Raw genomic sequence first — 57671 nt, 5'->3', positions numbered from 1 at the left:
CCACTGTTCGTCGTGGTCGAGCAGCAACTGCGACAGGTCCTTGTCGGCGGAGATGATCACCCCGCGATGGCTGCCGCGGTGCACGTGCAGGGCGCTGCCGATCAGGTCGTCGGCCTCGTATTCGTGGTGGGCCAGCACCGCAAGGCCCAATGCCGCGCACAGGGCCTTGCAATGCACGAACTGGCGCTTGAGCGCTTCCGGCGCCGGATCGCGATTGGCCTTGTAGGCCGGATACAGCCGGTGGCGGAAGCCGCTGTCGAGCGCTTCGTCGAAGGCGATGGCGATGTGCCGCGGGCGCTCGCGCTCCAGCAGGTCCAGCAGGAAGCGGGCGAAGCCGTGCACTGCATTGGTCGGCCAGCCCTGCGCGTCCTGGAACTGGTCCGGCAGCGAGTGCCAGGCGCGGAACACGTAGATGCTGGCGTCGACCAGGTACAGCGACGGCGGCGGAGCCGGCAGGGTCATGCCGGCGGCGTCCAGTCGCGCAGCAGGGCCGCCGGGTCGGGGCGCTCGCGCTCGGGGACGGCGGCCTTCGGCGTGCCGATATGGATGAAACCGGCAATGCCTTCGCCCTCGGACAGACCCAGATAGGCGTGCACGGCCGGATCGAAGGCCATCCAGGCGGTCAGCCACTGCGCGCCGAAGCCCAGCGCCTGCGCGGCCTGCAGCAGGGCGAAGCAGACGCAGCCGGCGGTCATCAGCTGTTCCTGTTCGGGCACCTTCGGGTCCGGGCGCGGGCTGGCGACCACCACGATCACCAGCGGGGCGTGGCTGAAACGCTGACGGTCCTTCTCGAACACGGCCTCGCCGGCATGCGGGTCGCGCTGGCGGCTGCGTTCGGCCAGGAAGTCGCCCAGAGTGTGACGTGCATCGCCGGCGATTTTCAGGAAGCGGAACGGCACGCGCTTGCCGTGGTCGGGCACGCGCACCGCCGAGGCCAGCATCCGCTGCAGGGTGGCCGGGTCCGGTCCGGGCTCGCCCAGTTGCCGCGAGGGCACCGAGCGGCGGGCATCCAGGGCAAGCAGGGCAGCGGGGTCGGGCATGGAGTCTGAACCGGTCATCACGGGTGTTTGATTATAGTCGGGGTGGTCAATGACGCCGTCTGTGTCGCGTCCGGCCCCTGAATACCAAACTGTGATGAACATCATGCCACTGGCGGGAAACGGACAGCCGCTTCCCCTCGCCTCGTGGGCCTTGCACGGCTTACGATATCTGTCTTGCCGGGCCGCCGGTCATGAGGTTTGAAGTGAGGACTGTTTCACTGTCCGTGACGGGCTGGCCGGCCTACCATCGACGTTCCGGTACATGGGGTGTGCCGGTCGTCGCGATGTCCATGCTGTCTGTCGTACCAGAGAAGGTGGGGAGCCTTCCCGAATGATGAGCGTGCCCACACCGATGGGATCGCCGGGCCGTGACCCGGCCCAGCTCCAGCTTGCCCGGGACATGGTCCTGCCCGCGCTGTGCCAGGCCTTCGGGGCGGCACTGGCGCGTTTCGACGATGCCCTGTTCGACCGCGCCGGCAATGCCGGCTCGTCGCAGTTGCTGTTCCTGGACGCGATGCGCGAACTGCGCCGCCGCCGTGAGGACATCGCTGCCGCCTTCGCCGGCCACCTGCAGCAGGCCTGGGCCGCATTGGCGGCCGGTGAGCCGCTGTCAGCCGAGGCGACCCTGTCCGGGCCGGCCGAGGATGGCCTGAGCCTGCTGGCCGAACACGTACTGGAATCGCGGTTGGCGGTGCGCAATTTCGCCACTATGCTGCTGCGCGACTTCAAGCCGGTGCTGGCGCGGCTGGACCGTCGCCTGGGCCGGTTGATCGGCAGCGCGGAACTGGACGCCGACCACAATCCGATCAGCCCCGAGCATCTGGGCGTGGCCATCCACGAGGCCTTTGCCGGCTGCGAACTGGCCCCGGAAGTACATCTGGTGCTGATCAAGCTGTGCGAGCGCGACCTGCGCGCTCCGGTCGGCCGCATCTACGAGAAGCTGGACGAGCAGCTGGCCGCGGCCGGGGTGATGTCGCAGATGGGTGCGCCGCAGCGCCCGCTGTCGGCCGCGCCGGATCCGCGCATGGCCGGGGTGCTGGATGATCTGGTCGAACAGCGACAGGCTGCAGGCTTCGATCCCGGATTCAGCGACGACGAACAGGCCGCACCGGCCTGGGCGCAGCGCTTTGCCGCGCGCTGGTCCGAGCGCCGCGGCCACATGCAGCAGCACCTGGGGGGCGAGGAAGGTGGCGCCGGCGAGGCCTACGCAGGCCAGCAGGGCATGCTGCTGGAAGCGCTGCACGAACTGCTGCAGCAGACCCGCCATGTGCGTGAGGACGCGACGTCGGCCGCACAGGTGGCGATCGGCCAGCAGCGTCCGCTCAGCCAGCGCGAAATGATGTCGGTGCTGTCGCTGCTGCAGGCCACGCCCAGTGCGACGCTGCGTGCAGCCATCGGCGAGGACGGCGAATCGCTGGCGCAACGGCTGAAGAGCGAAGTGCTGTCCAGCGCCACCCAGCTTGGCGTGGATCCTGGCCAGACCCGCCTGGATCCGCAGGACGAGGATGCGATCGACCTGGTCGGCATGCTGTTCGACGTGATGCTGGATGAACGTGAACTGGAAGGCCGCTCGCGCGAACTGATCGGGCGCCTGGTGGTGCCTTTCGTCAAGGTCGCCATGCTCGACCGCCGCATGTTCGTGCAGAAGACCCATCCGGCGCGCAAGCTGCTCAACTCGCTGGCCGAGGCCTGCGAGGGCAACACCGGCGAGAGCCAGGCCGAGCGCATGCTGATGGCCAAGGTCGAGGAGATCATCGAGCGCCTGGTGGCCGAGTTCAACGAGAACCTGGCGATCTTCCTGACCCTGGAAGAAGAATTCCGCGAGTTCCTGGTGCAGCATCGCCGCCGCGTGGAAATCGCCGAGCGCCGTGCCGCGGAAACGCAGCGCGGGCAGGAAAAGCTGGAAATGGCCCGCAGCCGGGCCAGTGCGGAACTGGATCGTCGCATCGGTGATGCCACCCTGCCGCCGGCCATTGCCGAGTTCCTGCGCCAGCCCTGGCAGCACCACCTGACCCTGGCGCTGCTGCGCGAGGGCGAAGAAGGCGCGTCGGTGGCCGAGGCACTGAGCCTCGGCGACGGCCTGCTGGAGGAAGTGGCCGAGGCCCGCCGGCAGATTGTCGGCAAGCCGTGGCTGCAGGCCTGGCAGCCGGTGCTGGCCAAGGTGTTTGCCAGCGTCGGCGTGCACGGCGATGCGGCTACCGGGGCGATTGACGCCCTGCATGACACGTTGCAGGGCATCGCCGAGTCGCGGCCGGAACTGCAGCGCGCGCTGCCCGAGCTGCCGCAGGTCGCACTGCCGGCACCGCCGGTGGCTGAATCGCCAGCGGTGGAGCTCAGCGGGCAGATCGACGCCGATGATTTCGACAACGCCGATGCCGACCGCTTCCGACGCATGGAAATCGGCAACTGGTTGGACTTCGTCGACAAGGACGGCAAGGTCCAGGCGGGCAAGCTGTCCTGGGTCAGCCCGATTTCCTCGCGCCTGCTGTTCGTCAACCGTCGCGGCGTGCGCTTCTGCGTGGCCTCGCCGGAAGAGCTGGCGGTGATGGTGCGGCTGGGCCGCCTGCGTGCCCACGTTGACGATGGGGCCTTCGACAGCGCCATGCAGGGCGTGATCGACCGCCTCGACCCGGGCAGCGCCACCCTGCACTGAGTGCGGGCTGCCTGCTAGGATCGGGAAAACTCACCGATCAGCGGGGACCTGCATGGCCGTGGCGTTGCTGGGGATCAAGGAGACCGCGCCGGGTGAACGGCGCGTGGCGTTGACGCCGGAAACCGCGCGCAAGCTCGGTGCCCTCGGCATTACGGTCTGGTACGAGGCCGGCGCCGGGCTGGCCGCCGGCTTCACCGATGCCGCCTATGACGATGCCGGCGCAGGTGCCTTCGACGCGGGCCGCTGGGCCGAGATCGATATCCTGCTGTGCGTGCAGGCACCTCCTGCGACGGTGCTGGAGCAGCTCAGGCCCGGTGCCAGCGTGGTCGGCCTGCTGGCCCCGGCCAACGATCCGGCGCTGGCCGCGCTGGCGGTCGATGATCGCCTGCAGCTGTTCCCGCTGCAGCAGCTGCCGCGCACCACCCGTGCGCAGGCGATGGATGTACTCAGTTCGCAGGCCGGCATGGCCGGCTACAAGGCCGCGCTGATCGCCGCCGAACGCGCGCCGCGCTTCTTCCCGATGCTGACCACCGCCGCCGGCACCGTGCGGCCGGCCAAGGTGCTGGTGATCGGTGCCGGCGTAGCGGGCCTGCAGGCCATCGCCACCGCACGTCGTCTCGGTGCACAGGTGGAAGGTTTCGACGTGCGCCCGGAAACCCGCGAGCAGATCCAGTCACTGGGCGCGCGCTTCCTCGACCTCGGGGTGAGCGCGGCGGGCGAGGGCGGCTATGCGCGGGCGCTGACCGATGAGGAGCGCGCCGAGCAGCAGCGTCGGCTGGCCGACCACCTGCGCAGCGTGGACGTGGTGATCTGCACGGCTGCGGTGCCGGGCCGCCCGGCGCCGACCATCGTGACCGCCGCAATGGTGGAGGGCATGGCCACCGGCAGCGTGATCGTGGATCTGGCGGCCGAGAGCGGCGGCAACTGCGCGCTGACCCAGCCGGGGCAGTGCATCGAACACCAGGGCGTGACCATCGATGGCCCGCTGGGCCTGGCCAGTCGCGGCGCGACCCAGGCCAGTGAGATGTATGCGCGCAACCTGCTCAACTTCGTTGCGCTGTTCGTGCGCGAGGGGCAGCTCGGTTTCGACTGGGACGACGAGCTGCTGGCGAAGACGCGCTGGCAGGCGTGAGTGACATGGGGTCAGATCCCTTTGCCTCTGGCAAAGGGATCTGACCCGGTATCCCGAAGGCTTACCGCGGCTTTGCCGGCGGTGGGTTGTCGCGCACCCAGTCCTTGCGCTGCTCCGGCGTCATCTGCGACCAGCGCTCGCGCAGCGCGTCGCGCTGTGCCGGCGGCATGTTGCGCATCTGCCCGAACAGGGCCCTTGCCTGCTCGCGCTGTTCGGGGCTCATGTGCTCGAAGCGGCGCAGGCCACGGCGGGCCTTGTCGCGCTCCTCCGGGCTCATCGATTGCCAGCGCTGGCCGTGCGACAGCATGCGCTGGCGCTGGCCGGCATCGGCGCTGTTCCAGCGGTCGCGCAGCGGCGCCAGCAGGGATTCGCGCTGGGGTTCGCTCAGTTGCTCCCACGCAGGCAACGGTGTGGCCGGTGCGGGACGTGCGGCAGGGGCGGGCGTGGCGTTCTGCGCCAGTGCCGGAACGGCCGGCAGCAGCGCAAGGGTCAACAGCAGCGGCAGGGTAGGCAGTCGGGACATGATTCACTCCATCGCCAGGTCGGTATCGCCCAGCCACAGGTACAGATCGGGATTCTCGTCGTAGAGCGCGCCGTTGTCTTCCACTGAAGCAAGCACGGGGGCCGGCGCCGGGCCCGCAAGCGTGCCATGGCCGGTGAACTGCAGGCCAATGCCCAGTGCCACGACCAGTGAACAGGCGCTGGCCAGCCACCAGCGCCAGCGTCCGCGATGGGCGGCCGTGGCGCCGTGGCGCGCCAGGCGCAGCCGTGCCAGCGTGGCCGGCGACAGCGCCTGCAGCGACTGCGCATGCAGGCTGCGCAGGGTGTCATCGGAAGGCAGGGAGCGGTTCACGGGTGGGTCTCCAGATAGTCCTGCAGCGCCTGCCGGGCGCGTGCCAGATGGGTTTTTACCGCGCCTTCGCTGCAGCCCATGGCGCGGGCAGTGGTGGCCCCGTCCAGGTCCTGCAGCACACGCAGGGTGAAGGCTTCGCGCTGGCGGGCGGGCAGGGTGCGCAACGCGTCCACCAGCTGCTGGTACTGCTGGCGCTGCTCATGCGCCTGTGCCGGGTCCGGGCCGGGGTCGGCCCAGTCGATCTCGCTGCCTTCCGCGTCCTGGTTGTCGCGCCAGAACGGCAGGCGGAAGCGGCGCCGGCGCTGCATGTCGATCACCCGGCGGCGCAGGATGCTCCAGAACAGCGGCGCCCATTCGGCGGCCGGCTTGTCGGCGTAATCCAGCATGCGCAGCTGCGCGTCCTGCACCGCGTCCATGGCGTCTTCGCGCTGGCGCAGGCCGGCCTCGGCGAAGCGGAACGCTCGCGGGCCGACGCTGGCCAGGAACGCTTCCAGCGATGCCGGCAGGGCATCGGTCTCGGCGCTCGGGGAGAGGGGGCTGCTCACCAGCACAGGGTACGGTTCCTCGCTCGGGGTCACCATCGACAACGCGTGAGCGCCGCCGCGGTTGACGCCGGGTGCGCACGGGTTCAGCCCGTGGTTATGATGGGGCGACGAAGACAGAGCGGGAGCGTTGCCAGTGAGTGACGGGTTCGTGGCGCTGTACATCTTCATGCTGGCGGCCATCGCCGGCCACGTGATCATTTCGCGGGTGCCGGTGATCCTGCACACCCCGCTGATGTCGGGCTCCAACTTCATCCACGGCATCGTGCTGATCGGCGCGATGGTGGTGCTGGGGCATGCGCAGACGCCGCTGGAGAAGGCGCTGGGCTTCCTCGCCGTGGTGCTCGGTGCCGGCAATGCCGCCGGTGGCTACGTGGTCACCGCGCGCATGCTGGAAATGTTCAAGCCGAGCGCGCCCAAGGGCGGCAAGGACGAACCGAAGGAGCCGCAGGCTTGAACATCAGCACCGTCGAACTGCTCGACTGGCTGGTCAAGGCCAGCTACCTCGTCGCCGCCACGCTGTTCCTGCTGGGCCTGCAGCGCATGGCCTCGCCACTGACCGCGCGCAGTGGCATCCGCTGGGCCGGGCTGGGCATGCTGCTGGCCACCGCGGCGACCTTCTTCCTGCCCGAACTGCACAACGTGCCACTGATCCTGGTGGCATTGCTGCTGGGCGCGGGCCTGGCCTGGTGGTCGGCCGGCAAGGTCGCCATCACCGACATGCCGCAGATGGTGGCGCTGTACAACGGCATGGGCGGTGGCTCGGCGGCGGCGATCGGCGCGGTGGAACTGCTGCGCTACGCCTTCCTGGCCAACCGCGATACCAGCCACTGGAGCGCACAGGCGCTGGCCGACCTGGCCGCACGCCAGCCGTCGGGCACGGTGCTGCTGCTGGCGGTGATTGGTGCGGCGATCGGCGCGGTGTCGCTGTCCGGCTCGGTGATCGCCTGGGCCAAGCTCGATGGCCGCCTCGACAAGCGCGTGACCTGGCCCGGCCAGCAGGTGATGAACCTGGTGGTGGCACTGGCGGTGGTGGTGCTGGCGATCATCGCGGCCAGCACGCTCGACACCTGGGCGATCGTCGCCTTCTTCGTGCTGGCACTGGCACTGGGCGTGCTGATGACGTTGCCGATCGGTGGCGCCGACATGCCGGTGGTGATCTCGCTGTACAACGCATTCACCGGCCTGGCGGTGTCGTTCGAAGGCTACGTGCTGGGCAACGAGGCGCTGATCATCGCCGGCATGATGGTCGGCGCGGCCGGCATCCTGCTGACCCGGCTGATGGCCAAGGCGATGAACCGGCCGATCCGCAACGTGCTGTTCTCCAACTTCGGCGGCGGCGCCGGTGGCGAAGCGCAGGCGATCACCGGCGCGCAGAAGCCGATTGAAGCCTCGGACGTCGCGGCGATGATGGCCTACGCCGAACGCGTGGTGATCGTGCCGGGTTACGGCATGGCCGTGGCACAGGCGCAGCACAAGATCTGGGAGCTGGCGCAGCGGTTGGGCCAGCGCGGGGTGAAGGTGAAGTTCGCCATCCACCCGGTCGCCGGGCGAATGCCCGGGCACATGAACGTACTGCTGGCCGAAGCGGGTGTGCCCTACGACCTGATCGCCGACATGGACGACATCAACCCGGAGTTCGCCAACACCGACGTGGTGCTGGTGATCGGTGCCAACGACGTGGTCAATCCGGTCGCGCGTACTGATCCGGCCAGCCCGATCTACGGCATGCCGGTGCTGGATGTGGTCAATGCGCGCAACGTGGTGGTGATCAAGCGCGGCAAGGGCACCGGCTTCGCCGGCATCGAGAATGCGCTGTTCTACGCTGACAACACCCGCATGCTGTACGGCGACGGCGCTGAAGCGGCCGCATCGCTGGTGAGCGAGCTGAAGGCGCTCGACGGCGGGCATTGAGGGCCGGGGTCGGATCCCTTTCCGCAGGAATGGGCTCTGACCCCTTTGCCGGCCAGCGGCCGGCACTACCTGCCGGTGCGCTCAGCGCGCCAGCCAGGCGCCCAAGACCACGGCCACGGCCAGCCACAGCCATTCCATCGCGCCGTTGGCCAGGGTGACCAGGGTCCAGGCCAGGTGCGGGCCCATCCGCGTGGTGGCGTCCCACAGGTCCAGGCCGATCGAGCCGCCCATCCAGGCGCTGGCGATGGCCCAGTTGGCCACGGCGGCCACCAGCAGGGTGCCCAGCACGACCAGGGCGATGCGCAGCCGGCCCGGGCCCAGTGTGCCCAGGCGCAGCATGAACACCAGTTCCAGGGCGGACACTACCGCCATCCATCCGACCTGCCGGCCGGTCATCAGCGCCAGGACCATCCAGGCGAGGGGAGCAACAAGCAGACCCAGCAACAGCATGAGGGGCCAGAGCCAGGTGACGGTCCTGGCACGCGCGGCATTGGAGGACATCGAAGCTCCCTGAAGATCACCCACAGGATACTGTGGTTTGCCGCAGTGCACCGGCGGTGCCGGGGCGGCTGGGCTAGAATGCCGTCTTGCGTGGCCCCGGCCACGGCCCCATATCGGTCCCCATGTATTCCCGTAGCAGCGAACCTGTCCACTTCGAACGCGATTGCGAGGCCGTGATGGTCCCGCAGGGCGATACCGTGACCCTGCCTGCCGGCAGCTATGGGTACATCACCCAGGCGCTGGGCGGCAGTTATTCGGTGTTCGTCGAGGGCAACCTGTTCCGCATCGCCGGCAAGGACGGCGACGCCATCGGCAAGGAGGCGCCGGCACCGCTCGAGCTGCCGGCCGACGCCACCGATGAGCAGGTGGAACAGCTGGTGTGGCAGCAGCTGCGCACCTGCTTCGACCCGGAAATTCCGGTCAACATCGTTGAACTGGGCCTGGTCTATGAAGTCGAGATCAAGCACCTGGACGAAGGCAAGCGCGAGATCGACGTGAAGATGACCCTGACCGCCCCGGGCTGCGGCATGGGCGAGATCCTGGTCGACGACGTGCGCAGCAAGCTCGAAATGATCCCGACGGTGGCCGAGGCCGACGTCGACCTGGTGTTCGACCCGCCGTGGAACCAGCACATGATGTCCGAGGCGGCGCGGCTCGAGACCGGCATGCTTTGACCCAGGGCCCGCAGTGACGCGGGCCCGGCACTACCCGCAACCAGAACAGGAATCCTCCGGTGTCCCAGTCCATTCCCAGCTTCGCCGTCACCCGTTCGGACCACCCGCGCAGCGCTGAAGAGCGCGCCAAGATCCTGGAGAAGCCGGGCTTCGGCCTGCACTTCACCGATCACATGGTGGAAGTGCGCTGGGACAAGGATGCCGGCTGGCACAACGCCAACGTGCGTGCCTACGGCCCGCTGCAGCTGGACCCGGCCGCGGCAGTCCTGCACTACGGCCAGGAAATCTTCGAAGGCATCAAGGCCTACCGCCACGCCGACGGTTCGATCTGGACCTTCCGCCCCGACGCCAACGGCCGTCGCCTGCAGCGTTCGGCGCAGCGCCTGGCGCTGCCGGAACTGCCGGTGGAGATCTTCGTCGAATCGCTGAAGCAGCTGATTGCCGTCGACAGCGCCTGGGTGCCGTCGGCCGATGAGTCGAGCCTGTACTTCCGTCCGTTCATGATCGGCGACGAAGCCTTCCTCGGCGTGCGCGGCGCGCACAAGGCCGGCTACTACGTCATCGCCAGCCCGGCCGGCCCGTACTTCGCCAAGGGCGTCGCTCCGGTGTCGATCTGGCTGTCGACGGAGTACGCACGTGCGGCCAAGGGCGGCACCGGTGCGGCCAAGTGCGGTGGCAACTACGCCGCCTCGCTGCTGCCGCAGCAGAAGGCGCAGGCACAGGGCTGCTCGCAGGTGCTGTTCCTCGACCCGGTCGAGGGCAAGTACCTGGAAGAACTGGGTGGCATGAATGTGTTCCTGGTCTACAAGGACGGCACGCTGGTCACCCCGGAACTGTCCGGCAGCATCCTCGAGGGCATCACCCGCGAGAGCATCCTGCAGCTGGCCCGCGACCGTGGCATGAAGGTCGAAGAGCGCAAGGTCAGCATCGACGAATGGAAGGACGGCGTGGCCTCCGGTGCGATCAGCGAAGTGTTTGCCTGTGGCACCGCGGCAGTGGTTACCCCGATCGGCCAGCTGAAGGGCGAGGGCTTCTCGGTGGGCGACATCAACGCGCCGGCCGGCGAAGTGACCATGTCGCTGCGTAAGGAACTGACCGACATCCAGTACGGCCGCCTGCCGGACCGCCACAACTGGCTGGTCAAGCTGGGCTGATCGCCCGCGTTGAACGGGTAGCGCCGGGCCATGCCCGGCGGCTCCTCTGGAAAGCCCGTCCCCGTGACGGGCTTTCTGCGTTATGGGCCTGGGGGTCAGATCCCTTTCCCATGGAGAAGGGATCTGACCCCGAATCAGTGGACGCCGATGTCGGCAAAGTCATCTCAGGACACGTGATGACCCAGTCAGGTGCGTGCAGGCCGCGAGAAAGTTCCTTCACCTTCACAAACCCTCGACCCGAAAAGTCTCAGATCAGACATTTCATCTTGCTGAAAAGACGCTGAAAATCTTGTGGTGTCCGGTTTTGGTCATTAGCGTCATCTGCACGGCGGATCGATAGGGGGATCCGCTGACTCGCCGGACTTCGAACCTCGCCAACGCAAGCCAGCCCATGGTTCGGGCCGGTGCTTCTGCCGATTCCGGCATTCACACCACTAGAAAGGGAAATACGATGTCCCAGGTAACGCAACCGCGTGTGCGTCGAGTGTGGGTGGTCCTTGGTGCGTCCGTTCTGTCATCGCTGCTGCTGGCCACGCCTGCGCTGGCCGGTGACGTCCAGCTCAGCGGCCTGCAGTCCGCGCCGACGCACCAGCGCTTCATCGTGAAGTACCGTGACGGTAGTGCGCCGGTGGCCAACACCACCGCACTGGCCTCTTCGCTGAAGAGTGCCGCCGCCGGCCTGGCCAGCAGCCAGGGCCGCGCGCTGGGCCTGCAGGAAGTCCGCAAGCTGGCCGTCGGCCCGACCCTGGTCAGGACCGACCGCCCGCTGGACCAGGCCGAATCCGAGCTGCTGATGCGCAAGCTCGCCGCCGACCCGAACGTGGAATACGTCGAAGTCGACCAGATCATGCGTGCGACGCTGACCCCGAACGACACCCGCTTCAGCGAACAGTGGGGCTTCGGTACCTCCAACGCGTCGATCAACGTGCAGCCGGCCTGGGACAAGGCCACCGGCACCGGCGTGGTGGTGGCCGTGATCGATACCGGCATCACCAACCATCCCGATCTCAACGCCAACATCCTGCCCGGCTATGACTTCATCAGCGACGCCGCGATGGCACGTGATGGCGGTGGCCGCGACAACAACCCGAACGACGAAGGCGACTGGTACGGCGCCAACGAGTGCGGCTCGGGCATCCCGGCCTCCAACTCCAGCTGGCACGGCACCCACGTCGCCGGCACCGTGGCGGCGGTGACCAACAACAGCACCGGCGTGGCCGGTACTGCGTTCAATGCCAAGGTCGTCCCGGTGCGCGTGCTGGGCAAGTGCGGCGGTTACACCTCCGACATCGCCGACGCGATCGTGTGGGCCTCCGGCGGCACCGTCAGTGGCGTGCCGGCCAATGCCAACCCGGCCGAAGTCATCAACATGTCGCTGGGTGGTGGCGGCACCTGCTCGGCCACCTACCAGAATGCGATCAACGGCGCGGTCAGCCGCGGCACCACCGTGGTGGTCGCCGCCGGCAACAGCAACACCAACGTGTCCTCGTCGGTGCCGGCCAACTGCGCGAACGTGATCGCGGTGGCGGCCACGACCTCGGCCGGTGCGCGTGCCAGCTTCTCCAACTATGGTGCCGGCATCGACATTTCCGGCCCGGGCCAGAGCATCCTGTCCACCCTCAACACCGGCACCACCACGCCGGGCAGCGCCACCTATGCGTCCTACAACGGCACTTCGATGGCGGCGCCGCATGTGGCCGGCGTGGTGGCACTGATGCAGTCGGTGGCGCCGAGCCCGCTGAGTCCGGCGCAGGTCGAAAGCATCATCAAGAGCACCGCACGCCCGCTGCCGGGCGCGTGCTCGGGTGGCTGCGGCGCCGGCATCGTCGACGCCAACGCGGCCGTGGCCGCGGCGATCAATGGCGGTGGCCCGAACCCGGGCGGCAACGTGCTGCAGAACAACGTGCCGGTGACCGGCCTGGGCGCCGCGACCGGTGCCGAGCTGAACTATACCGTCGCCGTTCCTGCCGGCAGCACCCAGCTGCGCGTGGCGATCAGTGGCGGCAGCGGTGATGCCGACCTGTACGTGCGCCAGGGCAGTGCCCCGACCGATACCACCTACACCTGCCGTCCGTACCTGAGCGGCAACAGCGAGACCTGCACCATCAACAGCCCTGCCGCCGGCACCTGGTATGTGCGGGTGAAGGCGTACAGCACCTTCTCGGGCTTGACCCTCAACGCCCAGTACTGAGCCCAAGTCCCTCTCCAAGGGCACGCCCTGGCTTCGGCCGGGGCGTTTTTGTCTGGGTGGGTGCCGACCTTGGTCGGCACGCTGTTCCTCAGACCGACTCGAAGCGGTTCGCCGCCACGTTCTTGCGCACGTGCTGCGGGTCGAAAATCCGCCCGTTCATCGCGATGTACACGCCGCTCGGCAGCGACTGCACCGCACCGATCGCACAACCGATGTTGAACTCCGCATCCGAGCCGCGGAAGCGTGCCGGGCTCAGCGCACCGGTCATCACGATGGTCTTGTCCGGGATCGTCGCCAGCACCTTGCCGGTCTGCACCATCGAATCGGTGCCGTGGGTCACCAGCACGTGCCGGGTCGGCTGCGCGGCAATGGTGGCGCGGATCAGTTCGCGGTCCTCATCGTTGATGTGCAGCGAATCCTTGCGCAGGATCGGAATCACGTTGAAGCGGAACGTCACGCCCAGCTCGCGCAGGATCATGCCGATCTGCGGATCGCCGATCTGGTAGTCCGACTTGTCGTCGAAATAGATCTTGTCGATCGTGCCACCGGTGGTGACGACCAGGAGCTCTTCCATCATGTGCATGCGCGAAACCAGGACAGGTACTGCGGCGCGGGGCCAGGAATGCAGATGATACGGCCCTGCGGCCGCAGCGTCAGCGTCGCTCGCCGAAGCGGGCGCGCAGGCCGGGCAGGCTGGCGCTGAAGATCACCAGCAGCGCCAGCGCGATCTCGATCAGCGCCAGCCAGCGCGTTTCCGGGTGGCTCCAGGCGCTCATCACGCCGTGGCTGAACCAGCCCAGGGCCAGCACCGAGGCCCAGAAGCCGGCCTTGCTCCAGCCCAGGCGCAGGGCAACGGCCAGTGCCAGCGGTGGTGCGGTGAACACCAGCTGGGTCGCCAGCCAGTGCTTGTCATTGATGAACCAGCCTGCGAACAGCGCGGCCAGCCCCATCAGGGCCAGCAGCAGGACCGTGCGCGGCGCGCGGCTCATCGGGCCAACCGCTGCGCGATGTCGGCCACCCGGCGCCCCAGCGCGCGCGCCAGCACGGCTTCGTCGTCGGTCGGCTGCGGGTCGTCGGCGGCGCCGGCCACGTGGCTGGCGCCATACGGCGTGCCGCCACTGGTGGTGTGGCTCAGCGCCGGTTCGGTAAACGGGATGCCGACGATCACGCAGCCGTGGTGCAGCAGTGGCACCTGCATCGACAGCAGGGTCGATTCCTGGCCGCCATGCATGGATGCGGTGGAAGTGAACACGCCGGCCGGCTTGCCGGACAGGGTGCCATTGACCCATTCGGCGCCCAACCCGTCCAGGAAGTGCTTGACCGGCGCGGCCATGTTGCCGAAGCGGGTGGGGCTGCCGAGCAGCAGGCCCTGGCATTCGACCAGGTCCTGCACGCTCACATAGGGGGCGCCATCGTCGGGTACCGGCGGCTGTGCGGTCTGGGTCACGGCGGCCACCGGCGGTACCGTGCGCAGGCGCGCGGTCATGCCCGGCACTTCGCCGATGCCCCGCGCGATCTGGCGCGCCAGCCGTGCCACCGAACCGCCCCGGCTGTAGTACAGCACCAGAATCTCGCCCATCGTGCCCGCTTCTCCTCGTCGTGTGGCTACCAGTATGGCTATCCTGCGAGCATTCCGCATCGGGTACCCTTTCGCCGATGGAACCTTTGGATACGCTCAACCTGTGGATGGAGCGCGCGCGGGATCGCGCACGGGCCATCAGTTTCGGCCGCTTCCTGTGGCATCGCTTCCTCGACGACCGCCTGTTCCAGGCAGCGGCGGCGCTGGCGTACACCACGGTGTTCGCGCTGGTGCCGCTGGCGATCGTGGTATTCGGTGTGCTGTCGGCCTTCCCCGTCTTCGACCGCTGGAGCGATCAGCTCAGCGACTACGTGTTCTCCAACTTCGTGCCCTCCGCAGCGCGTGCGGCCGAGGGCTACCTGCGGCAGTTCTCGGCCAGTGCCGGCCAGCTGACGGCGGCCGGCTTCATTGCACTGGTGGTCTCACTGCTGATCACGCTCAACAGCGTGGAAGAGACCTTCAACCAGATCTGGCGGGTCGGCTCGACCCGGCCCAAGCTGACCCGCTTCCTGGTCTATTGGACCGTACTGACCCTGGGCGCGATGCTCGCCGCCGCATCGCTTGCGGTATCGGCGCGGGTGTTCGCCATGCCGTTGTTCGGTACCCAGGAGGGCCGTTGGTTGGCCGAGCTGGCGCTGCGGCTGGCACCGATCCTGATCGAGTTCGTCTGCATCACGCTGATGTTCCGGGTGGTACCGCATCACACGGTGAAATGGCGGCACGCTGTGCCTGGCGCGATCCTGGCGGCGGTCATCCTGGAGCTGGTGAAGTGGGGCATCGGCGCCTATCTGGGCAGCTTCCAGTCCTACCAGAAGCTGTATGGCACGGTGGCCTTCGTGCCGATCCTGCTGCTGTGGATCTACCTGTGCTGGGTGGCGGTGCTGCTGGGCGCGTCGCTGGCCTCATCGATGGCGGCCTTCCGCTACCAGCCGGTTGAACTGCGCCTGCCGCAGGGGTACGAGTTCTACGGCTTGCTGCGCCTGCTCGGTCGTTTCCACCATGCCCGTGCCAAGGGCAAGGGCCTGGCCGACGATGAAATCCTGCGCCTGGAACTGCTGCTGACCGACTCGCTGCTGCAGGATCTGGCCTGCAACCTGCAGGAGATCGGCCTGCTGCGCCGCGATGAACGCGGCGAGTGGCTGCTCGCGCGCGACCTGGACCAGGTCAGCCTGGCCGATCTGTACGAATGCACCCAGCTGCGCATCCCGGTAGCCGAGCAGCACCTGCCGTACCGCGACGACAGCCTGGGCCGTGCCGCATTGGCGGCGCTGGACGATCTGCGACTGCCCCTGCGTGAACGCCTCAAGCGCAAGGTCAGCGACATCTACACCGATTCCGGAGACATGCCATGACCCGCAAGACCCCGTTGCCGCTGCTGCTCCCGTTGACCCTGCTGCTGGCCCTGGCGGCCTGCAAGCCGGCCCAGGAGCCAGCCCCGGCGAGCAGCCAGCCGCCGGCACAGGCGCCGACGCCGACCACTCCGGCGCCGGTCGAGGAAACCCCGGCCGAGCGCACTACCGCCGAGTTCCCGACGCTGAAGATGAAGGCGGTGGATGGCAGCGACTACGACCTGGCCGCGCATCGCGGCAAGTGGGTGGTGGTGAACTTCTGGGCGACCTGGTGCGCCCCGTGCCGCAAGGAAATGCCCGAGCTGTCGGCGCTGCATGCGATGCGCAGCAACATCGAAGTGGTCGGCCTGGCCTACGAGGACATCGAAGTGCCGGAAATGCAGTCGTTCCTGACCAAGCATCCGGTGACCTATCCGATCGTGATCGTGGACCCGTTCGATCCGCCGGCGGACTTCGCCACGCCGCGAGGCCTGCCGTTGACGCATCTGCTGGATCCGCAGGGCAAGCTGGCGCACACCTTCCTTGGCCCGGTGACCGCCGCCGACATCGAAAAGCAGATCGCGGCTGCCAAGTAATGGGTTGGTCGGCAGGGCCTGCGGCCCTGCACCCGTGGAGGCCAGAGCAACGGCAACGGCAACAGCCGAAGCAAAGGCGGGTCTCCTGAGGGATGGCGGGCTGGGTCCGGTTGCGGGGGCCGCTGCAAGTACGTCCATGTAAGCTCGGTCGCCGCATCCATGCGGCTCACGCCCCCGCAACCGGACCCACCCCGCCTTCGACAGATTTCCGCGATCTGTCGGGACGGCATGGGGTCAGATCCGTTTTCCGAAGGAAAACGGATCTGACCCCAAATGAATCTCGATATCTGACAGATGTGTCGACCAAGGTCGACACCCACCAACAGCCGCAGGGATCTGTCAGAGGTGGGGCGGTGTGGGTGGGCAGGACCGTTGGCGCCATGGATGGCGCCATCGAGCCCCCATGGACGGGTCTACGGCGTGTCCTGCCCACCCACACCGCCCCGCCATCCCGCGGATAGCCCGCTGTTGCTGTTGCCGTTGCCGTTGCGTTGAGCAGGTGCAGGGTGCGACCCTGCCGAACAACCCTATTCCTCGACCGGGAACTCCTCGATCGGCTTCAGTACATCGTAGTGCTCGCGATGCAGCTTGCCCTTCAGCTTCGGCAGCTCCGGCAACGGCGCATCGACCCGCGTGTCCGGCAACCGGTCCAGCAGGTTGCGCACCAGGGTCAGTCGCCCCAGCCGCTGGTCGTTGAAATCCACCAGCGTCCACGGCGCCGCCTCGCGATGCGTCGCGCGCAGCATCGCCTCGCGGGCTTCGGTATAGGCGCTGTACTTGCTGCGCGATTTCAGGTCGACCGGGGACAGCTTCCAGCCCTTCAGCGGATCGAGATGGCGCTCGGCGAAGCGCTTCTCCTGCTGCTCCTGGTCCACGCACAGCCAGTACTTGAACAGCAGGATGCCGTCATCCACCAGCAGCTGTTCGAACACCGGCGCCTGGCGCAGGAACTGCTGGTACTCGGTCTCGCTGCAGTAGCCCATCACCCGCTCGACGCCGGCGCGGTTGTACCAGCTGCGGTCCATCAGCACGATCTCGCCGGCGGCGGGAAGATGCGAGGCGTAACGCTGGAAATACCACTGCGTGGCTTCGCGGTCGGTAGGCTTGGGCAGTGCCACCACCCTGCATTGGCGTGGATTGAGATGCTGGCTGATGGCCTGGATCGCGCCGCCCTTGCCTGCCGTATCCCGTCCTTCGAACAGCACCAGCAGGCGTTGCCCGCTGTGCTGCACCCAACGCGCCATCGCGGTCAGTTCCAGCTGCAGCGGCAGCAGCAGTTCGTCGTAGTCCTTGCGCTTGAGCTTGGCCATCATCACACCAGGCGGGGAGGAAGCCCGAGCGTAACGCAGGGATCGCTCAGGCGTTGTCGACGCCCTGCCAGCCGTGTTCGCCAGCCAGCTGCTGCAGCAGCGCCGACAGGTCGCGGGCAAACCCGGCCATGTCGAACAGTCCACTGCGGTCGCGCGCCTGCGCCAGCTCGGCACGCAGCGCGGCCAGTGCCGCAGGGTCATTGCCCAGCGCGCTGGCGGTGGCGATGAACGCCGCGTCGTCGGCGACATTCATCCGGGCCAGCCCCAGATGATGATTGAGGCTGCCGGCCACGCGCGCGGCGAAGGTGTCGCCCGGGCAGGTCAGTATCGGGCAGCCGGCCCACAGCGCATCGGAGGCGGTGGTGTGCGCATTGTAGGGATGGGTGTCGAGGAACAGGTCGGCCAGCTGATAGAGGGCCAGGTACTGTGGATGCGGCAGCTTGGCCATGAACACCAGGCGGGCCGGGTCCAGGCCGGCCGCCTGCGCGGCGGTGCGCAGGCGGGCGTCGGCCTGGCCGGGGCCGGACAGCAACCACAGCACGCTGCCGGGCACGGCCTGCAGCACTGCGAAGGCGCGGCCCATGCTGCGTGGGTTGAGCTTGTAGCTGTTGTTGAAGCAGCAGAACACCACGCCGTGTTCGGGCAGCCCGCATTCGGCGCGGGACGGCGCCGGTTCCAGTACGCGGGTGTTGTCCGAGGGCTGGAAGGCGCGTGGCAGGCGCAGGACGCGTTCGCTGAAGTGAGGTTCCAGCGATGCGGGCAGCACGAATTCGTCGGCGACCACTGCATCCAGCCAGCGTGCACCTGATGTGCCGGGGTAGGCCAGCCAGTTCAGCTGCAGCGGGGCCGGGCGCATTGCCAGCACCTCGGGCGTGCCGCCGCCACCCCAGCCGCGCAGGTCGAACAGCAGGTCGATGCCCTGTGCGCGGACGCGGGCTGCGATGTCGGCATGCCGTAGTGCGGCTACCTCATGCAGCCGGGTCGCGGCCTGCAGGCGATCGCGGATGCGGCTGCCATCGGCGCGGTTCAACGCGAACAGGTGCAGCTGCAGCGCCGGGTCATGACGCAGGTGTTCGAGCAGGGCCACGGTCAGCAGCCCGGTGGGGTGGGCGCCGAAGCCATTGGAGAGGAAACCGACGCGCAACGGGCCGCGCGCGCGTACCGTTGCCGCCGGCAAGGGCCGAACCGAGGCGGCGATCAGCGAGGCGCGCGCACGTGCGCAGGCCAGCTGCTCGGCAGCGCTGGCGTCTTCGCTGAGGAAGGCGAACGGCTCCACCGCGCCCTGACCGGAAGCGAGCGCGGCACGTACCTGCGTGGCCAGCGCGTCCACGTCCTGCCAGTCGCACAGGCGCCGCTGCCAGGCCAGGCGCTGGGCGGCGATGTAGGGTTCGTCCGGCATCAGCGTATGTGCGCGGCGATAGGCCGCCGCCGCGCCTTCGGCATCGTCGGCATCTTCCAGTGCATGGCCCAGCCACAGCGCGATGCCCGGGTGCTGCGGGGCCAGTGCCGAGGCCTGGCCAAGCAGCCTGGCCGCGTCGGCATGCGCGCCGGCCATCCAGGCCACGCGACCCAGCCGTGCCAGTGCTTCGGGGTGGTTCGGGCGCAGCTGCAGCGCACGTCGTGCGGCCTGCTCGCCGGCGGCAATGTCGCCGGCTTCCAGTTCCAGGTCGGCCAGCATCACCCAGGCGACGAAATCGCCGGGCTGGCGTGCGATCGCCTGCTGCAGGTGCTGTCGCTGCTGCCAGGCCGACATCGTGCTCAGCCCGCCGACAGCTGGGCCAGGGCGTCGACCTGGTGCTCGTGGCTGAGCCGCTGCAGCAGTGGGTCGAGGTCGCCGGCAAGGATGTTGGGCAGGTCGTACAGGGTCAGGCCTTCCACGCGGTGGTCGGTGATCCGGCCCTGCGGGAAATTGTAGGTGCGGATGCGCTGGCTACGGTCACCGCTGCCGACCTGCAGGCGCCGCGATTCGGCCTGCGCGGCGTCCTGTCGCTGGCGCTCGGCATCGAGCAGCTGCGCTTTCAGCCGCTTCATCGCCTTGTCACGGTTGGCGTGCTGGCTGCGCTCGGTCTGGCACTCCACCACTACGCCGGTCGGCACGTGGGTGATGCGGATCGCCGACTCGGTCTTGTTGACGTGCTGGCCACCGGCACCGGACGAGCGGAACGTATCCACCTTCAGGTCGGCCGGGTTGATGACGATGTCGTCGACTTCGTCGGCCTCGGGAATGATCGCCACCGTGGCCGCCGAGGTATGGATGCGGCCCTGCGACTCGGTGGCCGGCACGCGCTGCACGCGATGCGTGCCCGATTCGAACTTCAGGCGCGAGAACGCACCCCGGCCGACCACGCGCGCCACCACTTCCTTGTAGCCGCCATGCTCGCCGGGATTGTCCGATTCGATCTCGACCTTCCAGCCCTGGCGCTCGGCATAGCGGGCGTACATGCGGAACAGGTCGCCGGCGAAGATCGCGGCTTCGTCGCCGCCGGTACCGGCGCGCACCTCCAGGAACAGGTTGCCTTCGTCGCGCGGATCGCGCGGTACCAGCAGCAGGGCCAGTTCTTCTTCCAGTTCCTGCAGGCGCGCCTGCGCAGCGGCGATTTCCTCGTCGGCCAGTTCGCGCAGGTCGGGGTCGGCGCGCATGCCTTCGGCGGCGGCCAGGTCGGCCTTGGCACGGGCTTCATCGGCCAGTGCAGTGGCGACCGGTTCAAGTTGGGCGAATTCGCGCGAAAGGTCGCGGAAACGGGTGTTGTCGGCGACCACATCGGGTTCGGCGAGCAGGCGTTCCAGTTCTTCGCGGCGCTCGGCCAGCGCTTCCAGCTTACGGCGCAGGGTCGGCGTCATCGGGTCTCACGGGTGGGTGGCGGTAACCCGGCGTGGCCGGGAACAGGCGCTCGGCGGCGCGGGTCAGGTCAGCATCGCCACTCAGCGCGGCGGCGCGCAGTGCGGCGGTCGGCGGATGCAGCAGTCGATTGGTCAGGCCGTGGGCCAGCAGTTCCAGCACTTCGTCGGCCGGCTTGCCGTTGGCCAGCTGCTGGCGCGCGCGCTCCAGCAGTTCGGCGCGGGTGGCTTCGCCGAACGCACGCAGCTGCCGCAGCGGTGCCTGGTGGGCGCTGGCCTGCTGGGTCTCGACGAAGCGCGACACCTGCAGGTCGATGATCGCCTCGGCCTCGGCGGCGGCCTCGCGGCGGCCACGGCGGTTGTCTTCCACCGCGCGTTCCAGGTCATCGACGGTGTAGAGGAAGGCGTCGTTGAGCGTGCCGACCTCGGCCTCGATGTCGCGCGGCACGGCCAGGTCGAACAGCAGCATCGGCTTGTGCCGGCGCGCACGCAGGGCCTTGGCCACCATCTCGCGGTGGATCACTGGCTCGCGCGCAGCGGTGGCCGAGAACACCACGTCGGCCTCGCCCAGGTGGCGGTCCAGTTCGGTCAGTGGCAGTGCCACGCCGCCATGACGGCTGGCCAGCTCCTGCGCGTGGGCGAGGGTGCGGTTGGCGATCAGCAGTCGCCGCACCTTGCCTTCACTCAGGTGACGTGCAGCCAGTTCGATGGTCTCGCCGGCACCGACCAGCAGCACGGTGGAGTCGTCCAGTCGCGCGAACGCGTTCTGCGCCAGGCGCACCGCCGCCGAGGCCACCGACACCGGGTTGGCGCCGACCTGGGTATCGGTGCGCGCACGCTTGGCCACCGAGAAGGTCTGCTGGAACAAGCGGTCCAGGCGCTGGCCGAGCAGGCCATGGTCACGCGCGGTCGACCAGGCATCCTTCACCTGGCCGAGGATCTGCGGTTCGCCCAGCACCATCGAGTCCAGCCCGGTGGCGACCCGGAACAGGTGGCGCACGGCCTCGGCATCGGCATGCTGGTACAGGTAGCCCTGCAGGTCGCCGGCCTGGCTGTGCAGCCACTGGTCCAGCGCCTGTGCCGACTCGGCCACGGCGTACAGCTCGGTGCGGTTGCAGGTGGACAGCAGCACTGCCTCGGCGATCTGCGGGGTATCGCGCAGCGAGCCCAGCGCACGCGGCAACGCCTCACCGGCGAAGGCCGCGCGCTCGCGCAGCTCCACCGGTGCGGTCTGGTGATTCAGTCCGAGCACCCACAGGGTCATTGTTCAGTTGCTTGCGATAAGCTGCTGGCCATTGGACGACATTTTAAGGCCCCGATGCCGACGATGCCCGCATTGATTCGCATCCCCAGTGTTCTGCTGCTGTCCCTGGCCTGCGCCCAGTCCCTGGCGGCGGTGCCGGCCAAGGCCCCCGTGCGGGCCGCGGCCACTGAGGAACTGGCGCTGGAACCGGTGATGGCCGGTGAGTTCGCCCTGCAGGCCGGCAAATTGGCCGAGGCCGCGCGCTGGTACCTGCAGGCGGCCCAGCAGACCGACGGCGACGCCGGCCTGGCCGAGCGCGCGACCCGCATTTCCATGCTCGCCAACGATGATGCCAGCGCCGCCAAGGGCCTGGCGCTGTGGCAGCAACGCGCCCCACGCTCGCTGACCATGCGCAGCGCCGCCGGTGCGCTGGCCATGCGCCAGGGCGATGTGAAGGCCGCCCGCACCGAGCTGCAGGCGCTGCTGGCCGACCCCGACGAGCGTGGCTGGAAGTTCGCCCTGGCCGCACTGATCGGCGGTGGCCGCGACCCGGCGGTACCGGCGCAGGTGCTGGGCGAGCTGGTCGATGCCAATGCCATTCCACCCAAGATCGAGGCCTGGCAGGAATTCGGTCGCCTGGCCCTGCGCATGGACAAACCCGAGCTGGCGCGGCGCATGATCGATGAAGTGGTCAAGCGCTTCCCGGAAGAGCCGCGTGTGGCGCTGCTGCGTGCCAGCCAGCTGCAACAGGCGGGCGAGACCGACAAGGCATTGTCGCTGCTGCACGACGTCGAGCCGAAGACCCGCCAGGACCCCGAGCTGCGCAATGCGGTGGCCATCGCCTACGACAGCCTGGGACAGCCGGCTGCGGCCGAGCGCGTACTGGCGTTCGGCCCGCAGGACGTACAGACCTGGGGCATGCGCGCCTCGCTGCTGGCCAAGCAGGGCGACAAGGCTGCGCTGTCCAATCTCTACAACGAGCTGTCGCGGCAGGCGGCCAAGCCGGATCCTGCGCAGCGCCTGTTGCTGGGCAAGATCGCCGAGTACCTGAAGCGTTACCCCGAGGCGGTGCAGTGGTACCACAGCGTGCCCGGTGGCGATGAACTGAGCGAAGCGCGCCTGCGCGCGGCCAATGCCCAGGCCCTGGCCGGGCGCCTGCCGCTGGCACTGGAGGAAGTGCACGCGATCCAGTCCGATGCAGTGGTCGATGACGATGTACGCCGCGACGCCTATCTGCTGGAGGCCGAGCTGCGCCAGCGCGGCGACGACAGTGCCGGCGAACTGGATGCATTGGCCCGCGGCCTGGCCGCCTACCCGGACGACAACGGCCTGCTGTACGCCCGAGCGCTCACCTGGGAGCGCCGCGACGATATCCCCCGCGCCGAGGCCGACCTGCGCAAGATCCTGGTGACCGACCCGGAAAACGTGCCGGCGCTGAACGCGCTGGGCTACACCCTGGCTGACCGTACCGGCCGCCTGCAGGAGGCGCTGGAGCTGATCGACCGCGCCCGCGTGGCCGAGCCGGACAACGCCGCCATCGTCGACAGCTACGGCTGGGTGCTGTATCGCCTGGGTCGCAAGGAAGAAGCGCTGGTGCAGCTGCGCCGGGCCTGGACCCTGGCCAAGGACCCGGAGATCGCCGCCCACGTCGGCGAAGTGCTGTGGGTGCTGGGCAAGCATGATGAGGCCCGCCACTTCTTCGACGAAGCGGCCAAGCTCGACCCTGAAAACCGCGCGCTGCTGCGCGCCCGCGAGAAATTCAATCCATGAGTGGTTCCCTGATCCGGCCGCTGCTGTTGGCGGCCGCGACCCTGGCGGTGAGCGCCTGTACCAGCGTCGGCACGCAGAAGACCCCGGCGCCAGCGGTGGTCGAGATTGTTTCGGCTGAAGCGGCGCAGGCCGAGGCAGCGCGCGTGGCCGCGCTGCAGGCACAGCCGGACTGGGCCTTCCAGGGACGGGTCGCGGTCAGCAAAGGCAAGGACGGTGGCAGCGGTCGCATCGACTGGAAGCAGGACGGGCGCCGTTATGTGGTCGAGCTGAGCGCGCCGGTGACCCGGCAGAGCTGGAAGCTGACCGGCGATACCCATTCCGAAGCCGGTCGCCTGGAAGGGCTGGCCGGTGGCACCCGTGACGGTGAGGATGCCCAGCAGCTGCTGCTCGAGGCGACCGGCTGGGACATTCCGGTCAACCAGCTGCCGGAGTGGATCCGTGGCCTGGTGGCCGGCGATGCTGCCGGTCCGGAGAAGGTCGAGCGCGACGGTGAAGGCCGGCCGCGTCGCATGCAGCAGATGGGCTGGCAGGTGCAGTACCTGGACTGGTATCCCGCCGAGGCCGGGCGCCCGGCGTTGCCGCGCCGGATCGAAGCCAGCAATGGCGACGCCAAGGTGCGCCTGCTGGTGGACCAGTGGGGGCAGGGCACGCCATGAGTGCCGGGCGCGACGACGCGGGCTGGTCCTGGTGGCCGGCCCCGGCCAAGCTGAACCTGTTCCTGCACATCACCGGCCGCCGGGCCGACGGCTACCACGAGTTGCAGACCGTGTTCCGCCTGCTGGACTGGGGGGACCGCATCGGCCTGCGACTGCGTGAAGACGGCCAGGTGCGTCGGCAGGGCGAGGGCCTGGCCGGCGTGGCCGAGGCCGATGATCTGTCGGTGCGTGCCGCGCGCCTGCTTAAAGAAGTGGCGAATGTCGCGCAAGGCGCGGACATCATCGTTGAAAAGCATGTATCTGCCGGTGGTGGCTTCGGTGGTGGTTCGTCCGATGCGGCCACCGTGCTGGTAGTGCTGAACCGGCTCTGGCAGGCGGGCCTGGACGAAGACGCGCTGGCGGCGCTGGGCCTGCGCCTGGGCGCCGACGTGCCTGTGTTCGTGCGTGGCCGCAATGCCTGGGCCGAGGGGGTGGGCGAGCGCCTGCAGCCGATCACGCTGGCCCCGGCCTGGTATGTGGTGGTTGAACCGGGCGTTCATGTTCCTACGCCGGTCCTGTTTGCAGACCCGGATTTGACGCGCGACAGCCCAGTGGCGAAAATAGAGGACTTCGCTTCCGGGACCCTGGTCGGGAACGCGTTCGAACCGGTGCTGCGCCGCCGTGAGCCTGCCGTCGAGGCGGCGCTTGCCGCGTTGAGCGACATCGGCGCGGCGCGGCTGACCGGTTCGGGAAGTGGTTGTTTCGTCGAGTTCGCGTCGCAGTCTGCTGCAGAGCAGGGACGGTCGAAATTGCCGAAGGAGTTGCGGGCAAGGGTGGCAGCGGGCGTTGCGCGTTCGCCACTGCTGGATGCACTCGAGCAACACTAGATTTATCAATGCAGGGGCGTCGCCAAGAGGCCCAAGGCACCAGGTTTTGATCCTGGCATTCGTAGGTTCGAATCCTACCGCCCCTGCCAATAGCGGCTGTGTCCGCGCCTTCCAGCGCATCACCTGCGCGGGACGTGGAAACAACCGCGGTGTTGTCAGCAGCAAGGGTCCATCGGGTCCTTGCCGACCCCGGATCCCCGCCACTCGTCCCCGCCCGAGACAATCATGATGCAAGAGTCCCCGAACCTGCTGGTCTTTTCCGGCAACGCCAACAAACGTCTGGCGCAGAACATCTGCAAGGAACTGGGAGTCCGCCCGGGCAAGGCGCTGGTCTCGCACTTCTCCGATGGTGAAGTGCAGGTGGAAATCGAAGAGAACGTCCGCAAGCAGGACGTGTTCGTGATCCAGCCGACCTGCGCGCCGAGCGCGGAAAACCTGATGGAACTGCTGGTGCTGATCGACGCGCTCAAGCGCGCATCGGTGGCCAGCGTGACCGCCGTGGTGCCGTACTTCGGCTACTCGCGCCAGGACCGCCGCATGCGTTCCTCGCGCGTGCCGATCACCGCCAAGCTGGCGGCGAAAATGTTCAGCACCGCTGGCGCTGATCGCGTGCTGACCGTCGACCTGCACGCCGACCAGATCCAGGGCTTCTTCGATATTCCGGTGGACAACGTGTATGCGTCCCCGCTGCTGCTGGCCGACATCTGGCGCGCCTACGGCACCGAGAACCTGATCGTCGTGTCGCCGGACGTGGGCGGCGTGGTCCGCGCCCGTGCGGTCGCCAAGCGCCTGGATGACGCCGATCTGGCGATCATCGACAAGCGCCGCCCGCGCGCCAACGTCTCCACCGTGATGAACATCATCGGTGACGTCGAAGGCAAGACCTGCGTGATGGTCGATGACATCGTCGATACCGCCGGCACCCTGTGCGCCGCTGCCGCTGCCCTGAAGGCGCGCGGTGCGCTCAAGGTCGCCGCCTACTGCACCCATGCGGTGCTGTCGGGCCCGGCGGTGGACAACATCACCAATTCCCAGCTCGACGAGCTGGTGGTGACCGACACCATCCCGCTGAAGGACGCAGCGCGGGTGTGCAGCAAGATCCGCCAGCTGAGCGTGGCGGAAATGCTGGCCGAAACGATGCGCCGCATCGCCTTCGGCGAGTCGGTCAGCTCGCTGTACGTCGACTGAGTTTTTCGTCCCTGCCGGCAACGGCGGGGACATACCCCGGATGCTTCTGGTCGCGGAAGCATCTTCAACCGCCACGCCGCAAGGCGCGGCAACAACCTGAGTAGTCGAAAATGTCGAAGACCCATGAAATCAAGGTCACCAAGCGTGAACTGCAGCGTAAGGGTGCGAGCCGCCGCCTGCGTCACGCTGGTGTGATCCCGGCCATCGTGTACGGCGGCAACGCCGAGCCGGTCGCCATCAGCCTGGACCACAACGAAATCTGGCTGGCCCAGCAGAACGAGTGGTTCTATGCCTCGATCCTGGACCTGAACCTGGACGGCCAGGTGCAGAAGGTCCTGCTGCGTGACATGCAGCGCCATCCGTACAAGCAGCTGATCATGCACCTGGACTTCCAGCGCGTGAACGAGAACGAAGCCCTGACCGCTTCGGTCCCGCTGCACTTCATCAACGAAGACACCTCGCCGGCCGGCAAGGCTGCCGACGTCGTGGTCACCCACGAACTGAAGGAAGTGACCATCACCTGCCTGCCGAAGGACCTGCCGGAGTCGATCGAAGTCGACCTGGGCGAGCTGAAGGCCGGTGACGTGGTGTACCTGTCCAACATCAAGCTGCCGAAGGGCGTGGAAATCCCGGCCCTGGCGCTGGGCAAGGACCACGACGACGCCATCGTCACCGCCAAGGCCGGCAAGGCCGACGCGGCTGACGAAGAAGCGGCTGCCGCCGAGTAATACCCTACGGTGCCTGCCTCCGGGCAGGCACCGTATTGGAAGGAACCATGGCAGGACTGCGACTGATCGTCGGTCTGGGCAACCCCGGATCGGAACACGCCCGGACCCGGCACAATGCCGGGTTTCATTTCGTTGAGGCCCTGGCGGAAAAAGCCGGTGCGCGATGGAACGTGGACAGCAAGCTGTTCGGTGAGACCGCCAAGGTCGAGATCGCCGGGCAGACGGTGTGGCTGCTCAAGCCCGCCACCTTCATGAACCTCAGCGGCAAGTCGGTCACCGCCGCACAGCGGTTCTGGAAGATCGAGCCGGAAGAAACCCTGCTGGCCCACGACGAACTGGACCTGGCGCCCGGCGTGGCGCGGCTGAAGTTCGATGGCGGCCACGGCGGCCAGAACGGCCTGCGCGACACCATCCGCCTGCTCGGCCACGGCAAGTTCCATCGCCTGCGCGTGGGCATCGGCCATCCCGGCCACAAGGACCGCGTGGTGGGCTGGGTACTGGGACGCCCTTCCAAGGATGATGAAGTACTGATTTCGCGCGCCATCGACGATGCCATCGACGTGCTGCCGCTGGCGGTGCAGGGCGATTTCAGCGAAGCGATGAAGCGGCTGCACACTCCGCGCTGACCATGACCGACCCGCGTACTCCCTGCACCGTGTGTGGCGCCATGATCCTGCTGGCGACGGCGGCCCGGAACAATGGGCTTTGCATGCCGTGCCGGAATGGCACGCGGCAAAGCATGGAAATGGCGAGAACGCGGGATCGGGAGATTCGCGAAGAGCGGAAGCGCTTCGGAGAATCAGCAGAGGGGCGGCATTGGCATTGGTTGATCGAACAGGTCCACGGGAACGGTTGTGGATTTGCCGGATTGTCAGTGCAGGATCAGCGTTACTTTGCGATCAACGCGCTCATCAATGATGTCTATCGTGGAGGGCTTGATGCCTATTTCCTCAATTCTGCTGGCGCCTACATTGCTGAAGCGCTTGCAGGGCTTGGGGAGATGCAGCAGCTTGGCGTGCGAGACATCGTGCTCGCTGCCCAGCAGCTACTGTTTGGCAATGAGGCCATGGAAGATCATCATGCGCAAAGACGCCTGCAGATCTATCGTGCTGACGGGTGGCTCGACGATGAAGTCGAAACAGCACTTGATGCGCTGGATGGGCGATTCTATGCACTGGTCGACGAGGGCCAGCTTGAAGAACTGCTGAAAGCGTACGCAGAACGTCACAGGTTGTACGCCGCGTTCTAGCGCGGGCTACTGGAAGGACGATTGGGGATTGAAGGCATGCCCGCAGGCGAGCCTTGAATCCCGAATCATCCACTTACACTCAAACCCGGATTCAACCCATGGGTATCAAATGTGGCATCGTCGGCCTGCCCAACGTCGGCAAGTCGACCCTGTTCAATGCGCTGACCAAGGCGGGTATCGCCGCGGCGAACTTCCCGTTCTGCACCATCGAGCCGAACGTCGGCATCGTGCCGGTGCCGGATCCGCGCCTGAACGAGCTGGCAGCGATCATCAACCCGCAGAAGGTCATCCCGACCGCGGTCGAATTCGTCGACATCGCCGGCCTGGTGGCCGGTGCCGCCAGCGGTGAAGGCCTGGGCAACAAGTTCCTGGCGCACATCCGCGAAGTCGATGCGATCACCCACGTGGTGCGCTGCTTCGAGAACGCCGACGTCATCCACGTCAACAACAAGGTCGACCCGATCTCGGACATCGAAACCATCGATACCGAACTGGCGCTGGCCGACCTGGATAGCGTCGAGAAGGCGCTGAACCGCGCCGAGCGCGCGGCCAAGGGCGGCGACAAGGACGCCGCGGCGCGCAAGCCGGTGCTGGCCAAGCTGCAGGCGGCGCTGTCGGACGGCAAGTCCGGCCGTTCGGTGGGCCTGGACGAGGAAGAGAAGGCGCTGGTGCGCGACCTGTTCCTGCTGACCCTGAAGCCGGTGATGTACATCGCCAACGTGCTGGAAGACGGTTTCGAGAACAACCCGCACCTGGAAGCCGTGCGTGCGCATGCTGCCGCTGAAGGCGCGCAGGTGGTGCCGGTGTCGGCCGCGATCGAAGAAGAACTGTCGCAGCTCGACGACGAAGACCGCGATACCTTCCTGGCCGACCTCGGCCTGAGCGAGCCGGGCCTGAACCGCGTGATCAACGCGGCCTACAGCCTGCTCGGCCTGCAGACCTACTTCACCGCCGGCGTGAAGGAAGTCCGTGCGTGGACCGTGCGCAAGGGCGCTACCGCCCCGCAGGCTGCCGCGGTCATCCACACCGACTTCGAGAAGGGCTTCATCCGCGCTGAAACCATCGCGTATGACGACTTCATCAAGTACAAGGGCGAAGCCGGTGCCAAGGAAGCCGGTCGCCTGCGCCTGGAAGGCAAGGAATACCGCGTGCAGGAAGGCGACATCCTGCACTTCCGCTTCAACGTCTGATCCAGCGGCATTGGATCGACCCCGGACGCCCCGCCCTGTGCGGGGCGTTCGCGTTTCCGGTAATGGACAAAAAAACACCACAGTGCGAAACGCTTGCGGTGTGATGTTCGCCGTCACTTGTCCACAGCAAACTCCCATCGCTTTCCACGGCGGATGTGGAAAACCGCGCCCGCCGCTGTAGAGCCGAGCCCATGCTCGGCTTTACATGGCCTTACACGGCTTGCCCGTGCAGTGTGGACAAATTTTCACCACGCTTCGAAACGCCTGCGCGGCAACACTCCCACCCACTTGTCCACATCAAATCCCAACCACTCTCCACGACGGGTGTGGAAAACCGCGAAGGGGCGTGGACAAAAAACAGCCACGTGCTGAAACGCTTGCTGCGTGAGGTTCGCAGGCACTTGTCCACACCAAACCCCCATCGCTTTCCACGCCGCATGTGGAAAAAGTGCCCGGCACTCCCTTGCCGGGCACGTCCCGCATCACCAGTTGTACGACACGCCCAGCTGGGCGCCGACGTCGCGGAAGCCCATGCCGCCGCTCTGCCGGCTCAGTTCACCCCAGCCGCGCCAGCCGCCGGACAGATCCACCTGCACGCCGGCCTTGGCTTCGTAGATGTCGCGCGGCAGCTGCCGCTGCAGCCGCTCGCCGTCCATTGCCAGGCCCGCGCCATTGCCGCCGGACCACCAGTTCACCGCCACGTACGGGTGCACCTGGCCCTGCGCCGCGCTCAATCCACGGCTGTACAGGCGCAGGCCGAGGCGGGTGCTGGTCTCGGCGCCACCGCGGTCTTCGACCACCGTGCCGTTGGCCTCGATCACGCGGTCGCTGTCATAGCGGCTGTGCACCACCTGCAGCTGCGGTTCCAGGTAGATGCCGCGCTGCGCCGTGCGCCGCAGGGGCAGCACATAGCCGGCCTCGGCCGACGCACTCCAGTTGCGGGCGTCATAGCGCTCCTTCTGCAGGCCTTCGCCCTGCACGCTGTTGCGGAAGCGGCCGTACTGCAGCCAACCATCCACATAGGCGCCGCCTTCCATGCGCGCATCCTGCAGCCAGGTGGCATAGGCGCCCACGCTGGTGCCAGTGACCACGCCACGCGCGGTGTAGCCGGTCACCTGCGAGCGACTGTCATTGCGCGCGCGGCCATGGCCGAGCATCGCACCGGCCTGCAGTTCACCCGTGCCACCCACCTCGAAGCGGCGTCCGGCGCCGACCAGTACGCTGCTGATCTGGCCATCGACGTGCACCTGGCGGTTGCGGTCATGGCTGTCGGGCTGCGCGCTGCGAAGGTGGATCCAGGCCACGGCGTCACTTCTGGTGCCGGCCTGGGCGGCGGGATCACCGGCGCGGTCGTGCAGGCTGTGCCGGAACATGCCCAGCGCAGCGCTGCGGTTGGCCAGGTAGGCCGCTGGTTCCGGGCGTTCCACCTGCGGCCGCGGCGGATCGATCGGCGGCTCCGGCGGCAACGGCGGATCGATCGGCGGTCCCGGCGGCGACGGCGGGTCGACCGGCGGTTCCGGCGGCTGCGGCGGGTCGATCGGGGGATCCGGCGGTTCCGGCGGATCGACCGGCGGCACGTATTCCGAGCGCAGGTACCAGTTGCCATCATCCGGGGTCGACACACCGCCCTTGAACAGGAAGTAGTCGTAGGCCCCGGCGACCGCGCGGCCCTGCAGGCTGAACTGTGCATCCGACTGGCCGGCCACGGTGATCAGGCGGATGCCTTCCTGGGTCAGTGCACCGGCGCCGCCGGCATTGCGCACGCTCACGCTGGCGGTGCCGCTGCTGTTGCCGTTGATCACCAGCTGGTCGCCCAGCGAAGTGTCGTCGCCCAGCGCCCGGTTGAAGATCCACTGGCCACCATTGCCCACGTAGTCGCCGCTGACAGTGACCGTCTTGAAGCCGTCCGCCGCCGGCGCATCGAAGGCGATGGTGCCGGCGTGTTCGAGCGTACCGACGCTGGAACTGGCGCGTACGTTCCACTGGCTGCTGCCATCCAGCGCCAGCTGTGCGACCTGGTAGCCGGAGTCGTTGCGCAGGGCACCGCTGAACGTGGTGCCGTTGCCCAGCAGCATGTGCACGTCGGCCGTTGCGCTGTCGACCACTACGTCACCACGCAGCGTGCTGGCGTCGGCACTGAAGTCGATGCGGCTGGTCGCCACGCTGCTGCCGTCGGTGAACACGGTGTCGCTGACCCGCAGCAAGCGGCCACTGCCGTCGCCTGCGGTCACGTCGCTGCCATTGACGGTCAATGCGTGGTTGCTGCCCTGCAGCCAGAACGCGGCGCCACTGGCGGTCTCGATGTGGCTGTCGTTGAGGGTGGCACGGTTCCAGTACGGGCCGAACGCGGTCAGGTAGGAGCGGTAGCCGCCGCTGTTGCTGCCGGTCATGCGGATGTCCAGGCGGTCGGCCTGGGTCAGCCGCGCGGTGTTCATGTGCACGATGCCGAACACATTCTCGCCGTCGCTGCGGATCGCAACGTTGTCGAGCAGCGCGGTGGCGGTGGAGCCGCCGATGAACACGCCGCCACCGCCGTTGCCGCGCACGTCGATCACGCTGCCGTTGGCTTCGATGCGGCTGGCGGTGCTGCCGGTGGAGCCGGTCACGCGCACGCCGTAGGTCGCATCACCGTGTGTGGTGATCCGGCCACCCTGCACGGTGGCGACGCCGCCGGCGATCTCCACGCCGTAGCCGTAGGTGTCCGTCCAGGTATCAATGGTGCTGTCGGTCAGCTGCAGGCGCGACTCGTCGCTGGCCAGCCAGAATCCGGAAAAGCCGTCGCGCACGTCGAACGCTGCATCGCGGGCGGTCAGCTGGCCCCAGTTGTTGATGTTCACGCCATAGCCGCCAACGGTATAGAAGCTGCCGCCGTTGATCACCGCGCTGGAATAGGTCTTGCTGATGCTGCTGCCGAGCAGGCGCATGCTGCCACCTACGGAGTGCGCTTCCACGTTCTCGAGCAGCACGCTGCCGCCGCTGCCGATGTCGAACCAGCCGCCGTCCAGGTAGGTGTCGTACAACTCGGCGCGGCTGCCCGCGCCATCGACGGCGACGCCGGCGAGGATGCCACCGGGCGCCAGGGTGATCCGGCTGTTGCGGATCGTCAGCAGGCCGGCGCTTTCGGCGCGCAGGCGTGCGCCACTGTCGGCGCTCATCTGCAGGGTATCCAGATGCACCTCACTGCCCTTGCCGGAGGCGCCGGCCAGGGTGCCGACGCCGCCGGTCATCGCAATGCGGCCTCCGGTGTAGCGGATCACGCCACCGTTGGATGCCTGCACGCTGGCATAGCCGCTGCCGTTGCGGGTGGTATCGATGTCGACATCGCGTGCGTCGATCACGCTGCCGGCACCATTGGCATACAGCGCATAGAAGCCCGTGCCGGTCGCCGGTGCGATCGACAGCGTTGCGCCGCGCAGCTGCACCTGGCCACCATTGGCGGCTGACACGCCGCTGCCATTGCCGGTCACGTGGATGCGGCTGCCGTCGATCAGCGCATTGCTGCCGGTACCGGTGACCGTAAGTGCGAAGCTGCCCGCGCTGTGGTTGAGGACATCGTCGGCACCCAGCTGCAGGCTGTCACCGTCGTTGACCAGCAGCGGGCCGGTGAGGTCTGCGGCATGCGCCGGCAGGGCTGCCCACAGGGCAGTGGCCAGCAGGCTGGGAATGAGGGGCACACGCGTGGCGCGCGCGCGCCCGTACGCACGGCGGTGCCGTGTGGGGGAGGCGTTCATGCTGATGGACTTCCTGTGGCAGGGCGCAGCGAGGCTGCACGGACTGACGCGGCAGGGCCGCGTCGCTGCGGAAGTCCCACGCGACGGCGCCTGCAGGCGCCATCGGACTTCCGTCCCCCATGGCGATGCGGCAACAGCCGGCAGGTGCACCTTGGCGGGATGTCTCCAGCCTAGAAATCGTCCTTGTCCGATGGAATCAGGCGTTTCCTAAAGCCATTGCAGGCCCCGTTGCAGGGCCAGCAGGATTCAGCCGGGAGTGGGCCTCAGCCGAACAGCGAGGCCTGCAGGCAGTACTCGATCAGCGCCTGGTCGCTGTCCACGCCGAGCTTGCGCATCGCACTGATCTTCTGCGTGCTGACCGTCTTGGCGCTGCGCTGCAGCTGGCGCGCGATGTCGCCCACGCTCATGCCGCTGGTGAACAGGCGGATCACCTCCAGCTCGCGCGGCGACAGGCGCGCACGGACCGCATCGGCATCGGCAGGTTCGCTCGCGGCTACCGGCAGCAGTCCCGGGGGGCGGTAGACGCGGTCGGCCAGCACTACGCGCAGGGCCTGTACCAGGCTGCCCAATCCATGGCTCTTGAGCACCACGCCGCCCGCGCCGGCGGCATACATCGCCGCAACCAACGACGGATTGGACACCATCGTCAGCACCAGCAGGCGCGTCTCCGGGAAGCTGCGGCGCAGGAACGAGATCAGCTTGATGCCGTCCCCGAAGCGGTCGCCCCCCGGCATGCTGTAGTCGGTGATCACCGCCTGTGGCCGGGTCCGGGTCATCAGCTCGATCAGCGTAGCCGGATCGGCCGCTTCGCCCACGATGTCCAGGTCCAGCTCCCCGGCCAGTACGTCGCGGATGCCGGCAAGCACGATCGGGTGGTCGTCGGCGATGAGGATCCGTGTGGTCATGGCAGGGTCGGGTCGTCAGGAAGGGAGGGGGATGCAGTGTCGAGCAGCGGATGCAGCAGCTGTTCGAGGCGTTGGCGGAACCCGGCAAGAGCGGCCGCCTGGGTGGCCAGGTCATCGCCGCCGGCAAGGCGCTGTTCGATCTGCAGGCCACTGTCCACCAGCGCAGGTGCACCGACGATCACCAGTGCGCCGCGGATGCGGTGCAGAACCTGCGCCACGCGGGCGGGATCGGCAGCGGCGATCGCCTGGCGCAGGCTGTCCAGGTCGGCCTGCATGGTCTGTACGAACAGCGACTGCATCTTCGCCGGAACCTGCAGCGGGGGATCCTTGTCGTGCGACGAGGTGGACACAAGGTGCTCCTGCATCGCAGGGGCCGGCGCATCGCCGTCGGTGATCCGGGTCAGCAGGCGCTGCAGGGCTTCCAGCGTGATTGGCTTGACCAGCACGCCCTGCATGCCGGATTCCTGGCAGCGTTGGCGTTCGGCCGGGTCGGCATTGGCGGTGGCGCCGTGGATCGGCACGCTGACACCACGTGCCCGCAAGGCGCGGGCCAGGCCGTAGCCATCCAGCCCGGGCATGTTCAGGTCGGTCAGCACCAGCGCGAACGCCCCTTGTTGCCAGTAGCCCAGCGCTTCATTGCCATCGCTGGCGACCACGGCGCGGCAGCCGAGCTGTTCCAGCTGGTCGCGCAGGATCGCCTGGTTGATCGGGTTGTCCTCGGCGACCAGCACCTGCAGGCCGAAATGGCGCGTCGCCGGCAAGCGCCCTTCGGCGCTGGCGGCCAGCGGTTGGCCGCTGGCCGCGGCCAGGGCGAGCACGATCGCGTCGAACCGATGCAGGCCAACCTGCCAGGCGCCATCGACCTGCCGTGGCCGCACGCCGCCTTCGCGGCAGGCGACCACGCGCGGTCCACCCGCCCATGCGGGCAGCGAGTCGTCCAGGACCAGCTCGAGCAGCACGCCGGACGATGGCAGGCCTGCTGCGCTGTCCTCCCGGTACACGCTGGCCTGTGCACCGCGCTGCTGCAGGCGCTCGCACAGCGATTGCACCAGTTCGCGCACGCTGCCCCGCACCTGTACCTGCAGGCCGGCGGGCAGTTGCGGCGGGGGGGATTGTTGCGGATCCGCCGGCGCCGATGGCAGCGGCAGTTCGACGCTGAAACTGCTGCCCAGGCCGCTCTCGCTGACCACGCGCAGCTGCCCCTCCATCAACGCCACAAGGTGCGCGCAGATGGCCAGGCCGAGGCCGGTGCCCCGCATCGCATCGGTGCCCGGGTTGGCCTGGAAGAACGGCTCGAACAGATGCGCCTGGTGTTCGCTGGCAATGCCGATACCGGTATCGGCCACCTGCCATTGCAGCCAGCAGCGTTGCTCCTGCCAGCGTGCCGAAACGCGGACCACCACGCGCCCGCTGTCGGTGAACTTCAGCGCATTGCTGATCAGGTTGTTGAGCACCTGGCGGATCCGTGCGGCATCTCCACACACCATGGGTGGCACGTCGGCATCGATGCAGGCGTAGAACTGCAGCCCCTTGTTGGCGGCCGCAGCGGCATACGAGTCGAGCGCGTCTTCGGTCAGCCGCACCGGATCGAACGGGCTGGGCTCCAGGCTCAGTTGCCCGGCCTCGGCCTTGCTGACATCCAGGATGTCGCTGATCAGCTGCATCAGGGTCGAGGATGAACGCTGGATCGTTGCAAGGTAGTCCTGCTGCCGCGCATCCAGTGGCGTCAGCCCCAGCAGTTCAAGCGTGCCGAGCACGCCGTACAGCGGCGTGCGGATCTCATGGCTCATGGTGGCCAGGAACTGGCTCTTCGCGCGGTTGGCCTGGTCGGCGGCGCGGCGCGCCTGCTGCAGCACCTGCTCGGCTTCATGCTGGCTGCTCAGATCAATGAACAGGCACAGCACCGCCGGCTCGCCGCGATAGCGCGCCGGTGTCGCGGTTACCAGCAGGTGGCGGCCTTCGGGCGTGGCGTAGGCCAGGCCATCGCCCAGCGTGGTGCCGCCGGCAGCCAGTACGCTGCGCCGCCACGGGCCATGCCAGCCACCGGCATGGTAGTCCTCGCCCAGCCAGCGACGGGCGAGGGCGTTGTCCAGCAGCACATTGCCATCGGTACGGCGCAGCAGGCACAGCCCGATCGGCGCGTTGTCCAGGATCGTGCGACTGAAGGCTTCGCTTTCCAGCAGGCGCGCGTGGTTGCTGCGCAGCGGCTCGATGACCGAACGCCGGTACGCGCGCAGCACCAGCGTGCCACCCAGTGCCAGCAGCAGGGCGACCACGGTCGCGCCCAGCAAGGGCCCCTGCGGGTGCTGGAACACCTGCCGCCAGCCGACGTGGTAGACCGCCAGCCAGCCGCGTTCGCTGCGCATGCGGAACTGCAGGCCATCGAGGCCGGCCTGCCAGGAGGTGCCGGCGTCGCTGGCATCGGCCGCATCGCCCAGCAGGCGCTGGCCATTGGCATCGAACAGCGACAGCCGCTGGAACACCGGGACGCCCAGCACCTGCCGGTAGTCATCGACACGGCCGGGATCGAGCAGGCAGGCCAACGCCGCCTGCGAATCCTTGTCGTCCTCACCCCACAGGCGCGCATCCTGCGGGGCGTGGGCGATGGCCAGCAGCCAGGTCTGCCGGTCGCGCCATGGCACGCCCACCCAGACGATGCCACCGCGCTGCAGCGCCGGCCGCGTACCCATGACCTGATGGATGCCGGTGATCGCCGGGCGCAGGTGATGCGGGCTGTTCTGGCTCGCATCGGTACCGGCGATCTGTACCGGTGCCAGCAGCCCGCGCGTGCCTTGGCCATCGACCAGCAGGCATTGTGGCGGTGGATAGCGCGAGGCCGACCAGAACGTGCCGTAGAAGCGCAGGAAGCGGTCGCCCAGTTCGGTCGGTGGCGAAAGGCTGGCCCCGTCGCTCCCGATCACCGCGAAGTTGGCGAACAACGGCCCGCGCTGCAGCTCCACGCTGGCATCGGCCACCGGCTGCCCCCGCGTGCCGATATCATGCAGCCGCCACTGGCGCAGGAAGCGCTCCTGCTCGCGCAGCGTGCCGTCCAGGCGGCGGAAGTGGTATTCGATCTTGCTGCGCTCTTCGTTCACCAGCTGCGAGCCGGCCGACAGCAGCAGTCCGGCCTGCAGGGTCGCCAGCACCACCACGCCGATCAGCAGGGCGTGGACGCGCAGCGAGCGGCGAGCGAGTCGGCGTACAGGAGCGGCCTCGGCCGGCATGGCAGGTCTCGGAGCAGGGGGCGGTCAGCGGCACCGGTGGCGGCAGCGCAAAGTCCGCCGCCACTGCACAGACAGGATCGTCAATGCCACTTGATGATTTCGTGAAGCCGACGTGGAATCCGTGTCAGCGCAGGGCGGCCCGCGGCGACTCGTCCACCTGGGGCGCTTCCTCGTCCAGCAGGCGGGTGAATTCATCCGACGGCAGCGCCTGCGAGATCAGGAAACCCTGCACCTGGCTGCACCCCAGCTGGCGCAGGGCGGCCAGGTCGGCATCGCTTTCCACGCCCTCTGCCACGATGGTCAGGCCCAGCTGGTTGGCCAGCGCGATCACCGTCGACAGGGTCAGGTGCAGGGCCGGGTCGCGCGCGCATCCGCTGACCAGGGCGCGGTCGATCTTGACCTCGGTAAAGGGGGTATTGACCAGGTTGTGGACCGAGCTCAGGCCCTGCCCGAAATCATCCTGGGCCAGGCCGAAGCCCTTCATGCGCAGGCGGCAGGCGCCGGCATAGAAGTCGCTGACGTGCCGCGTGGTGCTGTTTTCCATCAGTTCGAAGCACAATTCACCGGGCGTACCGCCGTTGGCCAGGGTCAGCGCCAGCAGCTCGTCGGGCAGGTCCGACTGCTCCAGCAGGTGAGGGGGCAGGTTGATCGATACCGGTACCCGGAAGCCTTGTTTGCGCCAGCGTGCCTGTGCGCTGATGCTGGCCTTGAGCATCATCCGCAGCAGATCGCCCTCCAGCCCATAGCGGCAGATTGCCGGCAGGAAGCTGCCAGCGGCCAGCGTGCCCAGCTGCGGGTGGCGCCAACGCACCAGTGCCTCGGCCGCCACGACCCGTCCTGACTGCAGTGACTTCTTCGGTTGGAACCAGGCTGTCAGGCTGCCATCGGCCATGGCCTGGCGCAGCTGCGATGCATCCGGTTCGGGCGCAGCCGCCGCGCGCGTGGGGGCCTCGCCGGCGGCCGGACGGGCCTGCGCCAGGGCCTCGAACAGGGCGTCCACATCGGCGGCCGCCACCGGCTTGGGCAGCAGGCCGATCACATCCAGCCCCAGCGATTCGGCCATCAGCCGTGCCGAGGTCATCATCCGGCGCGGCGCGGCGCTGACCACCGCAAGGCGGGGCGGGCGCGGCTGTGCCGCCAGCGCCTGGATGAACTGGATGCCGTCCTGCCCGGGCATCAGCAGGTCACTGACCACCAGGTCGTAGGGCTGGCACGCACACAGCGCGATGGCCGCATCCACGTCCTCGCAGGCATCGACCTGCACGCCGGCGCGGCTGCCGAACAGGTTGGCCAGGAAGCCACGTTGGAAGGGCTGGTCTTCCAGGATCAGGATACGCTGGGTCATGCGGGGTCTCCTTGGCGCAGGGCGTTGAGCGCCTTGCGCAGGCGGGCGATGTCGATGGGTTTGCTCAGGTAGCCCTGCATGCCACTGGCCAGGCAGCGCTCGCGCTCCTCGGCGGTGGCATTGGCGGTGGCGCCGATCACCGGCACCGGGTTGCCGTCATCGCGCAGCTGGCGGGCCAGCGCGTGGCCGTCCATGCGCGGCATGTTGATGTCGGTCACCACCAGGTCGAAAGACTGCTCGCGGCATCGCTGCAGGGCTTCCACACCGTCCTGTGCCAGCTCCACGTCGCAGCCGAGGGTGCGCAGCTGCTCGGCCAGGATCACCCGGTTGATCGGGTTGTCTTCGACGGCCAGCACGTGCAGGCCCAGCGGCATCGGCGTTGCCGCGCGCGATGTTTCCGGCAGCGCCGCACGTTGCTGCTGCACGTTGGCCAGTGCATTGCCGATCGCGGTCATCCCGTGCAGGGTCACCACCAGGCTGCCATCGGCGGCAACGGTGGGCTGGTCACCGCCGTCGATCGATGCCACCACGCGGGGGCCTGCCCAGGCCAACGGCATCCCGGCCTCGCCGTCCATCAGGATCGCGCCGTCGTGGTCCAGCAGTGCAGGGTCGCCCTGCAGGGGCTGCGCGTTGGCGCCCCACCGACGCAGCCAGCCGCAGGCACTGTCGACCAGTTCGCGATCACGGCCGCGGACCAGGATCGGCGGCTCCGGCAGCAGCGCGGGACCATCCTCGGCAGCGGCCAGCACCGGCAAGGGCAGGCGCACGCTGAAGCTGCTGCCCAGGCCGGGTTCGCTCACCACCTGCAGCTCACCGCTCATCAGGCGCACCAGGCGGTCGCTGATGGACAGGCCCAGCCCGGTGCCCTGCGCACTGGCCGCGCCTCGGACCTGGCGGAACGGTTCGAACAACCGCGCCTGTTCCTCCGCAGCGATGCCCACGCCGGTATCGGTGACCTGCCAGGCCAGCACGCTCGATTCGCCTTCGCGCTGCACCTGGCGCACGCGCAGTACCACCCGGCCATGCTCGGTGAACTTGATCGCGTTGCTGAGCAGGTTGCCCAGCACCTGGCGGATGCGGTCGGCATCACCGAGCACCCGCGTCGGCAGGCGCGGATCGGTACAGACCAGGATCTGCAGGCCCTTGCAGGTGGCCGACGCGGCGAAGCTGCGCAGCACGCTCTCGGTCAGCTCGCGCGGCGAGAACGCCGCCGGCTCCAGGGTGAGCTGCCCGGACTCGATCTTGGAAACATCCAGCACATCGCTGATCAACTGCAGCAGGACCGACGAGGAACTCTCAATCGTGCGCAGGTACTGCGACTGCCGGGCGTCCAGCGAGGTGTGCCCGAGCAGCTCCAGCGTGCCCAGCACGCCGTAGAGCGGAGTCCGGATTTCATGGCTCATGGTGGCCAGGAACGCACTCTTGGCCTGGTTGGCCGCATCCGCGGCCTGGCGTGCCGACGACAGCGCGGCCTGCGCCTGGCGGTGCCGGGAAATGTCATGGAACACGCACAGCAGCACGTCGTCGCCCTGGTAGCGGCAGGCCGCGTGCAGCACCTGCAGCTGACGACCATCGCGGGTGGTGAATTCCAGTCCACGCCCGCGCTCCCCGGCATGTCCGCGCCATGGCGCTTGCCAGTCGCTGTGTTCGCCTTCTTCGCCAAGCCAGTCGCGCAGCAGCTGGTTGGAGAGCAGCAGCGCGCGGTCGCTGCGGCGCAGGACGCAGATGCCGACCGGCGCCATGTCGATCACCGTCGAACTGAAATCCAGGTTCTCCAGCAGCCGGCGGTGTTGCTGCAGGGCCGGCTGGATCAGCTGGAGGTCCACGCGATGCCGCAGCAGGCGCAGCGCGAGGCCTGCCAGCAGCAGCAACAGCACGCAGATCAGCAGGGGCACCGCCAGGTCGCCCAGCAGCAGCTGCGGCGGCAGGTGGTAGACCAGCCGCCAGCCATCATTGCCAACCCCCTTCACCAGCGCTACGCCGCGCGGAAGCCCGCCGCTCCACAACGTGCCGAAGCTGTCGTCCTGGCGCTCCCGCAGGGTCTTCCAGCCCGCACCATCCAGTCGCGGCGCCTGGCTCGACAAGGCGGGCTGCCCGCCACGGTCGAGCAGCGCATAGCCGCCGATGCCCTGGCCGTCGATCATGCCCGCCGCCGCCGCGCCATCGAGCAGCAGCACCAGCCACTGCGTCGGATGGGGGCCCGCCTGTACCGGCTGGGCCAATGCAACGCCACTGTCACCCGGGCGCAGCCAGTACACCGGGTCGGCCCCTTCCACACTGCCGTTGCGCGCCTGCAGCACACGCAGCGATGGCAGGCGCGCCAGGTCGACATCGACCTCGCCACCGGCCAGCCAATGCGCGCCCCGTGCGTCGACCAGCAGCAGGTGCGTCTGCAGCGCCTGCAGCGTGTGCTCGGCGCGCGCTGACAACAGCAGCCGCTGGCCCGGTTGGCCGCCAGCACCATCCAGCGGCACCTGGCGCATGCCTTCGCTGTCCGTCGCAGGTGCATCCGGGTTGCCCGTCACGACCGAATCGCCCAGGTAGCGCAGCAGGGCTTCGCGCTGGTCGAAATAGATCTGTGCCCTGTAGGCCGCTGCATTCATTTCGCGGCGATGGGTCGAGATGTCTTCGGTGAATGCCGTGAGCAGGTAGAAGCCGGCCGCGGCGGCCAGGCAGATGAAGACGCATACGGTCAGGCAGCGCAGCAGCACCGACGCGGTGGTCGGTGGCACGGCCTGCTGCAGCGAAGGGCGGGGGAAGCGGAACATGCAACATGCTAGGGAGCGGCGCGGATGGCGCGGAATCAGCCGTTTCCTAAAAAGCCGCCGCGGACCGGCCAGGTGGCAGCTCCTGCCTGGAAACCGTTCAGGCGGTGGAAAAAGAACCCCCGCCGAAGCGGGGGTCTCCTGTATCGGCGCTGGCCCGGCGCTTACAGCGCGCTACCACCGAACTTGTGGGTGTACTGCAGGTTGATCGTGCGGCCGACGCTGTCGAACCAGGACACGTCGTAGTACGGGTAGGCGGTGTAGGTACGGTCCTTCGGCGGCATCTTGTTGAACACGTTGACCACCGACAGCGACAGGCGCGAGTGGTCGTCGAAGCGGTACTGCAGCGAGGCGTTGTAGCGATACGTTGCCTTCACGTACGGGCTGTCGCCGCTGTCCCAGTCGAACACCTGGTCGTAGCTGTCCGAGGTCGGCAGCTTGCCCAGGCGCGAGCCGTACACCGTTGCCGACCATGCATCCTTCTCCCAGGTCACGCTCAGGCTGGTCTTGGTGCGCGGGATGTCGAAGCCGCTGTTCACTGCGAACTGGTCTTCGGTACGGTCGCCCGGGTAGCGCTGGAAATCATGCTTCTTCACCCAGGTGTGGGTGCCGTTGAAGATGAAGTCGCCGATGCCCGTCTGCAGGCGGTAGCGCAGGCCGACGTCGATGCCGGAGGTAGACTCGCGGGCGACGTTGATCGGCTCCACGCGCACGCCATACAGGCGCCCGTCGTTGCTGCGGGTGATGCGGGCGAGCGCATCCACGCAGGTCGGCGAGGTGATGTCGGCGCTGCCCAGGCGGCAGTTCGCTTCGTTGGCCAGGATCGTGCGCACGTCCATGTCCTGCACCTGGTTGCGCATGTCGATGTCGAACCAGTCCACCGACAGATCCAGGCCGATCGCCGGCGACCAGACGAAGCCGGCACTCCACGAGGTGCTGGTTTCCGGGTCGAGCTGGCGGTTGCCGGTACGGCTGCGGATCAGGTTGCGTTCGTAGTCGGCGCAGTCGGTGGCACCGTCCGCGCGGCAGCTGTACAGGTCTTCGGCGGTGGTCTCATCGTTGCCCGGGCCGGCGAACACGTAGTGCAGGTCCGGCGCACGGAACGCGGTGCCGTACGAACCGCGGACCAGCAGCGTGTCGATCCGGGCGCCATTCCAGGCCACCGCTCCAGGTCGCCTTGCCGATGGTGTGGCCGGAATAGCGGTACTGGTCGTAGCGGCCGGCCACGCTCAGGTTGACCGTCTCGTGCAGCGGCATGCGCAGCTCCGCAGCGGTCGCCCAGCGGTTGCGCGAACCCTTTCCGTCCGAATCCTTCCAGCTGTAGTAGTAGTACTCGGTCGCCAGCGGATCGGGGTTCAGCGAGTAGGCCTGCTGGCCCACTTCCACGGTCGCGGCAAACCCGGCGTCGCCCCCCGGAAGGCCGAACAGCGCCGAATTGGTCAGGGTGAAGGCGGCGGTCTCCGTGCGCGACTTCGGGGTGTAGGTGGTACGCGCGGCGATCGAATCGTACTCGGCGCGGGTCAGCGGCCGGTACAGGCGTGACGGGTCGGCGTTGTAGATCGGGAAACCGTCGTCATCCACGCCCAGCTGCGGGCCGAGGAACAGGTCATTGGCCTTGGCGGCGATGATCTGCGCCCAGCTGATCCGCGACTGGTACTGCGAATGGCTCAGCGCCGCTTCGTAGTCCCAGTTGCCGGTCAGGTTGCCCTTGAAGCCGGTGGTCACGCTGAAGGTCTTCTGCGTGCTGCGCACCATGGCGTTGCGCAGGCCACCCATTTCCTCGGGCGAGAACTGGCGCTGCCAGAACTCGATCTCGCCGGTGGCTTCGTTGTTGAAATAGCCCGACTCATCGCCGTTGGCATCCATGCGGCCCCACTTGGTGACGTCGCGCATCAGCGACATCGTGTGGTAGCCCAGCTGCACGTCGGCGAACCACTGCTGGCCATTGTCGAAGTCGTAGCTCAGCGACGCGTAGCCGTTGGCACCGCGGCGCTTGCTGAGGATGGTGCCGTAGCCGATCGAGCTGTCGCTGCCGCAGTAGTAGCCGTACTTCGGGCGATAGGCGCGGTAGGTGCTGCCCTGGTTCTGCCCGGCCAGCGCTTCGCAGGTGGCGGCGCCCGGGTCCAGGTAGTCATCGTTGTAGTCGGTGCGCAGGTAGGCACGGCGCGCGATGCGCGAACCCTCGGTGGGGCCGTCCTGGGTCGAGTCCTGGATGTCGCGCTCATAGGCCCACAGCGGGGTCTGCGACTGCAGTTCGACGCTGTACACCGCGTTGAAGTTGCCACGGCTGAAACCGCTGGCGATGCTCATGTCGAACGACTCGCCACCGCCTTCGGTGGTGGTGCCCATGCGCATGTCGATGGTGGTGCCGTCGGCCTTCTTCTTCAGGATGAAGTTGACCACGCCGGCGATCGCGTCCGAACCATAGATGGCCGAGGCGCTGCCGGTCAGCACTTCAATGCGCTCGATCATCCCCAGCGGAATGTTGGAGACATCGGTGAAGTTGCTGCGGCCCTTGAACGGCATCGGGAAGTCGGCGATACGGCGGCCATTGACCAGCACCAGCGTGTGGTTCGGGCCCAGGCCGCGCAGGTCCACCTGCTGGGCGCCCGGCGAGAAGTCGGCGCCGCTGGAAGACTGCTGGCTCTGTGTCTCACCGCCGTTCTGGGTCATCGCACGCAGCACGTCCGGCACGCTGGTGAAGCCGCTGGAGCGGATCTGTTCGGCGTTGATCACCGTGATCGGGGCGGGGCCTTCCACCTGGGCGCGCGGAATGCGCGAACCGGTGACCTGCACCGCGTCCAGTTGTTGTACCGAAGAGGAAGCCGGAGCCTGGGCGGCCGCGGAAGCAGCCACACCCATCAACGCCAGCTGGATCGACCACGCCATCGCCTTTCTACGCATGAGGAATTCTCGGAAATGAAGCTGGCCCGCAGAGGAGGGGCCCTGTCCCCCATTCAGATTTCCGGAATGGGCGCGCGCATTTAACGCCTTTTTTATGTCCTTGACTACTGGGTCCCTATCTGGCAAAGAGTGAAAACGCTTGCAAGTCGATTTTGTTCAGGGAGATCAAGATGCGACGCCTTCACCGGACCCTGCGTACCCCCGTTGCCTGGTTGGCGCTGCTGGTGCTGGCCTGGCCATTGGCCGCGCCCGCGCAGGACCTGCAGGGCCCCGGCTTCGCCTATTACGAGGTCGGCGACCTTGAGGCCCCACGCCCCGGCCCGCGTGCGCCCGCGATGATGCTGATGGGCGGTGGCGAGTGGGTGCCGGACGCCTTCCAGTGGTGGTTGAAGCAGGCCGGCAATGGCCGTGTGCTGATCCTGCGTGCCTCCGGCGGCGATGAACTGCAGGACCGCCTGTACCGCGAGATCGGCGGCACCACCGCGGTACAGACCCTGGTCTTCGACAGCCGCCGTGGCGCCGATGATCCAGCCGTGCTGCGCGTGGTCGCTGCGGCCGATGCCATCTTCATTGCCGGCGGCGACCAGTCGCGCTACATCCGCTTCTGGAAGGGCACCGCACTCAACCGCGCGCTCAACGCCCATGTACGCGCCGGCAAGCCGATTGCCGGTACCAGCGCCGGCCTGGCCATCCTCGGCGGCTATGCCTATGGCGCCATGGATGGCGGCAGCATCAGCTCGGCCGGTGCGCTGGCCGATCCGATGGGCAGCGCAGTCACCATGGACAGTGGCTTCCTGCAGATGCCCTACCTGCAGCGCGTGGTCACCGACACCCATTTCGACAAGCGTGACCGCCTTGGCCGCCTCATCGTGTTCGTGGCACGCGCCGCGCAGGACAGTGGTGACCCCGACATCGTCGGCATTGGCGTTGATGAGGACACCGCCCTGTGCGTGGAGCCCGATGGCCGGGCCCAGGTCTACAGCGCTGATGGCGAAGGCAAGGTCTGGGTGGTCAGCCCCGGTCGCGATGCCGACCGCCTGGTCGAGGGCGAACCACTGCGCTTCCATGCTGTTCCGGTGACCGTGGTCGCCAGCGGCAGCCGCATGCGCCTGGATGACTTCCAGGCCGAGGCCGACTACCAGGCCGTGGCCGACGTCAGTGACGGCGAGATTGAAGTCGTCCGTCAATGATCTTCCCGAAAGTGCCGGCCGCTGGCCGGCAACTCACCTTTCCTGATGCGCCCCTTGCCGGCCAGCGGCCGGCACTACCCTGCAATCCATTCCCTCGTCCTGCTGGAGACGTACCTGATGAAACTGCGCTTGGCGCTTTCCGCGCTGCTGTCCCTGCCGTTGCTAGCCCAGGCCGCACCGGCGACGTCGCCGCTGCTGGTCATCCATGGCGGCGCCGGCGTCGAGCGCAAGGACCTGTCGCCGGCAGAAGAAAAGGCCGCGCGCGAAGCGTTGCGCGCCGCACTGCTGAAGGGCCATGCCGAACTGGCGGCCGGCCGCCCGGCGCTTGCAGCGGTCACTGCGGCGATCACCGTGCTGGAGGACGATCCGACCTTCAACGCCGGCAAGGGCGCGGTGTTCACCCATGACGGCCACAACGAGCTGGACGCCGCAGTAATGGACGGCGCCACCCAGGCAGCAGGTGCGGTGGCCGGCGTGCAGCGGGTGCGCAACCCGATCCTGCTGGCGCAGACCGTGATGCAGAAGTCCAGCCACGTGATGATGGTCGGGCAGGGCGCCGAAGCCTTCGCGGTGGAGCAGGGCATTACCCTGGTTGATCCGTCGTACTTCCGCACGGAGAAGCGCTGGCAGCAGCTGCAGCGTGCGTTGAAGGAAGAGGCCAATGGCCAGGCGCATGCAGACCTGGAGACCGCAAAGCACTTCGGTACCGTCGGTGCCGTCGCGCTGGATGCGCAGGGGCAGCTGGCCGCCGGTACTTCCACGGGCGGCATGACCAACAAGCGCTATGGCCGGGTGGGTGACTCGCCGATCATCGGCGCCGGCACCTGGGCCGATGCGCGCTGTGCGGTATCGGGCACCGGTTGGGGCGAGTACTACATCCGCACCGCGGCCGCGCACGAGATCTGCGCGCGCATGCGCTACCAGGGGCAGACCCCGGAGCAGGCCGGCAAGGGCGTCATCAACGAGACGATTCCGCAGATGGGCGGCGACGGCGGTGCGATCGTGCTCGCCGCAGACGGCAAAATGGCCACGCCCTTCAACACCCAGGGCATGTATCGGGGCTGGATCGGCGCCGACGGTGTCCCTCATGTCGCAATTTTCGCCAGCGAGACCCTGCCGCTCCCCGGGCAATAACCTTGCGTATCAATGGGTTTGCGACAACGTGTGAAAAAGATGGAAAAAAGCGTTGACAGGCCCCCGTCCCATCAGCAGAATAAGCGGCTCACCACCACACACCGCAACGCTTCGGCGGCAACGGAATGGGGTGGTAAGGAGGGATACCCAAGCGGCCAACGGGGGCAGACTGTAAATCTGCTGGCTTACGCCTTCGGTGGTTCGAATCCACCTCCCTCCACCAGTTTCACGTTGTGACATTCCCGGCGCGGGAGTAGTTCAATGGTAGAACCTCAGCCTTCCAAGCTGATGGTGCGGGTTCGATTCCCGTCTCCCGCTCCATTGAATGAACTTTGAATCTTATCGAGTTCATGTCATAATGCAAAACTCGGCTCACGTAGCTCAGTCGGTAGAGCACTTCCTTGGTAAGGAAGAGGTCGAAGGTTCGATTCCTTTCGTGAGCACCATCTTAAGCATCACCTCTCAGACGAATTCGAGATAAGCAGCCATGGCCAAGGGTAAGTTCGAGCGCACCAAGCCGCACGTCAATGTCGGCACCATCGGTCACGTCGACCACGGCAAGACCACGCTGACCGCCGCACTGACCAAGATCGGTGCCGAGCGCTTCGGTGGCGAGTTCAAGGATTACTCCTCGATCGACGCCGCGCCGGAAGAAAAGGCGCGTGGTATCACGATCTCGACCGCGCACGTCGAATACGAATCCCCGATCCGTCACTACGCCCACGTCGATTGCCCGGGCCACGCTGACTACGTCAAGAACATGATCACCGGTGCCGCCCAGATGGACGGCGCGATCCTGGTGTGCTCGGCCGCTGACGGCCCGATGCCGCAGACCCGTGAACACATCCTGCTGTCGCGCCAGGTCGGCGTGCCGTACATCGTCGTGTTCCTGAACAAGGCCGACATGGTCGACGACGCCGAGCTGCTCGAGCTGGTCGAGATGGAAGTGCGCGAACTGCTGAGCAAGTACGAGTTCCCGGGCGACGACACCCCGATCATCGCCGGTTCGGCCCGCCTGGCGCTGGAAGGCGACCAGAGCGACATCGGCGTGCCGGCCATCCTGAAGCTGGTCGACGCGCTGGACAGCTGGATTCCGGAGCCGGAGCGTGCGATCGACAAGCCGTTCCTGATGCCGGTGGAAGACGTGTTCTCGATCTCGGGCCGCGGCACCGTGGTGACCGGTCGTATCGAGCGCGGCGTGATCAAGGTTGGCGACGAAATCGAAATCGTCGGCATCCGTCCGGTGCAGAAGACCACCGTCACCGGCGTTGAAATGTTCCGCAAGCTGCTGGACCAGGGTCAGGCAGGCGACAACGCTGGCCTGCTGCTGCGCGGCACCAAGCGTGACGACGTCGAGCGTGGCCAGGTGCTGGCCAAGCCGGGCACGATCAAGCCGCACACCAAGTTCGAAGGCGAAGTCTACGTCCTGTCGAAGGACGAGGGCGGCCGTCACACCCCGTTCTTCAACGGCTACCGTCCGCAGTTCTACTTCCGCACCACCGACATCACCGGCGCCGCTGCACTGCCGGAAGGCGTCGAAATGGTGATGCCGGGTGACAACGTCAAGATGGTCGTCACCCTGATCAACCCGGTGGCCATGGACGAAGGCCTGCGCTTCGCCATCCGCGAAGGCGGCCGTACCGTCGGCGCCGGCGTGGTCTCGAAGATCATCGAGTAAGCCTGCAGTACCGGTGGTTGCATAGCGCCGCCGGTTACGCGAATGGCGGGCCGGGAACCTCGGTCCGCCTTCGCCGTCTAAGGGAAGGCAAGTTTTCAACGTACGCCAGTAGCTCAATTGGCAGAGCAGCGGTCTCCAAAACCGCAGGTTGGGGGTTCGAGTCCCTCCTGGCGTGCCATCTGCCCACCTTATCCAGCGGCCTGGGCCGCTAAAGCAGACACAGCCGGATGAATAGCAAGATCGAACACTCCAAGGACAACTCCGCCCACGGTGGGGATATCGTCAAGTATGTCGCCGCATCGCTGCTGGTGCTGGCCGGTCTGTTCGTCTGGTTCTGGTTCTCTGCCGACTCTGGTCGCGCCGCCCAGCTGGGTGCGTGGGCAGGTCAGCTGCGTGCGTTGGCGGTCGTGGTCGGTCTGGTTGGCGGTATCGGCGTGTTCATGCTGACCGGCAAGGGGCGCGACACCCGCGAATTCCTCTCCGAGTCGCGCTTCGAACTGCGCAAGGTGGTCTGGCCGACGCGCCAGGAAGCCATCCGCATGACGTGGGTCGTGATCGTCGTGGTGCTCATCCTCAGCCTGCTGCTGGGTGGCTTCGACTTCCTGATCCAGAAACTGACTCAGTGGTTCCTGAGCCGCTAAGGAGAATTGCATGAAGCGTTGGTACGTCGTTCACGCCTATTCGGGCTTCGAGAAGTCGGTGGCGCAGGCTCTGCGCGATCGCATCGTCCGTGACGGCATGGAAGAGCGCTTCGGCGACGTCCTGGTCCCGACCGAAGAAGTGGTCGAGATGCGCGCTGGCCAGAAGCGCCGCTCCGAGCGCAAGTTCTTCCCGGGTTACGTGCTGGTCCAGATCGAGACCCACGAAGAAGCCGGCATCCCGCGCATCGACAACGAAAGCTGGCACCTGGTCAAGGAAACCCCGCGCGTGATGGGTTTCATCGGCGGCACTGCCGATCGTCCGTTGCCGATCGCCGATTCCGAGGCCGAGGCCATCCTGAATCGCGTTCAGGAAGGCGTCGAGAAGCCGCGTCCGAAGGTGCTGTTCGAGCCGGGCCAGATGGTCCGCGTCACCGACGGTCCGTTCAACGATTTCAATGGCGTCGTCGAAGAAGTCAACTACGAGAAGAGCCGCCTGCGCGTCTCGGTGCTGATCTTCGGTCGTGCCACCCCGGTCGAGCTCGAGTTCGGCCAGGTCGAAAAGGCCGTCTGACCCGTCTGTAGAGTCGAGCCATGCTCGACTCCGGACCAGAAACCGGGCCTGGCCCGGTTTCGTTCGTTTACCTGCCGCTTCAGGCATGTGAAGAAAAAACCTGTTATAGTGCGCGGCTTCCCGCTGGGAAGGCCAGCAGGACGAGGCCGCCGCAAGGTGGCCTTCAGCATGATTTCAAAACGCGATGCCGGGACGCGTGATTCCCGGTCCGATGGGGAGCCTGTTGTCGAAAGGCGCTAGCACCCGGAGAGCACTCACATGGCAAAGAAAGTTGTCGGTTACATCAAGCTGCAGGTGAAGGCCGGTCAGGCCAACCCCTCGCCGCCGGTCGGTCCTGCGCTGGGTCAGCGTGGTCTGAACATCATGGAATTCTGCAAGGCGTTCAACGCTGCCACGCAGAAGCTCGAGCCGGGTCTGCCGGTTCCGGTGATCATCACGGCCTACTCGGACCGTACGTTCACCTTCATCACCAAGAGCACCCCGGCTACCACCCTGCTGAAGAAGGCCGCTGGCATCTCGTCGGGCTCCAAGCGCCCGAACACCGAGAAGGTCGGCAAGGTCACCCGTAAGCAGCTGGAAGAGATCGCCAAGGCGAAGGAACCGGATCTGACTGCCGCCGACCTGGACGCCGCCGTGCGTACCATCGCTGGCTCTGCCCGTTCCATGGGCCTCGTGGTGGAGGGTTAATAAGATGGCACAGACCAAGCGTGAGAAGGCCATCAAGGCCGCCGTCGTTCCGGGCAAGGCGTACGCCTTCGAGGACGCGATCAACATCCTGAAGAGCGCCACCAAGGCCAAGTTCGTCGAGTCGATCGACGTTGCCGTGCGCCTGGGCGTCGATGCGAAGAAGTCCGACCAGCAGGTCCGTGGCTCCACCGTGCTGCCGGCCGGTACCGGCAAGTCGGTCCGCGTCGCCGTGTTCGCTCCGGCCGGTGCCAAGGCTGACGAAGCCCTGGCCGCTGGCGCCGAAGCCGTCGGTATGGATGACCTGGCCGAGAAGATGCAGGCCGGTGATCTGAACTACGACGTCGTCATCGCGACCCCGGACGCCATGCGCGTCGTCGGTAAGCTGGGCACCGTGCTGGGCCCGCGCGGCCTGATGCCGAACCCGAAGGTCGGCACCGTTTCCCCGAACCCGGGCGAAGCCGTGAAGAACGCCAAGTCGGGTCAGGTCCGTTACCGCACCGACAAGGCCGGCATCATCCACTGCACCATCGGCAAGGCCGACTTCGCCGAAGACGCGCTGAAGTCGAACCTGACCGCGCTGCTGCTGGACCTGATCAAGGCCAAGCCGGCCACCTCGAAGGGCACCTACCTGCAGAAGGTTTCGGTCAGCTCGACGATGGGCCCGGGCGTCACCGTCGACCAGTCGTCGCTGACCCTGAAGTAATTGTTTCAAGCGGTCACGGTACCTTCGGTGCCGTGACCGTGACATTTGAAGGCATCGCTGGCAGTGCATCGCCCGCGGTAGCCGTCAAAGACCGCAGGCGCGGTCGTGGCAATACCGGCGACGGGCACGGAAGCTCGATCTGGCAAGGAGTCGCCGCCGGAGCAGTCATGAGCGCTTAATCGATTCCCCGGAATCACCCTGCGTAGATGGTGCCCTTCTGGAGTTTTTCTGGTTCACGCACGTCTGGGTTTCCCAGGTTGGCCCACTCCAGGTCTAGAACGGCCCACCCCCGGAACATCATCCCGATGTTCCCGGCGTCCAGGACGGATGCCGCACAGGACCGCACACGGCAGGAGCCGTAAGCGGAGTTCAATAGGAGGAGTGCAATGGCTCTCAATCTGTCCCAGAAGCAAGAAGTAGTCGCCGAGCTGGCAGACGTCGCCGCCAAGGCCCACTCCTTGATCGCAGCCGAATACGCTGGCACCACGGTCGCCCAGATGACCGCGATGCGCAAGCAGGCTCGTGAAACCGGTGTTTTCTTGAAGGTTGTCAAGAACACCCTGGCTTCGCGCGCCGTTGAAGGCACCGAGTTCGCAGTCGCACAGGACCAGATGGTTGGTCCGCTGCTGTACGCGTTCTCGCTCGAGGAGCCCGGCGCTGCCGGTCGCCTGATCAAGGAAGCCGCCAAGGGCAACGACAAGCTGAAGGCTAAGGTCGTCGCCATCGGTGGTGAAGTGTTCCCGGCGAGCCACGTCGACGTGCTGGCATCGCTGCCGACCCGCGACCAGGCCCTGGCCATGCTGGCCCGCGTCCTGACCGAGCCGGTCACGATGTTTGCCCGCGCCATCAAGGCCGTTGGCGAGAAGCAGGGTGGTGGCGATGTCGCCGCCGACGCTGCCGAGCCGGCCGCCGAGACCGCCTGAGTTTCGACTTACCGTGGTTCCTGACGGAACCTCAACCCAGAAAATCATCCAAAGGTATTAATCATGTCCCTTACCAACGAACAGATCGTCGACGCCATCGCCGAGAAGTCCCTGATGGAAGTGATGGAGCTGGTCAAGGCCATCGAAGAGAAGTTCGGCGTCTCCGCCGCTGCTCCGGTCGCCGTGGCTGCTGCCGCTGGCCCGGCTGCTGCTGTTGAAGAGCAGACCGAATTCGTCGTCACCCTGAAGACTGCCGGCGAGAAGAAGGTCGAAGTCATCAAGGCCGTCCGCGCCATCACCGGCCTGGGCCTGAAGGAAGCGAAGGACCTGGCCGAGCCGGCGGCGTCCTGAAGGACAACGCTTCGAAGGACGAAGCCGAGAAGATGAAGAAGGACCTGGAAGCTGCTGGCGCGACTGTCGAAGTCAAGTAAGCAGTTACCTTGCATCGTCACCGATTCACGGCGATGCAGCCAAGGCTGGGGGCGTAAGCCCCCGGCCTTTGGTCGTTGTTGCGGTGTTGTAGATCCACGCTCTGCGTGGGTGTGAAAAACAGCAGGAAAAAGCCCAACACGGGCTGCAGTCAAACCCCGGCAGGCCAGCGCACGGCGCGGCAGCGGGGGAGTGGTAGCAGACGAGTTGGCAGTTGGAAGTAGCGGGAGAAGGCGTGCTGGTGCCGGCAATACCAGCGACTTCCAACTGACAATTTCAAGTTCCCTTCGGATCGTGGGCGCACGATCCGCACAACAAGGTGGAAGACCTCATGACGTCCTATTCGTTCACCGAAAAAAAGCGTATCCGCAAGGATTTCGGCAAGCAGCGCTCGATTCTCGAAGTGCCGTTCCTGCTCGCCATCCAGGTGGATTCCTATCGTGAATTCCTGCAGGAAAACGTCGATCCGGCCAAGCGCACGGACCACGGCCTGCACGCTGCGCTGAAGTCGGTCTTCCCGATCGCCAGCTACAGCGGCAATGCCGCCCTGGAATACGTCGGCTACAAGCTGGGCGAACCGGTCTTCGACGAGCGTGAGTGCCGCCAGCGCGGCATGAGCTACGGCGCCCCGCTGCGCGTGACCGTGCGCCTGGTGATCTACGACCGTGAGTCGTCGACCAAGGCCATCAAGTACGTGAAGGAGCAGGAGGTCTATCTGGGCGAAATCCCGCTGATGACCGAAAACGGCACCTTCATCGTCAACGGCACCGAGCGCGTCATCGTCTCGCAGCTGCACCGCTCGCCGGGCGTGTTCTTCGACCACGACCGCGGCAAGACCCACAGCTCGGGCAAGCTGCTGTACAGCGCCCGCATCATTCCTTACCGCGGTTCCTGGCTGGACTTCGAGTTCGACCCGAAGGACGCGCTGTTCACCCGTATCGACCGTCGCCGCAAGCTGCCGGTGTCGATCCTGCTGCGCGCGCTTGGCTACAGCAACGAAGAGATGCTGGCCGAGTTCTTCGAGATCAACACCTTCCACATCAACCCGGATGAAGGCGTCCAGCTGGAGCTGGTGCCGGAGCGCCTGCGTGGCGAAACCCTGGGCTTCGACCTCGCCGACGGCGACAAGGTCATCGTGGAAGCCGGCAAGCGCATCACCGCGCGCCACATCAAGCAGCTGGAAGCCTCGGGCATCGCTGCCCTGGCCGTGCCGGACGACTACATCGTCGGCCGCATCCTGTCGCACGACGTGGTCGACGCCTCGACCGGCGAACTGCTGGCGCAGGCCAATGACGAGATCACCGACGAGCAGCTGCAGGCCTTCCGCAAGGCCGGTGTGGATGCCGTGGGCACCCTGTGGGTGAACGATCTGGATCGTGGCCCGTACCTGTCCAACACCCTGCGCATCGACCCGACCAAGACCCAGCTGGAAGCCCTGGTCGAGATCTACCGCATGATGCGTCCGGGCGAGCCGCCGACCAAGGATGCCGCGCAGAACCTGTTCCACAACCTGTTCTTCACCTTCGAGCGCTACGACCTGTCCGCGGTCGGCCGCATGAAGTTCAACCGTCGCGTGGGCCGCAAGGAAACCACCGGCGAAGCCGTGCTGTACGACAGCAAGTACTTCGGTGAGCGCAACGACGAAGAGTCCAAGCGTCTGGTCGCTGCCCACGGCGACAGCTCCGACATCCTGGACGTGATCAAGGTCCTGACCGAGATCCGCAACGGTCGCGGCGTGGTCGATGACATCGATCACCTGGGCAATCGTCGCGTGCGTTCGGTCGGCGAAATGGCCGAGAATGTGTTCCGCGTCGGCCTGGTCCGCGTCGAGCGCGCGGTCAAGGAGCGCCTGTCGATGGCCGAGTCGGAAGGCCTGACCCCGCAGGAGCTGATCAACGCCAAGCCGGTCGCCGCTGCCATCAAGGAGTTCTTCGGCTCCTCGCAGCTGTCGCAGTTCACTGGACCAGAACAACCCGCTGTCGGAAGTGACGCACAAGCGTCGCGTCTCGGCCCTGGGCCCGGGCGGTCTGACCCGTGAGCGCGCCGGCTTCGAAGTGCGCGACGTGCACCCGACCCATTACGGCCGCGTCTGCACCATCGAAACCCCGGAAGGCCCGAACATCGGCCTGATCAACTCGCTGGCCGTGTACGCCCGCACCAACCAGTACGGTTTCCTCGAGACCCCGTACCGCAAGGTCGTGGACGGCAAGGTCTATGACGAAGTCGAGTTCCTGTCGGCGATCGAAGAGAACGAGTACGTCATTGCGCAGGCCAACGCCCTGACCAATGCCGACAGCGTGCTGACCGAGCAGTTCGTTCCGTGCCGCTTCCAGGGCGAATCGCTGCTGAAGCCGCCGGCGGAAGTCCACTTCATGGACGTCTCGCCGATGCAGACGGTGTCGATCGCGGCCGCGCTGGTTCCGTTCCTGGAGCACGATGACGCCAACCGCGCACTGATGGGCGCCAACATGCAGCGTCAGGCCGTGCCGACCCTGCGTGCGCAGAAGCCGCTGGTCGGTACCGGCATCGAGCGCGCCGTGGCGCGTGACTCCGGTGTGACCGTGAACGCCCGTCGTGGTGGCGAGATCGTGCAGATCGACGCGGCCCGCATCGTGGTCAAGGTCAACGAGGAAGAGATCGTTGGCGCCACCGACGCAGGCGTGGACATCTACAACCTGGTCAAGTACACCCGTTCGAACCAGAACACCTGCATCAACCAGCGTCCGCTGGTCCAGGTGGGTGACGTCATCGCCCGCGGCGACGTGCTGGCCGACGGTCCGTCCACCGACATCGGCGAACTGGCTCTGGGCCAGAACGTGCTGATCGCGTTCATGCCGTGGAACGGCTACAACTTCGAAGACTCCATCCTGCTCTCCGAGCGCGTGGTGGAAAGAGGATCGTTACACCACGATCCACATCGAAGAGCTGACCTGCGTCGCGCGTGACACCAAGCTGGGGCCGGAGGAAATCTCCGCCGACATCCCGAACGTCTCCGAGCAGGCGCTGAACCGCCTGGACGAGAGCGGCGTGGTGTACATCGGTGCGGAAGTCCGCGCCGGCGACATCATGGTCGGCAAGGTCACCCCGAAGGGCGAAAGCCAGCTGACCCCGGAAGAAGCTGCTGCGCGCGATCTTCGGCGAGAAGGCTTCGGACGTTAAGGACAGCTCGCTGCGCGTTCCGCCGGGCATGGACGGCACCGTCATCGACGTGCAGGTCTTCACCCGCGACGGCATCGAGAAGGACAAGCGCGCCCGCCAGATCGAAGAGTCTGAAATCAAGCGCGTCAAGAAGGACTTCGACGACCAGTTCCGCATCCTGGAAGCCGCCATCTACATGCGTCTGCGTTCGCAGATCGTGGGCAAGGTGGTCAACGGTGGTGCTGGCCTGAAGAAGGGTGACGTGATCACCGACGCCTTCCTGGACGGCCTGAAGAAGGCTGACTGGTTCGCCCTGCGCATGAAGGACGAGGACGCTTCGGAAGCCATCGAGCGCGCCCAGAAGCAGATCCAGGCGCACGAGAAGGAATTCGAGCGTCGCTTCGCCGACAAGCGCGGCAAGATCACCGCCGGCGACGACCTCGCCCCGGGCGTGCTGAAGATGGTCAAGGTGTTCCTGGCCGGTGAAGCGCCGCATCCAGCCGGGCGACAAGATGGCAGGCCGCCACGGCAACAAGGGTGTGGTCTCCAACGTGGTGCCGGTCGAGGACATGCCGTACATGGCCTCGGGCGAAACCGTGGACATCGTGCTGAACCCGCTGGGCGTGCCGTCGCGTATGAACATCGGCCAGATCCTGGAAGTGCACCTGGGCTGGGCCGCCAAGGGTCTGGGTCGCAAGATCCAGGCGATGATGGAAGCCCAGGCGGCGGTTGCCGACCTGCGCAAGTTCCTGGACGACATCTACAACCACGACGACACCAACGTGGCCAACCGTGTCGACCTGTCGCAGTTCAGCGACGAGGAACTGCTGCGCCTGGCCCGCAACCTGACCGACGGCGTGCCGATGGCCACCCCGGTCTTCGACGGCGCCACCGAAGCGGAAATCAAGCGCATGCTGGAACTGGCCGACCTGCCGAGCAGTGGCCAGACCCAGCTGTACGACGGCCGCACCGGTGAAGCCTTCGATCGCCACACCACCGTTGGCTACATGCACTACCTGAAGCTGAACCACCTGGTCGACGACAAGATGCACGCCCGTTCGACCGGCCCGTACTCGCTCGTCACCCAGCAGCCGCTGGGCGGCAAGGCGCAGTTCGGCGGCCAGCGCTTCGGTGAAATGGAAGTCTGGGCGCTGGAAGCCTACGGCGCGGCCTACACCCTGCAGGAAATGCTGACGGTGAAGTCCGATGACGTGCAGGGCCGCAACCAGATGTACAAGAACATCGTCGACGGTGAGCACGAGTCGATGGTCGCGGGCATGCCGGAATCCTTCAACGTGCTCGTGAAGGAAATCCGCTCGCTGGCCATCAACATGGAACTGGAAGACAACTGATCCATGCCGGCGCGGCGGCCTCCGCCGCCGCGCCGCTGGCAGTCAACTGAAAGCCCATCGACACAGCATTCCTCCTTCTGGAGAACACCATGAAAGACCTGCTCAACCTCTTCAACCAGCAGCGCCAGACGCTGGACTTCGACGCGATCAAGATCGCGCTGGCCTCGCCGGACCTGATCCGTTCGTGGTCCTTCGGCGAAGTGAAGAAGCCGGAAACCATCAACTACCGTACCTTCAAGCCGGAACGCGACGGCCTGTTCTGCGCCGCCATCTTCGGCCCGGTGAAGGACTACGAGTGCCTGTGCAGCAAGTACAGAGCGCATGAAGCACCGCGGCGTTGTCTGCGAAAAGTGCGGCACCGAAGTGACCCTGGCCAAGGTGCGTCGTGAGCGCATGGGCCACATCGACCTGGCGTCGCCGGTCGCGCACATCTGGTTCCTGAAGTCGCTGCCGTCGCGCATCGGCCTGATGCTGGACATGACCCTGCGCGATATCGAGCGCGTGCTGTACTCCGAAGCGTACGTGGTGACCGAGCCGGGCCTGACCGCCCTGGAGCGCCGCCAGCTGCTGACCGAAGAACAGTACCTGCAGGCCCGCCAGGAGCACGGTGACGACTTCGACGCCGCCATGGGCGCCGAGGCCGTGTACGAACTGCTGCGCACGATCGACCTGCAGTCGGAAATGACCCGCCTGCGCGAGGAAATCGCCGCTACCGGCTCGGAAACCAAGCTCAAGCGCCTCACCAAGCGCATCAAGCTGATCGAGGCCTTCCTGGAATCGGGCAACCGTCCGGAATGGATGGTCATGACCGTGCTGCCGGTGCTGCCGCCGGACCTGCGCCCGCTGGTCCCGCTGGATGGCGGCCGCTTCGCGACCTCCGACCTGAACGACCTGTACCGCCGCGTCATCAACCGCAACAACCGCCTGCGCCGCCTGCTCGAGCTGAGCGCGCCGGACATCATCGTGCGCAATGAAAAGCGCATGCTGCAGGAATCGGTCGATGCGCTGCTGGACAACGGTCGTCGCGGCCGTGCCATCACCGGCACCAACAAGCGCCCGCTGAAGTCGCTGGCCGACATGATCAAGGGCAAGCAGGGTCGCTTCCGCCAGAACCTGCTCGGCAAGCGCGTCGACTACTCGGGCCGTTCGGTCATCG

General features: G+C 67.0%; 43 protein-coding genes, 5 tRNA genes and 4 pseudogenes (2 of these 52 cut by a window edge). 33 read left to right on the top strand and 19 right to left on the bottom strand.

Annotated features, from left to right (window positions below):
- Both ACXI0D_RS08360 and ACXI0D_RS08355 read right to left on the bottom strand, forming a co-directional pair.
- On the bottom strand, positions 1–462 hold the start of the coding sequence (locus ACXI0D_RS08360; protein WP_479642475.1) for a 5'-3' exonuclease. 474 nt of this gene lie to the left of the window's left edge; the window shows 462 of its 936 coding nt (coding positions 1–462); it begins with the start codon at positions 460–462; its stop codon lies off the left edge, out of view.
- Positions 459–1040, bottom strand: a complete 582-nt coding sequence (locus tag ACXI0D_RS08355; RefSeq protein WP_135967851.1) for a nitroreductase family protein — start codon at positions 1038–1040, stop codon at positions 459–461. The genes ACXI0D_RS08360 and ACXI0D_RS08355 overlap by 4 nt, the downstream gene beginning before the upstream one ends.
- Positions 1041–1371: 331 nt before the next feature.
- Between ACXI0D_RS08355 and ACXI0D_RS08350 the strand changes: the two genes are divergently transcribed.
- The gene (locus tag ACXI0D_RS08350) at positions 1372–3693 is read left to right on the top strand and encodes a DUF1631 domain-containing protein (RefSeq protein ID WP_479642474.1); all 2322 of its coding nucleotides are present in this window, start codon (positions 1372–1374) and stop codon (positions 3691–3693) included.
- A gap of 52 nt (positions 3694–3745) precedes the next feature.
- Positions 3746–4825 carry an NAD(P) transhydrogenase subunit alpha gene (locus ACXI0D_RS08345; RefSeq protein WP_119007253.1) on the top strand — a complete coding sequence of 360 codons (1080 nt, stop codon included), beginning with the start codon at positions 3746–3748 and terminating at the stop codon, positions 4823–4825.
- Positions 4826–4886: 61 nt separating this feature from the next.
- Here the strand turns inward: ACXI0D_RS08345 and ACXI0D_RS08340 are convergent, their stop codons facing one another.
- Genes ACXI0D_RS08340 through ACXI0D_RS08330 form a run of 3 tightly spaced genes read right to left on the bottom strand, consistent with a single transcriptional unit; the run spans position 4887 to position 6259 of the window.
- Entirely contained in the window at positions 4887–5348 is a 462-nt protein-coding gene (locus ACXI0D_RS08340; protein WP_049443157.1) for a DUF3106 domain-containing protein, read from the bottom strand.
- Between the two features lie 3 nt (positions 5349–5351).
- Positions 5352–5678, bottom strand: coding sequence for a hypothetical protein (locus ACXI0D_RS08335; RefSeq protein WP_014036067.1), 327 nt, complete (start codon positions 5676–5678; stop codon positions 5352–5354).
- A complete protein-coding gene (locus tag ACXI0D_RS08330) occupies positions 5675–6259 on the bottom strand; it encodes an RNA polymerase sigma factor (RefSeq protein WP_119007252.1) in 585 nt (194 codons plus the stop codon). The genes ACXI0D_RS08335 and ACXI0D_RS08330 overlap by 4 nt, the downstream gene beginning before the upstream one ends.
- A gap of 97 nt (positions 6260–6356) precedes the next feature.
- Between ACXI0D_RS08330 and ACXI0D_RS08325 the strand changes: the two genes are divergently transcribed.
- Both ACXI0D_RS08325 and ACXI0D_RS08320 read left to right on the top strand, forming a co-directional pair.
- Positions 6357–6677, top strand: coding sequence for an NAD(P) transhydrogenase subunit alpha part 2 (locus ACXI0D_RS08325; RefSeq protein WP_005408173.1), 321 nt, complete (start codon positions 6357–6359; stop codon positions 6675–6677).
- The gene (locus ACXI0D_RS08320) at positions 6674–8134 is read left to right on the top strand and encodes an NAD(P)(+) transhydrogenase (Re/Si-specific) subunit beta (protein WP_119007251.1); all 1461 of its coding nucleotides are present in this window, start codon (positions 6674–6676) and stop codon (positions 8132–8134) included. The genes ACXI0D_RS08325 and ACXI0D_RS08320 overlap by 4 nt, the downstream gene beginning before the upstream one ends.
- 81 nt (positions 8135–8215) lie before the next feature.
- Here the strand turns inward: ACXI0D_RS08320 and ACXI0D_RS08315 are convergent, their stop codons facing one another.
- Positions 8216–8635, bottom strand: a complete 420-nt coding sequence (locus ACXI0D_RS08315) for a hypothetical protein (protein WP_049443160.1) — start codon at positions 8633–8635, stop codon at positions 8216–8218.
- Positions 8636–8757: 122 nt separating this feature from the next.
- Between ACXI0D_RS08315 and sufT the strand changes: the two genes are divergently transcribed.
- From sufT to ACXI0D_RS08300, 3 genes are all read left to right on the top strand, one after another.
- Positions 8758–9309: a putative Fe-S cluster assembly protein SufT gene (sufT, locus tag ACXI0D_RS08310; protein ID WP_005415385.1), complete on the top strand. Its 552-nt coding sequence runs from the start codon at positions 8758–8760 to the stop codon at positions 9307–9309.
- A 59-nt stretch (positions 9310–9368) separates the two neighbouring features.
- Positions 9369–10463, top strand: a complete 1095-nt coding sequence (locus ACXI0D_RS08305; RefSeq protein WP_049443161.1) for a branched-chain amino acid aminotransferase — start codon at positions 9369–9371, stop codon at positions 10461–10463.
- 451 nt (positions 10464–10914) lie between these two features.
- Positions 10915–12654: a S8 family peptidase gene (locus tag ACXI0D_RS08300; protein ID WP_049443162.1), complete on the top strand. Its 1740-nt coding sequence runs from the start codon at positions 10915–10917 to the stop codon at positions 12652–12654.
- Positions 12655–12742: 88 nt separating this feature from the next.
- On the opposite strand, the gene ACXI0D_RS08295 is transcribed toward ACXI0D_RS08300, so the two are convergent.
- The 3 genes from ACXI0D_RS08295 to wrbA all read right to left on the bottom strand — a co-directional run bounded on the left by ACXI0D_RS08295 (position 12743) and on the right by wrbA (position 14233).
- Positions 12743–13228 carry an asparaginase domain-containing protein gene (locus ACXI0D_RS08295; RefSeq protein ID WP_010481766.1) on the bottom strand — a complete coding sequence of 162 codons (486 nt, stop codon included), beginning with the start codon at positions 13226–13228 and terminating at the stop codon, positions 12743–12745.
- Between the two features lie 79 nt (positions 13229–13307).
- The gene (locus ACXI0D_RS08290) at positions 13308–13643 is read right to left on the bottom strand and encodes a DUF2069 domain-containing protein (RefSeq protein ID WP_479642473.1); all 336 of its coding nucleotides are present in this window, start codon (positions 13641–13643) and stop codon (positions 13308–13310) included.
- The gene (gene wrbA / locus ACXI0D_RS08285) at positions 13640–14233 is read right to left on the bottom strand and encodes an NAD(P)H:quinone oxidoreductase (RefSeq protein WP_012510135.1); all 594 of its coding nucleotides are present in this window, start codon (positions 14231–14233) and stop codon (positions 13640–13642) included. Before wrbA ends, ACXI0D_RS08290 begins: the two co-directional genes overlap by 4 nt.
- A 77-nt stretch (positions 14234–14310) precedes the next feature.
- Between wrbA and ACXI0D_RS08280 the strand changes: the two genes are divergently transcribed.
- Together ACXI0D_RS08280 and ACXI0D_RS08275 are read left to right on the top strand one after the other, a co-directional pair.
- Positions 14311–15585: a YihY family inner membrane protein gene (locus tag ACXI0D_RS08280; protein ID WP_479642472.1), complete on the top strand. Its 1275-nt coding sequence runs from the start codon at positions 14311–14313 to the stop codon at positions 15583–15585.
- Positions 15582–16157 carry a TlpA family protein disulfide reductase gene (locus ACXI0D_RS08275; protein ID WP_014036077.1) on the top strand — a complete coding sequence of 192 codons (576 nt, stop codon included), beginning with the start codon at positions 15582–15584 and terminating at the stop codon, positions 16155–16157. Before ACXI0D_RS08280 ends, ACXI0D_RS08275 begins: the two co-directional genes overlap by 4 nt.
- A gap of 527 nt (positions 16158–16684) precedes the next feature.
- On the opposite strand, the gene ppk2 is transcribed toward ACXI0D_RS08275, so the two are convergent.
- The 4 genes from ppk2 to hemA are packed head-to-tail and all read right to left on the bottom strand — an operon-like array spanning position 16685 to position 21569.
- A complete protein-coding gene (ppk2, locus tag ACXI0D_RS08270) occupies positions 16685–17467 on the bottom strand; it encodes a polyphosphate kinase 2 (protein WP_049445984.1) in 783 nt (260 codons plus the stop codon).
- Positions 17468–17513: 46 nt separating this feature from the next.
- Positions 17514–19220 (bottom strand): O-linked N-acetylglucosamine transferase, SPINDLY family protein, encoded by a 1707-nt coding sequence (locus ACXI0D_RS08265; RefSeq protein WP_049445904.1) that lies wholly within the window; start codon positions 19218–19220, stop codon positions 17514–17516.
- Between the two features lie 5 nt (positions 19221–19225).
- Positions 19226–20308 (bottom strand): peptide chain release factor 1, encoded by a 1083-nt coding sequence (gene prfA / locus ACXI0D_RS08260; protein WP_049445902.1) that lies wholly within the window; start codon positions 20306–20308, stop codon positions 19226–19228.
- Positions 20286–21569, bottom strand: coding sequence for a glutamyl-tRNA reductase (hemA, locus tag ACXI0D_RS08255; protein ID WP_032130429.1), 1284 nt, complete (start codon positions 21567–21569; stop codon positions 20286–20288). Before hemA ends, prfA begins: the two co-directional genes overlap by 23 nt.
- Positions 21570–21632: 63 nt before the next feature.
- On the opposite strand from hemA, the gene ACXI0D_RS08250 reads away from it, so the two are divergent.
- The 9 genes from ACXI0D_RS08250 to ychF all read left to right on the top strand — a co-directional run bounded on the left by ACXI0D_RS08250 (position 21633) and on the right by ychF (position 29195).
- The gene (locus ACXI0D_RS08250) at positions 21633–23318 is read left to right on the top strand and encodes a tetratricopeptide repeat protein (RefSeq protein ID WP_479642471.1); all 1686 of its coding nucleotides are present in this window, start codon (positions 21633–21635) and stop codon (positions 23316–23318) included.
- Entirely contained in the window at positions 23315–23974 is a 660-nt protein-coding gene (gene lolB, locus ACXI0D_RS08245; RefSeq protein ID WP_049445898.1) for a lipoprotein insertase outer membrane protein LolB, read from the top strand. The genes ACXI0D_RS08250 and lolB overlap by 4 nt, the downstream gene beginning before the upstream one ends.
- A complete protein-coding gene (gene ispE, locus ACXI0D_RS08240) occupies positions 23971–24840 on the top strand; it encodes a 4-(cytidine 5'-diphospho)-2-C-methyl-D-erythritol kinase (RefSeq protein WP_479642470.1) in 870 nt (289 codons plus the stop codon). Before lolB ends, ispE begins: the two co-directional genes overlap by 4 nt.
- 12 nt (positions 24841–24852) lie before the next feature.
- Positions 24853–24929: transfer RNA gene (locus ACXI0D_RS08235), tRNA-Gln, on the top strand.
- 139 nt (positions 24930–25068) lie between these two features.
- A complete protein-coding gene (locus ACXI0D_RS08230) occupies positions 25069–26028 on the top strand; it encodes a ribose-phosphate diphosphokinase (RefSeq protein WP_005415400.1) in 960 nt (319 codons plus the stop codon).
- 110 nt (positions 26029–26138) lie between these two features.
- Complete coding sequence (locus ACXI0D_RS08225; protein WP_014036085.1) at positions 26139–26756, top strand: 50S ribosomal protein L25/general stress protein Ctc; 618 nt, start codon at positions 26139–26141, stop codon at positions 26754–26756.
- Between the two features lie 47 nt (positions 26757–26803).
- Positions 26804–27382, top strand: a complete 579-nt coding sequence (gene pth / locus ACXI0D_RS08220) for an aminoacyl-tRNA hydrolase (RefSeq protein WP_019338143.1) — start codon at positions 26804–26806, stop codon at positions 27380–27382.
- A 41-nt stretch (positions 27383–27423) separates the two neighbouring features.
- Positions 27424–28005 (top strand): DMP19 family protein, encoded by a 582-nt coding sequence (locus tag ACXI0D_RS08215; RefSeq protein ID WP_232528226.1) that lies wholly within the window; start codon positions 27424–27426, stop codon positions 28003–28005.
- A gap of 98 nt (positions 28006–28103) precedes the next feature.
- Complete coding sequence (ychF, locus tag ACXI0D_RS08210) at positions 28104–29195, top strand: redox-regulated ATPase YchF (RefSeq protein WP_014036087.1); 1092 nt, start codon at positions 28104–28106, stop codon at positions 29193–29195.
- Positions 29196–29677: 482 nt separating this feature from the next.
- Here ychF and ACXI0D_RS08205 read toward each other — a convergent pair whose 3' ends face one another.
- The 6 genes and pseudogenes from ACXI0D_RS08205 to ACXI0D_RS08180 form a co-directional block, all read right to left on the bottom strand.
- Complete coding sequence (locus ACXI0D_RS08205) at positions 29678–32926, bottom strand: autotransporter family protein (protein ID WP_479642469.1); 3249 nt, start codon at positions 32924–32926, stop codon at positions 29678–29680.
- 263 nt (positions 32927–33189) lie between these two features.
- Positions 33190–33831 carry a response regulator gene (locus ACXI0D_RS08200; protein WP_014036089.1) on the bottom strand — a complete coding sequence of 214 codons (642 nt, stop codon included), beginning with the start codon at positions 33829–33831 and terminating at the stop codon, positions 33190–33192.
- A complete protein-coding gene (locus ACXI0D_RS08195; protein ID WP_479642468.1) occupies positions 33828–37055 on the bottom strand; it encodes a hybrid sensor histidine kinase/response regulator in 3228 nt (1075 codons plus the stop codon). Before ACXI0D_RS08195 ends, ACXI0D_RS08200 begins: the two co-directional genes overlap by 4 nt.
- A 124-nt stretch (positions 37056–37179) precedes the next feature.
- The gene (locus ACXI0D_RS08190) at positions 37180–38400 is read right to left on the bottom strand and encodes an EAL domain-containing response regulator (RefSeq protein WP_101764971.1); all 1221 of its coding nucleotides are present in this window, start codon (positions 38398–38400) and stop codon (positions 37180–37182) included.
- Positions 38397–41168, bottom strand: a complete 2772-nt coding sequence (locus ACXI0D_RS08185) for a response regulator (protein ID WP_479642467.1) — start codon at positions 41166–41168, stop codon at positions 38397–38399. The genes ACXI0D_RS08190 and ACXI0D_RS08185 overlap by 4 nt, the downstream gene beginning before the upstream one ends.
- 161 nt (positions 41169–41329) lie before the next feature.
- Positions 41330–44069 (bottom strand): annotated as a pseudogene (locus ACXI0D_RS08180) (TonB-dependent receptor plug domain-containing protein).
- Positions 44070–44239: 170 nt separating this feature from the next.
- Between ACXI0D_RS08180 and ACXI0D_RS08175 the strand changes: the two are divergent.
- From ACXI0D_RS08175 to rpoC, 15 genes and pseudogenes are all read left to right on the top strand, one after another.
- Positions 44240–45259: a cyanophycinase gene (locus ACXI0D_RS08175; protein ID WP_014036094.1), complete on the top strand. Its 1020-nt coding sequence runs from the start codon at positions 44240–44242 to the stop codon at positions 45257–45259.
- Between the two features lie 117 nt (positions 45260–45376).
- Positions 45377–46393 (top strand): isoaspartyl peptidase/L-asparaginase family protein, encoded by a 1017-nt coding sequence (locus tag ACXI0D_RS08170; RefSeq protein WP_101766377.1) that lies wholly within the window; start codon positions 45377–45379, stop codon positions 46391–46393.
- 137 nt (positions 46394–46530) lie between these two features.
- Positions 46531–46616, top strand: a tRNA-Tyr gene (locus ACXI0D_RS08165).
- Between the two features lie 24 nt (positions 46617–46640).
- Positions 46641–46714 (top strand) — tRNA-Gly (locus tag ACXI0D_RS08160).
- Positions 46715–46763: 49 nt separating this feature from the next.
- Positions 46764–46839, top strand: a tRNA-Thr gene (locus ACXI0D_RS08155).
- 41 nt (positions 46840–46880) lie between these two features.
- Positions 46881–48071 carry an elongation factor Tu gene (gene tuf / locus ACXI0D_RS08150; RefSeq protein ID WP_014036096.1) on the top strand — a complete coding sequence of 397 codons (1191 nt, stop codon included), beginning with the start codon at positions 46881–46883 and terminating at the stop codon, positions 48069–48071.
- Positions 48072–48173: 102 nt separating this feature from the next.
- Positions 48174–48249: transfer RNA gene (locus ACXI0D_RS08145), tRNA-Trp, on the top strand.
- 49 nt (positions 48250–48298) lie between these two features.
- Positions 48299–48712, top strand: coding sequence for a preprotein translocase subunit SecE (gene secE / locus ACXI0D_RS08140; RefSeq protein ID WP_004154361.1), 414 nt, complete (start codon positions 48299–48301; stop codon positions 48710–48712).
- A gap of 10 nt (positions 48713–48722) precedes the next feature.
- Positions 48723–49283 carry a transcription termination/antitermination protein NusG gene (nusG, locus tag ACXI0D_RS08135; protein ID WP_004154362.1) on the top strand — a complete coding sequence of 187 codons (561 nt, stop codon included), beginning with the start codon at positions 48723–48725 and terminating at the stop codon, positions 49281–49283.
- 258 nt (positions 49284–49541) lie between these two features.
- A complete protein-coding gene (gene rplK / locus ACXI0D_RS08130; protein WP_004145248.1) occupies positions 49542–49970 on the top strand; it encodes a 50S ribosomal protein L11 in 429 nt (142 codons plus the stop codon).
- A 4-nt stretch (positions 49971–49974) separates the two neighbouring features.
- A complete protein-coding gene (gene rplA / locus ACXI0D_RS08125) occupies positions 49975–50673 on the top strand; it encodes a 50S ribosomal protein L1 (RefSeq protein ID WP_004154350.1) in 699 nt (232 codons plus the stop codon).
- 386 nt (positions 50674–51059) lie between these two features.
- Entirely contained in the window at positions 51060–51596 is a 537-nt protein-coding gene (gene rplJ / locus ACXI0D_RS08120; protein WP_005408203.1) for a 50S ribosomal protein L10, read from the top strand.
- A 63-nt stretch (positions 51597–51659) separates the two neighbouring features.
- Positions 51660–52027: pseudogene (gene rplL / locus ACXI0D_RS08115) on the top strand (50S ribosomal protein L7/L12).
- Positions 52028–52356: 329 nt separating this feature from the next.
- Positions 52357–56515, top strand: a pseudogene (gene rpoB / locus ACXI0D_RS08110) (DNA-directed RNA polymerase subunit beta).
- Between the two features lie 89 nt (positions 56516–56604).
- Positions 56605–57671, top strand: a pseudogene (rpoC, locus tag ACXI0D_RS08105) (DNA-directed RNA polymerase subunit beta') (it continues 3161 nt past the right edge of the window).

The organism is Stenotrophomonas sp. C9D9 (assembly GCF_056491205.1).
The sequence above is the reverse complement of the archived record's forward strand: the minus strand, read 5'-3'. Positions and strand labels throughout refer to the sequence as shown.

Bases quoted from the DNA above. Each gene is read 5' to 3' on its own strand.
- ACXI0D_RS08355 (WP_135967851.1), bottom strand. From the start codon at position 1,040: ATGCCCGACCCCGCTGCCCTGCTTGCCCTGGATGCCCGCCGCTCGGTG.
- ACXI0D_RS08350 (WP_479642474.1), top strand. From the start codon at position 1,372: ATGATGAGCGTGCCCACACCGATGGGATCGCCGGGCCGTGACCCGGCC.
- ACXI0D_RS08345 (WP_119007253.1), top strand. From the start codon at position 3,746: ATGGCCGTGGCGTTGCTGGGGATCAAGGAGACCGCGCCGGGTGAACGG.
- ACXI0D_RS08340 (WP_049443157.1), bottom strand. From the start codon at position 5,348: ATGTCCCGACTGCCTACCCTGCCGCTGCTGTTGACCCTTGCGCTGCTG.
- ACXI0D_RS08330 (WP_119007252.1), bottom strand. From the start codon at position 6,259: ATGGTGACCCCGAGCGAGGAACCGTACCCTGTGCTGGTGAGCAGCCCC.
- ACXI0D_RS08315 (WP_049443160.1), bottom strand. From the start codon at position 8,635: ATGTCCTCCAATGCCGCGCGTGCCAGGACCGTCACCTGGCTCTGGCCC.
- sufT (WP_005415385.1), top strand. From the start codon at position 8,758: ATGTATTCCCGTAGCAGCGAACCTGTCCACTTCGAACGCGATTGCGAG.
- ACXI0D_RS08300 (WP_049443162.1), top strand. From the start codon at position 10,915: ATGTCCCAGGTAACGCAACCGCGTGTGCGTCGAGTGTGGGTGGTCCTT.
- ACXI0D_RS08295 (WP_010481766.1), bottom strand. From the start codon at position 13,228: ATGGAAGAGCTCCTGGTCGTCACCACCGGTGGCACGATCGACAAGATC.
- ACXI0D_RS08290 (WP_479642473.1), bottom strand. From the start codon at position 13,643: ATGAGCCGCGCGCCGCGCACGGTCCTGCTGCTGGCCCTGATGGGGCTG.
- wrbA (WP_012510135.1), bottom strand. From the start codon at position 14,233: ATGGGCGAGATTCTGGTGCTGTACTACAGCCGGGGCGGTTCGGTGGCA.
- ACXI0D_RS08280 (WP_479642472.1), top strand. From the start codon at position 14,311: ATGGAACCTTTGGATACGCTCAACCTGTGGATGGAGCGCGCGCGGGAT.
- ACXI0D_RS08275 (WP_014036077.1), top strand. From the start codon at position 15,582: ATGACCCGCAAGACCCCGTTGCCGCTGCTGCTCCCGTTGACCCTGCTG.
- ppk2 (WP_049445984.1), bottom strand. From the start codon at position 17,467: ATGGCCAAGCTCAAGCGCAAGGACTACGACGAACTGCTGCTGCCGCTG.
- ACXI0D_RS08265 (WP_049445904.1), bottom strand. From the start codon at position 19,220: ATGTCGGCCTGGCAGCAGCGACAGCACCTGCAGCAGGCGATCGCACGC.
- prfA (WP_049445902.1), bottom strand. From the start codon at position 20,308: ATGACGCCGACCCTGCGCCGTAAGCTGGAAGCGCTGGCCGAGCGCCGC.
- hemA (WP_032130429.1), bottom strand. From the start codon at position 21,569: ATGACCCTGTGGGTGCTCGGACTGAATCACCAGACCGCACCGGTGGAG.
- ACXI0D_RS08250 (WP_479642471.1), top strand. From the start codon at position 21,633: ATGCCCGCATTGATTCGCATCCCCAGTGTTCTGCTGCTGTCCCTGGCC.
- lolB (WP_049445898.1), top strand. From the start codon at position 23,315: ATGAGTGGTTCCCTGATCCGGCCGCTGCTGTTGGCGGCCGCGACCCTG.
- ispE (WP_479642470.1), top strand. From the start codon at position 23,971: ATGAGTGCCGGGCGCGACGACGCGGGCTGGTCCTGGTGGCCGGCCCCG.
- ACXI0D_RS08230 (WP_005415400.1), top strand. From the start codon at position 25,069: ATGCAAGAGTCCCCGAACCTGCTGGTCTTTTCCGGCAACGCCAACAAA.
- ACXI0D_RS08225 (WP_014036085.1), top strand. From the start codon at position 26,139: ATGTCGAAGACCCATGAAATCAAGGTCACCAAGCGTGAACTGCAGCGT.
- pth (WP_019338143.1), top strand. From the start codon at position 26,804: ATGGCAGGACTGCGACTGATCGTCGGTCTGGGCAACCCCGGATCGGAA.
- ACXI0D_RS08215 (WP_232528226.1), top strand. From the start codon at position 27,424: ATGATCCTGCTGGCGACGGCGGCCCGGAACAATGGGCTTTGCATGCCG.
- ychF (WP_014036087.1), top strand. From the start codon at position 28,104: ATGGGTATCAAATGTGGCATCGTCGGCCTGCCCAACGTCGGCAAGTCG.
- ACXI0D_RS08205 (WP_479642469.1), bottom strand. From the start codon at position 32,926: ATGAACGCCTCCCCCACACGGCACCGCCGTGCGTACGGGCGCGCGCGC.
- ACXI0D_RS08200 (WP_014036089.1), bottom strand. From the start codon at position 33,831: ATGACCACACGGATCCTCATCGCCGACGACCACCCGATCGTGCTTGCC.
- ACXI0D_RS08195 (WP_479642468.1), bottom strand. From the start codon at position 37,055: ATGCCGGCCGAGGCCGCTCCTGTACGCCGACTCGCTCGCCGCTCGCTG.
- ACXI0D_RS08190 (WP_101764971.1), bottom strand. From the start codon at position 38,400: ATGACCCAGCGTATCCTGATCCTGGAAGACCAGCCCTTCCAACGTGGC.
- ACXI0D_RS08185 (WP_479642467.1), bottom strand. From the start codon at position 41,168: ATGTTCCGCTTCCCCCGCCCTTCGCTGCAGCAGGCCGTGCCACCGACC.
- ACXI0D_RS08175 (WP_014036094.1), top strand. From the start codon at position 44,240: ATGCGACGCCTTCACCGGACCCTGCGTACCCCCGTTGCCTGGTTGGCG.
- ACXI0D_RS08170 (WP_101766377.1), top strand. From the start codon at position 45,377: ATGAAACTGCGCTTGGCGCTTTCCGCGCTGCTGTCCCTGCCGTTGCTA.
- tuf (WP_014036096.1), top strand. From the start codon at position 46,881: ATGGCCAAGGGTAAGTTCGAGCGCACCAAGCCGCACGTCAATGTCGGC.
- secE (WP_004154361.1), top strand. From the start codon at position 48,299: ATGAATAGCAAGATCGAACACTCCAAGGACAACTCCGCCCACGGTGGG.
- nusG (WP_004154362.1), top strand. From the start codon at position 48,723: ATGAAGCGTTGGTACGTCGTTCACGCCTATTCGGGCTTCGAGAAGTCG.
- rplK (WP_004145248.1), top strand. From the start codon at position 49,542: ATGGCAAAGAAAGTTGTCGGTTACATCAAGCTGCAGGTGAAGGCCGGT.
- rplA (WP_004154350.1), top strand. From the start codon at position 49,975: ATGGCACAGACCAAGCGTGAGAAGGCCATCAAGGCCGCCGTCGTTCCG.
- rplJ (WP_005408203.1), top strand. From the start codon at position 51,060: ATGGCTCTCAATCTGTCCCAGAAGCAAGAAGTAGTCGCCGAGCTGGCA.